Annotated in this window: 41 protein-coding genes and 1 tRNA gene (1 of these 42 cut by a window edge); 19 read left to right on the top strand and 23 right to left on the bottom strand. The window is 63.1% G+C overall.

The features are described from left to right. Positions 1 to 461 (top strand): TOBE domain-containing protein (locus PSV33_RS19355; protein ID WP_300564315.1); only part of this gene is annotated, 461 nt, incomplete at its 5' end. Here the strand turns inward: PSV33_RS19355 and PSV33_RS19350 are convergent. From PSV33_RS19350 to PSV33_RS19325, 6 genes are all read right to left on the bottom strand, one after another. Then, positions 458 to 1,192: a 1-acyl-sn-glycerol-3-phosphate acyltransferase gene (locus tag PSV33_RS19350; RefSeq protein ID WP_300564313.1), complete on the bottom strand. Its 735-nt coding sequence runs from the start codon at positions 1,190 to 1,192 to the stop codon at positions 458 to 460. The two genes, PSV33_RS19355 and PSV33_RS19350, sit on opposite strands and share 4 nt — an antisense overlap. 5 nt (positions 1,193 to 1,197) lie before the next feature. Then, positions 1,198 to 2,490 carry a dihydroorotase gene (locus PSV33_RS19345; protein WP_300564312.1) on the bottom strand — a complete coding sequence of 431 codons (1,293 nt, stop codon included), beginning with the start codon at positions 2,488 to 2,490 and terminating at the stop codon, positions 1,198 to 1,200. A 148-nt stretch (positions 2,491 to 2,638) separates the two neighbouring features. Further along, entirely contained in the window at positions 2,639 to 3,601 is a 963-nt protein-coding gene (locus tag PSV33_RS19340) for an aspartate carbamoyltransferase catalytic subunit (protein WP_300564310.1), read from the bottom strand. 58 nt (positions 3,602 to 3,659) lie between these two features. After that, a complete protein-coding gene (gene pyrR / locus PSV33_RS19335) occupies positions 3,660 to 4,172 on the bottom strand; it encodes a bifunctional pyr operon transcriptional regulator/uracil phosphoribosyltransferase PyrR (RefSeq protein WP_300564308.1) in 513 nt (170 codons plus the stop codon). Further along, the gene (ruvX, locus tag PSV33_RS19330) at positions 4,169 to 4,585 is read right to left on the bottom strand and encodes a Holliday junction resolvase RuvX (RefSeq protein ID WP_300564306.1); all 417 of its coding nucleotides are present in this window, start codon (positions 4,583 to 4,585) and stop codon (positions 4,169 to 4,171) included. The genes pyrR and ruvX overlap by 4 nt, the downstream gene beginning before the upstream one ends. Beyond that, positions 4,582 to 5,169 (bottom strand): YqgE/AlgH family protein, encoded by a 588-nt coding sequence (locus PSV33_RS19325; RefSeq protein ID WP_300564304.1) that lies wholly within the window; start codon positions 5,167 to 5,169, stop codon positions 4,582 to 4,584. The genes ruvX and PSV33_RS19325 overlap by 4 nt, the downstream gene beginning before the upstream one ends. 114 nt (positions 5,170 to 5,283) lie before the next feature. Here PSV33_RS19325 and PSV33_RS19320 point away from each other — a divergent pair, with 114 nt between their 5' ends. Next, positions 5,284 to 6,768, top strand: a complete 1,485-nt coding sequence (locus tag PSV33_RS19320) for a deoxyribodipyrimidine photo-lyase (protein WP_300564303.1) — start codon at positions 5,284 to 5,286, stop codon at positions 6,766 to 6,768. A gap of 58 nt (positions 6,769 to 6,826) precedes the next feature. Here the strand turns inward: PSV33_RS19320 and PSV33_RS19315 are convergent, their stop codons facing one another. The 6 genes from PSV33_RS19315 to PSV33_RS19290 form a co-directional block, all read right to left on the bottom strand. Next, on the bottom strand, positions 6,827 to 13,012 hold the full coding sequence (locus tag PSV33_RS19315; RefSeq protein ID WP_300564301.1) for an Hpt domain-containing protein: 6,186 nt from the start codon (positions 13,010 to 13,012) through the stop codon (positions 6,827 to 6,829). Positions 13,013 to 13,068: 56 nt separating this feature from the next. Beyond that, a complete protein-coding gene (locus PSV33_RS19310; protein ID WP_300564299.1) occupies positions 13,069 to 15,342 on the bottom strand; it encodes a methyl-accepting chemotaxis protein in 2,274 nt (757 codons plus the stop codon). Between the two features lie 30 nt (positions 15,343 to 15,372). Then, positions 15,373 to 15,903, bottom strand: a complete 531-nt coding sequence (locus PSV33_RS19305; RefSeq protein WP_300518156.1) for a chemotaxis protein CheW — start codon at positions 15,901 to 15,903, stop codon at positions 15,373 to 15,375. A 23-nt stretch (positions 15,904 to 15,926) separates the two neighbouring features. Next, the gene (locus PSV33_RS19300) at positions 15,927 to 16,292 is read right to left on the bottom strand and encodes a response regulator (RefSeq protein ID WP_300542104.1); all 366 of its coding nucleotides are present in this window, start codon (positions 16,290 to 16,292) and stop codon (positions 15,927 to 15,929) included. Then, entirely contained in the window at positions 16,292 to 16,690 is a 399-nt protein-coding gene (locus PSV33_RS19295) for a response regulator (RefSeq protein ID WP_300518151.1), read from the bottom strand. Before PSV33_RS19295 ends, PSV33_RS19300 begins: the two co-directional genes overlap by 1 nt. Before the next feature lie 77 nt (positions 16,691 to 16,767). Then, positions 16,768 to 16,941 (bottom strand): rubredoxin, encoded by a 174-nt coding sequence (locus PSV33_RS19290; RefSeq protein WP_300564297.1) that lies wholly within the window; start codon positions 16,939 to 16,941, stop codon positions 16,768 to 16,770. 83 nt (positions 16,942 to 17,024) lie between these two features. Here PSV33_RS19290 and PSV33_RS19285 point away from each other — a divergent pair, with 83 nt between their 5' ends. Both PSV33_RS19285 and hemL read left to right on the top strand, forming a co-directional pair. Beyond that, positions 17,025 to 17,981, top strand: coding sequence for a bifunctional hydroxymethylpyrimidine kinase/phosphomethylpyrimidine kinase (locus tag PSV33_RS19285; protein ID WP_300564294.1), 957 nt, complete (start codon positions 17,025 to 17,027; stop codon positions 17,979 to 17,981). Further along, entirely contained in the window at positions 17,965 to 19,281 is a 1,317-nt protein-coding gene (gene hemL, locus PSV33_RS19280) for a glutamate-1-semialdehyde 2,1-aminomutase (protein WP_300564293.1), read from the top strand. Before PSV33_RS19285 ends, hemL begins: the two co-directional genes overlap by 17 nt. 135 nt (positions 19,282 to 19,416) lie before the next feature. Here hemL and purH read toward each other — a convergent pair whose 3' ends face one another. Genes purH through dusB form a run of 3 tightly spaced genes read right to left on the bottom strand, consistent with a single transcriptional unit; the run spans position 19,417 to position 22,345 of the window. Further along, positions 19,417 to 20,988: a bifunctional phosphoribosylaminoimidazolecarboxamide formyltransferase/IMP cyclohydrolase gene (gene purH, locus PSV33_RS19275; protein ID WP_300564291.1), complete on the bottom strand. Its 1,572-nt coding sequence runs from the start codon at positions 20,986 to 20,988 to the stop codon at positions 19,417 to 19,419. A gap of 53 nt (positions 20,989 to 21,041) precedes the next feature. Beyond that, complete coding sequence (locus tag PSV33_RS19270; RefSeq protein ID WP_300564289.1) at positions 21,042 to 21,278, bottom strand: Fis family transcriptional regulator; 237 nt, start codon at positions 21,276 to 21,278, stop codon at positions 21,042 to 21,044. After that, complete coding sequence (gene dusB / locus PSV33_RS19265; RefSeq protein ID WP_300564287.1) at positions 21,275 to 22,345, bottom strand: tRNA dihydrouridine synthase DusB; 1,071 nt, start codon at positions 22,343 to 22,345, stop codon at positions 21,275 to 21,277. Before dusB ends, PSV33_RS19270 begins: the two co-directional genes overlap by 4 nt. Positions 22,346 to 22,486: 141 nt before the next feature. Between dusB and PSV33_RS19260 the strand changes: the two genes are divergently transcribed. Continuing rightward, a complete protein-coding gene (locus PSV33_RS19260; protein ID WP_300564286.1) occupies positions 22,487 to 22,978 on the top strand; it encodes a YqaA family protein in 492 nt (163 codons plus the stop codon). Positions 22,979 to 23,125: 147 nt separating this feature from the next. On the opposite strand, the gene PSV33_RS19255 is transcribed toward PSV33_RS19260, so the two are convergent. Continuing rightward, positions 23,126 to 23,875 carry an rRNA pseudouridine synthase gene (locus tag PSV33_RS19255; RefSeq protein WP_300564285.1) on the bottom strand — a complete coding sequence of 250 codons (750 nt, stop codon included), beginning with the start codon at positions 23,873 to 23,875 and terminating at the stop codon, positions 23,126 to 23,128. A gap of 119 nt (positions 23,876 to 23,994) precedes the next feature. Next, positions 23,995 to 25,086 (bottom strand): redox-regulated ATPase YchF, encoded by a 1,092-nt coding sequence (gene ychF / locus PSV33_RS19250; RefSeq protein ID WP_300564283.1) that lies wholly within the window; start codon positions 25,084 to 25,086, stop codon positions 23,995 to 23,997. A gap of 73 nt (positions 25,087 to 25,159) precedes the next feature. Here ychF and PSV33_RS19245 point away from each other — a divergent pair, with 73 nt between their 5' ends. After that, on the top strand, positions 25,160 to 26,947 hold the full coding sequence (locus PSV33_RS19245; RefSeq protein WP_300564282.1) for a 7TM diverse intracellular signaling domain-containing protein: 1,788 nt from the start codon (positions 25,160 to 25,162) through the stop codon (positions 26,945 to 26,947). On the opposite strand, the gene PSV33_RS19240 is transcribed toward PSV33_RS19245, so the two are convergent. Beyond that, complete coding sequence (locus PSV33_RS19240; RefSeq protein ID WP_300564280.1) at positions 26,932 to 27,828, bottom strand: MOSC N-terminal beta barrel domain-containing protein; 897 nt, start codon at positions 27,826 to 27,828, stop codon at positions 26,932 to 26,934. The genes PSV33_RS19245 and PSV33_RS19240 overlap by 16 nt on opposite strands. Before the next feature lie 86 nt (positions 27,829 to 27,914). Here PSV33_RS19240 and PSV33_RS19235 point away from each other — a divergent pair, with 86 nt between their 5' ends. The 3 genes from PSV33_RS19235 to PSV33_RS19225 all read left to right on the top strand — a co-directional run bounded on the left by PSV33_RS19235 (position 27,915) and on the right by PSV33_RS19225 (position 31,844). After that, positions 27,915 to 29,054: an FAD-dependent monooxygenase gene (locus tag PSV33_RS19235; RefSeq protein ID WP_300564278.1), complete on the top strand. Its 1,140-nt coding sequence runs from the start codon at positions 27,915 to 27,917 to the stop codon at positions 29,052 to 29,054. Between the two features lie 83 nt (positions 29,055 to 29,137). Beyond that, on the top strand, positions 29,138 to 29,854 hold the full coding sequence (locus PSV33_RS19230) for a DsbC family protein (protein WP_300564276.1): 717 nt from the start codon (positions 29,138 to 29,140) through the stop codon (positions 29,852 to 29,854). A 154-nt stretch (positions 29,855 to 30,008) separates the two neighbouring features. Continuing rightward, complete coding sequence (locus tag PSV33_RS19225; RefSeq protein WP_300564274.1) at positions 30,009 to 31,844, top strand: peptidase M61; 1,836 nt, start codon at positions 30,009 to 30,011, stop codon at positions 31,842 to 31,844. Positions 31,845 to 31,853: 9 nt separating this feature from the next. Here PSV33_RS19225 and PSV33_RS19220 read toward each other — a convergent pair whose 3' ends face one another. The 4 genes from PSV33_RS19220 to PSV33_RS19205 all read right to left on the bottom strand — a co-directional run bounded on the left by PSV33_RS19220 (position 31,854) and on the right by PSV33_RS19205 (position 35,021). Then, positions 31,854 to 32,369: a hypothetical protein gene (locus PSV33_RS19220; protein WP_300564272.1), complete on the bottom strand. Its 516-nt coding sequence runs from the start codon at positions 32,367 to 32,369 to the stop codon at positions 31,854 to 31,856. A gap of 100 nt (positions 32,370 to 32,469) precedes the next feature. Continuing rightward, positions 32,470 to 33,762 carry a phenylacetate--CoA ligase PaaK gene (paaK, locus tag PSV33_RS19215; RefSeq protein WP_300564270.1) on the bottom strand — a complete coding sequence of 431 codons (1,293 nt, stop codon included), beginning with the start codon at positions 33,760 to 33,762 and terminating at the stop codon, positions 32,470 to 32,472. Further along, on the bottom strand, positions 33,759 to 34,205 hold the full coding sequence (gene paaI, locus PSV33_RS19210; protein ID WP_300564269.1) for a hydroxyphenylacetyl-CoA thioesterase PaaI: 447 nt from the start codon (positions 34,203 to 34,205) through the stop codon (positions 33,759 to 33,761). The genes paaK and paaI overlap by 4 nt, the downstream gene beginning before the upstream one ends. After that, entirely contained in the window at positions 34,206 to 35,021 is an 816-nt protein-coding gene (locus tag PSV33_RS19205; RefSeq protein ID WP_300564267.1) for an enoyl-CoA hydratase-related protein, read from the bottom strand. Positions 35,022 to 35,154: 133 nt separating this feature from the next. Between PSV33_RS19205 and PSV33_RS19200 the strand changes: the two genes are divergently transcribed. The 9 genes from PSV33_RS19200 to mdoH all read left to right on the top strand — a co-directional run bounded on the left by PSV33_RS19200 (position 35,155) and on the right by mdoH (position 45,225). Beyond that, positions 35,155 to 35,931, top strand: a complete 777-nt coding sequence (locus PSV33_RS19200) for an enoyl-CoA hydratase (RefSeq protein WP_300564265.1) — start codon at positions 35,155 to 35,157, stop codon at positions 35,929 to 35,931. A gap of 64 nt (positions 35,932 to 35,995) precedes the next feature. After that, positions 35,996 to 36,072 (top strand) — tRNA-Met (locus tag PSV33_RS19195). Positions 36,073 to 36,141: 69 nt separating this feature from the next. Beyond that, positions 36,142 to 36,600 carry a hypothetical protein gene (locus PSV33_RS19190; RefSeq protein WP_300564263.1) on the top strand — a complete coding sequence of 153 codons (459 nt, stop codon included), beginning with the start codon at positions 36,142 to 36,144 and terminating at the stop codon, positions 36,598 to 36,600. Between the two features lie 96 nt (positions 36,601 to 36,696). After that, positions 36,697 to 38,043, top strand: coding sequence for a tRNA (N6-isopentenyl adenosine(37)-C2)-methylthiotransferase MiaB (miaB, locus tag PSV33_RS19185; protein ID WP_300564261.1), 1,347 nt, complete (start codon positions 36,697 to 36,699; stop codon positions 38,041 to 38,043). Positions 38,044 to 38,079: 36 nt separating this feature from the next. Further along, complete coding sequence (locus PSV33_RS19180) at positions 38,080 to 39,501, top strand: ATP-binding protein (protein ID WP_300564259.1); 1,422 nt, start codon at positions 38,080 to 38,082, stop codon at positions 39,499 to 39,501. Continuing rightward, positions 39,485 to 40,114 (top strand): hypothetical protein, encoded by a 630-nt coding sequence (locus PSV33_RS19175; RefSeq protein WP_300564257.1) that lies wholly within the window; start codon positions 39,485 to 39,487, stop codon positions 40,112 to 40,114. Before PSV33_RS19180 ends, PSV33_RS19175 begins: the two co-directional genes overlap by 17 nt. Beyond that, the gene (locus PSV33_RS19170; RefSeq protein ID WP_300564255.1) at positions 40,111 to 41,532 is read left to right on the top strand and encodes a sigma 54-interacting transcriptional regulator; all 1,422 of its coding nucleotides are present in this window, start codon (positions 40,111 to 40,113) and stop codon (positions 41,530 to 41,532) included. Before PSV33_RS19175 ends, PSV33_RS19170 begins: the two co-directional genes overlap by 4 nt. A 160-nt stretch (positions 41,533 to 41,692) precedes the next feature. Continuing rightward, on the top strand, positions 41,693 to 43,270 hold the full coding sequence (locus tag PSV33_RS19165; protein WP_300564254.1) for a glucan biosynthesis protein G: 1,578 nt from the start codon (positions 41,693 to 41,695) through the stop codon (positions 43,268 to 43,270). After that, positions 43,246 to 45,225: a glucans biosynthesis glucosyltransferase MdoH gene (gene mdoH, locus PSV33_RS19160; protein ID WP_300564252.1), complete on the top strand. Its 1,980-nt coding sequence runs from the start codon at positions 43,246 to 43,248 to the stop codon at positions 45,223 to 45,225. Before PSV33_RS19165 ends, mdoH begins: the two co-directional genes overlap by 25 nt. A gap of 101 nt (positions 45,226 to 45,326) precedes the next feature. Here the strand turns inward: mdoH and ffh are convergent, their stop codons facing one another. Continuing rightward, positions 45,327 to 46,685 carry a signal recognition particle protein gene (ffh, locus tag PSV33_RS19155; RefSeq protein ID WP_300564250.1) on the bottom strand — a complete coding sequence of 453 codons (1,359 nt, stop codon included), beginning with the start codon at positions 46,683 to 46,685 and terminating at the stop codon, positions 45,327 to 45,329. Between the two features lie 1,037 nt (positions 46,686 to 47,722). Here ffh and ltrA point away from each other — a divergent pair. Further along, on the top strand, positions 47,723 to 48,543 hold the 5' end (the start) of the coding sequence (gene ltrA / locus PSV33_RS19150) for a group II intron reverse transcriptase/maturase (protein WP_300564248.1). 901 nt of this gene lie beyond the right edge of the window; 821 of the gene's 1,722 nt are visible here — the first part of the coding sequence; the start codon lies at positions 47,723 to 47,725; its stop codon lies beyond the right edge, outside the window.

Below are 48,543 nucleotides of genomic sequence, written 5' to 3'. Positions count from 1 at the left end.
AGGGGCACCTGCACCAGTGGGATGAGGCCTACGAGCTGTACCACCGGCCCGCGACGCGTTTTGTGGCCGAGTTCATCGGCCACGGCGTATTCACCCGCGCCCAATTGACACAGCAGGACCACAACGTGGTGCTGCACACGGCACTGGGAGACCTCAGCGATGTGCTGGAGTGTCCCCTGCCGAGTGCCTACCCCGACGGCATCTGCGACGTGTTGCTGCGCGCCGACGACATCGTCCATGACGATGCAGCCCCGGTGAAGGCGAAAATCCTGCGCAAGGCTTTTCGCGGTTCCGAGTTTCTCTACACACTGCAGCTGCAAAGTGGCGAAACCGTGATGGCACATGTGCCCTCACACCACGACCATGCCCTCGGCGAATGGATTGGCATTCGCGCCGAGGTCGACCACGTGGTGACGTTCCAGCGCGACGACCACGCGCCCGTCGCCGCCCAGGAACCTTAAACGCCCGCGCGCAGCAGGCGCTCCACTTCCCGCTGCAGATCCACTGCCCAGGTGCGCCGGTCCCGGCCATCGCAGGGCTGGGGGTTCCCGAAAGTGACCTCGGCGCGAAGATGCCGCACGCTCAGGGTTTCCCAGATCGACACGAAAATCGAATCATCGTCGATGTAACGCGGCGCAAAACAGGTCTGCCCCGTATCGGCATCCACAAAGCGCAGGGCCACGGGCTGCACCGGTGCGTTCGCCGAAATTGCTGCCTGCAGCAGGTTGGCGTGAAAGGGCTTGAGGCGGGTGCCGTCGCCCGTCGTTCCCTCGGGGAACACGGCAAGCACGTCCCCGAGCTGGAGCTGCCGGGTCATGTGGTGCACCACGCGGTGGGCATCGCGCCTGGACTCGCGCTCTATGTACAGGGTGCCAGCACCGCCAGCGAGCGTGCCGACCAGTGGCCAGTGCCTGATATCCGACTTGGAAACAAAACGGCAGTAACGCGATGCATGCAGCACCACGATATCCAGCCAGGAAAGGTGGTTGGCCACCAGCAGGGCCGGCCCCTCTGCCACGGGAGATCCCCTGACCAGCAGCTCGATGCCGACTATCTTCAACATGGCCATGGCCCAGACCTGGACCCGCGCTTCTTTCGCCGGCTGCCCGAGCCGGGGAAACAGCGTCAGGATGGTCCACATACCGACCGCAATATGCGCCAGGGCGCGCAACAGGCGCCAGACGGCTTGCATGCCTTTCAGGCCTCGTACGCGACTTGCCCGCCTACCAGCGTCCAGCATACGCGGGCCGGCAACTGGTAGCCGGAAAACGGCGTGTGTTTGCCCTGGCTGCGCAAGGTGTCGGGCTGCACTGTCCATTCGGCCTGCGCGTTGAACACACAGATGTCGGCCACGCCGCCCTTGACCAGTTGCCCGGCGCTGGCCTGAAATGTCCCCAGAGCGCCGCCCAGGACGCGGGCCGGCTCACTGGTGAGCACAGCCAGCGCGCGGGACAGGCCCCCACCGCTGTCCGTGCCCCATTTGCAGGCCAGGCCCAGCAACAGCTCCAGCCCGGTGGCGCCCGGCTCGGCCTCGGCAAAAGGCAGGGTCTTCGCATCGGCCTCGACCGGTGTGTGGTCCGACACCAGCGCGTCGATGGTGCCATCGAGCAGCCCCTGGCGCAGCGCATCCCGGTCACGCTGCTGGCGCAACGGGGGATTCAGGCGCATGCGGCTGTCGAAATAGCCAATATCAGTGTCCGTCAGGTGCAGGCTGTTGATGCTGACGTCCGCCGTCACAGCCAGACCGTCGGCCTTGGCCCTGGCCAGCAAGGCCACGCCGGCCGCGCTGCTGATGCGGCAGACATGCACCCGCGCGCCGGTGGCTCGCATCAGCTCGAACAGCGTGTGCAGCGCAATGGTCTCGGCCGCCACCGGCACACCGCTCAGGCCCAGCCGGGTCGCCAGCGCACCGCTAGCGGCCACGCCTCCCCCCAGCCAGCTGTCCTGTGGGCGCAGCCAGACGGTGTAGCCAAAACTGGCGGCGTATTGCAGGGCGCGCAGCAGCACCTGGGTGTTGGCCAGAGGCACCTCGGCCTGGCTGAAACCGACACAGCCGGCCTCTGTCAGCTCGACCATTTCAGTCAATGCCTGCCCCTGCAGGGCCCGCGTGAGCGCGCCCAGCGGAAACACACGCGACTGGTGCAGCTTCTCCGCACGGAACTTGAGCATCTCGACCAGGCCGGGCTCGTCGAGCACCGGATCAGTGTCGGGCGGGCAGACCAGGCTGGTGACGCCGCCGGCGACGGCCGCTGCCAGTTCGCTCTCGAGCATGCCCTCGTGCTCGTAGCCCGGTTCGCGCAGGCGCGCCGACAAATCGATCAGGCCCGGCGCCACGATACAACCGCTCGCATCAATGGTCCGATTCGGAGCGAAGTCGGTCAGCGCACCGTGGAGCGAGACGATGCGCCCCGCGGCGATCGCCACATCCCCCACCGCATCATGGCCCGAGGCCGGATCAATGACCCGGCCGTTTTTGATGAGTATCTTCATATGGCCTCTCCGCAGCGCACGACATAACAAGCCCGGGGGAATCTTTCCGCCCAGCAGGGGCCGCGGAACCGGCTCAGCCGGGCCGCAGGCGCAGCGCCCCCTTGGGGGGCAGCGCAGTACGCGAAGCGACAAGCGTGGGGGCTTTTAATCATGCTTCGTTCCCGGCAACAATGCTCATGACGGCCATACGCACGGCGATGCCAAAGGTCACCTGGGGCAGGATCACGCTTTGTGCGCCATCAACCACGGCGGAGTCGATTTCGACACCGCGGTTGATCGGACCGGGGTGCATGACGATCGCGTCGGGCCTGGCAAGCTTGAGCTTGTCATTGGTCAGACCGAAGCTCTTGAAGAATTCATGGCTGCTGGGCAACAGGGCACCGGACATGCGTTCATTCTGCAACCTGAGCATGATGATCACGTCGGCTCCCTTGATGCCCTCTTCGAGGGTGTGGCACACGCGCACACCCATTTGCGCCATGTCGGCAGGCACCAGCGTTTTCGGGCCCACCACCCTCACCTCGGGACAACCCAGCGTGGTCAGCGCATGGATGTCGGAGCGGGCCACGCGCGAATGCAGCACGTCGCCGACAATCGCCACGGTGAGGTTGCTGAAGTCCTTCTTGTAGTGGCGGATGGTGTACATGTCCAGCAGCCCCTGGGTGGGGTGGGCATGGCGGCCGTCGCCAGCGTTGATCACATGCACATGCGGTGCGACGTGTTGCGCGATCAGGTAAGGTGCGCCCGATTCGCTGTGGCGCACCACAAACAGGTCGGCCGCCATCGCGCTCAGGTTGGAGATCGTATCGAGCAGCGACTCGCCCTTGGAGGCCGACGAGCGCGCAATATCGAGGTTGATCACATCAGCCGACAGCCGCGTTGCCGCTATCTCGAAGGTCGTGCGGGTGCGGGTGGAGTTCTCGAAGAAGAGGTTGAAGACACTCTTGCCGCGCAGCAGCGGGACCTTTTTGACCTCGCGATCGCTGACACTGACAAAGCTGGCAGCGGTATCGAGGATGTGGGTCAGCGTGGCTTTGGGCAGCCCTTCAATGGACAGCAGGTGAATCAGCTCACCGTTCTTGTTGAGTTGCGGGTTTCGTCGGTACAACACGATCAGACCTTTCGCAGGACGGCAGAAATGCAGGCGGAACAACCGCTGGTGCAGGCGGTCATGCCGTCGCCCCCTGCACCTGAAAGCTGAACCGGCCATCGTCACTGCGCGCCAGGGCCAGCGACTGCGACGCAGGCAGGGCCACCCGGGCCGCCGCAAAGTCGGCCTGTATCGGCAGCTCCCGGTCACCCCGATCCACCAGCACCACCAGCTTGACGCTGGCCGGCCGCCCGTAATCAAACAATTCATTGAGAATGGCGCGAATGGTGCGCCCGGTGTAGAGCACGTCATCGAGCACGATGAGGTGGGCGCCGTTGACATCAAAAGGCAGCACGGTCTGACCGCTGGCCGACAGTCCGCGCTGGGAGAAATCGTCACGGTGCATCGCGGAGGACAGCGTACCAATGTCGTCAGCAAGCGCCAGATCGGTGCGCAGGCGCTCGGCCAGCCAGACGCCGCCTGAAGCCACGCCCACCAGCCGCGGCGGGCGGTCATAGCTTGCCAGCAGCAGCTGCATGCCGCGCAGGACTTCGCGGTACAACGCCTCGGCGTCCAGGGTCAGGCTGGTCATGAAAAGCTCCTTAAAAACTGCTCGAGAATTATGCAGGCAGATGCCGCGTCCGCGTCAGTCGCCCCCTGAGACAGTGCTTCGGTGGTGCTGTAACGCTCGTCGACCTCGAACACCTGCAGGCCGAAACGTCCGCGCAACTGGCGGGCAAATTTCCGGGCCCGGTTGGTGTTGTCATGGCTGGCGCCGTCGGGATGAAAAGGAATGCCGACCACCAGGGCGTCGGGTTGCCACTCCCGGATCTTCAGGGCGATCGCCGCGAAACGGGCGTCGCCCTCGGCGGCGATGCTGCCTTGCGGTGTCGCCGTGCGGGTCAGCCGGTTGCCGGTGGCAACACCGGTGCGTTTGACGCCAAAATCGAAAGCCAGAAATGTTTGCAGGTTGGCGGCCATGGCAGGCGGAGCCGCAGCACTCATGCGTGCCCTGCCTCGGGCGACAACATCCAGCTCTGCAGGCCCAGCAGCATCAATGCCTTGTCGTAACGCTGCTCGACGGGCGTGTCGAAAATCAGCGCGAGGTCCGCCTCCACGGTGAGCCAGCTGTTGTCGGAAATTTCGGATTCCAGCTGCCCTTCGCCCCAGGCCGAATAGCCCAGGGAGACAAACACCCTGCGGGGCCCGGCGCCCGTGGAAAGGGCTTCCAGCACATCCTTGGAAGTGGTCATCTCCAGCCCACCGGGGATGGTCATGGTCGAGGCGTACACCGTTTCGTTGCCTTCGAGCATGCATTCATGGAGCACAAAACCACGCTCGGTCTGAACCGGCCCGCCCTGGAACACGAGGGACTTGGTCAGGTCGTCGCGCCTCAGGGGCAAAGCCACCTTGTCGAACAGGCCCTGGAGGTTGATGTCGCTGGGTTTGTTGATCACCAGGCCCAGCGCGCCCCGTTCGCTGTGCTCGCACATGTAGACGACGCTTCTTGCGAAAGCCTCATCGTCCAGCCCGGGCATGGCAATCAGGAAGTGATGGGTCAGGTTGATCGGTGCAGAATCCAGTGCCATGGCGCAATTTTACGCGCTGCTGCTACGCGCTGGAAGAAATAGCCACCAGCCTGTTGCGCCATCTCCATGCGCCCCTTCCCTAACCTGCGCCACATCCATGACTGCTCCCGGAACATGAACAAAACATACGCCACAGGCCTGATGTGGTTCCGACGCGACTTGCGTGTTGACGACAACGCGGCGCTGTACCACGCCCTCAAGGCCTGCCGCCAGGTTTTTTGCGTTTTTGTCTTTGACCGGGCCATTCTGGACGCCCTGCCGCGGGCCGACCGCCGCGTGGAGTTCATACGCGAGTCCCTGGTCGACCTGGACAGGCAGTTGGCGGAGTTGGGCCGCCACCACGGCGTGCTTCATGCCGGGCTGATCGTGCAGCATGGCCAGGCGGACGAGGTCCTGCCGACACTGGCGCAGAAGCTGTCTGTCGAAGCCGTTTTTGCCAGCCACGATGACGAGCCCAGGTCGCTGGCACGCGACGCGCGGGTCAGCGGGGCGCTGGCGGGGAACGGCAAGGCGTTTCACAGCTTCAAGGACCACGTGATCTTCGAACGCAGGGAGGTGCTGACACTGGGCGGCACGCCGTACAGCGTTTTCACGCCCTACAAAAATGCCTGGCTCAGGAAGGTGGACGAGTTTTACCTCCGTCCCTACCCGGTGCAGAACCACGGCGCGGCTCTGGCCGCCCTGCCTGCGGACAGCCGCACCGGCGTACCCACGCTGGGTGACATCGGTTTTGCACCGACCAACCTCGCTGAACTGAAAATCCCCACAGGCAGCCTCGGCGGCACGCACCTGTTTGACGATTTCATGGCGCGTATCGACCAGTACCACGCCACGCGTGACTTTCCTGCGATCAAAGGGCCGAGTTATCTGGGCGTGCACCTGCGCTTTGGCACGGTCTCCATCCGCCGCCTGGCGGCTACCGCCCTGCGCCTGCAAAGCGAAGGCAGCGCAGGTGCCGCAGTCTGGCTCAGCGAGCTGATCTGGCGCGATTTTTATGCGCAGATCCTGAGCAATTTCCCGCACGTGGCCGAGCGCTCGTTCAAGCCCGCGTACGATGCCATCGCCTGGGAAGAGGGCCCCCCTGCCGAGGCATTGTTTCGGGCCTGGTGTGAAGGCCGGACCGGCTACCCTCTGGTCGATGCGGCCATGGCCCAGATCAACCAGACCGGGTACATGCACAATCGCCTGCGCATGGTTGCCGCCAGCTTTCTGGTGAAAGACCTGGGCGTTGACTGGCGCTGGGGCGAACGATATTTCGCCGAAAAACTCAACGACTTCGACTTGTCAGCCAACAACGGCGGCTGGCAATGGGCAGCCAGCAGCGGCTGCGACGCGCAACCCTACTTCCGCATCTTCAACCCGACCAGCCAGAGCGAAAAGTTCGACGCTGACGGGAAGTTCATCCGCAAGTACCTGCCACAGCTGGCCGGGCTGACCGGTGCCGAGCTGCACAGCCCCTGGCTGGCCAAGCCCGTGGCGCTGGCGTCTGCCGGCGTCCGGCTGGGAGAGAACTACCCGCTTCCCGTCGTGCAGCATGACGCGGCGCGGGCACGGACCCTGCAACGCTACGCGCCTGTCAAGAAAACAGGCGCCGAATGAATGCTCCTGTTTTCATAGCTTGAGGCGCTTTCCCAGCAAGGGCTGGACGCTCATTTCTTTATGAAACGGCGGCCTCTGCGCTGCAATAGTGACGAATCAGGCTGAGCAATTCGTCCTCGGCATAAGGTTTGCCGAGGTAATGGTCAACGCCCAGTTCCTTGGCATGTTCGCGATGCTTCTCGGCAATGCGCGAGGTGATCATGATGATCGGCAAGTCGCTCAGGCGGGCATCACCGCGGATGTTGCGCGCCAGATCAAATCCGTCCATGCGCGGCATTTCAATGTCGGACAGCACCACCGTGGGACGCTCCTCCTGCAGACGTTCCAGCGCCTGCAAGCCGTCGGCGGCCATGGAAACGCGATAGCCCTCGCGCTGCAGCAGGCGCTGGGTCACGCGCCGCACCGTGATCGAATCGTCCACCACCAGAATCAGCGGAATCTGAGGTGTCACCGGAACAGGCGAAGAGACGGACAAACCGCGCCCCTCGTCAGCGCCCGACTGCTCGAGCATGTGCGGCTCGGCACTGTCGGAACTCCAGGCGCGCGCCTGCTGGCCGTAAACCGAGGCGAGTGCGACGGGGTTGTAGATCAGGACAACGGCGCCCGAGGCCAGCACCGACATGCCCGCCAGACCCGGCAGGCGGGAAAGCTGCGGGCCCAGGTTTTTGACCACCACCTCCTGGTTGCCCAGCACCTCGTCAACGTGCAGGGCCAGCCGCTGCGCGGCGCTTCGGAAAATGACCACCGGAGCGGTTTTGCCCTGGGGCTCGCTGCTCATGCGGGAGACCTGCAGCAAGGCACCCGACCAGAAAAACGGCACCGCTTCGCCGGCAACATCGAGCACGCCGCTGTTGTAGGCCTGCTGCAAATCCTTCGCCGAAATCCGGCGCACGGTTTCGACCACGTTCGCGGGCACGCCGACCGAAGAACCACCGGTGCGCAACATCACCACCTGCGTCACCGCCGTGGTCAGCGGCAACACCAGCTTGAAGTTGGTCCCCTTGCCTGCGACAGTGCTGGTTTCAATGCGTCCGCCCAAGGCGTTGACCTCGGAGCGCACCACGTCCATGCCGATACCCCGGCCGGAAAGCTCGGTCACGTGCGACGCGGTACTGAAGCCTGGCATGAAAATCATGTTGGCCGCTTCGTCGTCGCCGATCTGCTGACCCGGAGCCAGCAGGCCAGAAGCCACGGCCTTCTCGCGGATACGCTCCAGATTGAGACCAGCGCCGTCGTCGCGGAATTCGACCGACACGTCATTGCCCGACTGCTGCAGGCTCACGGTAATGAGGCCACTGGGGTCCTTGCCCGCGTTGGTGCGGGTCTGCATATCTTCAATGCCGTGGGCCACGCAGTTGCGCAACAGGTGTTCGAACGCAGGTGTCATGCGATCGAGCATGCCGCGGTCCATCTCGATCGTGCCGCCCTGCAGGTCCAGACGGACCTGTTTGCCGGTTTCCTTCGAGGCCTGGCGCACCACGCGGTACAGCCGCTCGGAAATACCCTCAAATTCCACCATGCGGGTGCGCAGCAGATCGCGCTGCAATTCACGCGTCTGACGCGCCTGGGCGATCAGATCGTCCTCGGTCGCTTCCACCGTCCGCTGCAAGGTACGCTGCACGGTCGCCACGTCGTTGACCGACTCGGCCATCATGCGGGTCAGTTCCTGCACGCGCGTAAAACGGTCGAATTCCAGCGGGTCAAAGCCGAGCTGCGCTTCCTTGGCCTGCTGCAGGCGCGACTGCATCTGCGTTTCAGAGTGCATTTCCACGTCACGCAGCTGCGCACGCAAACGGTTCAGGTTGCCGCTCAGGTCGTTGAGTGAGCCACGCAACTGGTTCAGTTCGGCTTCCAGGCGCGACCGCGTGATCATCACCTCACCCGCCTGGTTGACCATGCGGTCCAGCAGCTGCGAACGCACGCGTATCGACCCCGAAGACGCCGGTCGCAAGGGTTGCAGTGCGGTGGACTGGGCCACGGACATCATGACTTTGCGTGAGCCCGCCGCGGCGGCAACTGCCGGCACGGCCTGCGAACTGGCATCCGTCTCCACAACATCCGGTGCGGGGGCACCAGCCACCTCAACGGCGGCCGGAGAAAGCGGCGGCAAGGGTTCCAGCGCCTGGGCCGCGTCGCCAGGGTGACGCAGGGCTTCAAAGTTGGCCTGCATCGCGTCAAAAGTTGTCAGCAGCGAATCAAAATCCTGCGAGGCGGCAGCATCGGAGCCCATGTGCTCGATATCCGACTCGATCCGGTGCGCCATCTCGCCGAGTCGCATGGCGCCCGCCAGACGCGCACTGCCCTTGAGCGTGTGCAGGGCCCGCAACACTTCGTTGCGCGCACCATGGTTATCTGGACGAGCCGACCATTGGCGCAGGGCGCCGCCCAGCTGCGGCATCAATTCAGCGCCCTCTTCCTCAAAAATCGGAAACAGGTCCGGATCGATCACGTCGACCGCGTCAATCTCGTCATCCATGTCTTCACTGAATGCCGCAGACGCAAACGATGCAGCCGTTGCCACAGGCGCAGCAGGTGCTACTGCCGCCGTTGGCATGGCGGGCGACGCCGGCACCGCGACAGTCGCAGTGATCACAGGTGCAACGGGCAAGACCTTGACCGTCACCGAAAGTGGGCGTTCCTGCGCAGGAAGTACGGTGCCCTTCATCGGAACGCCGGCAGGCGCTTCCGGGGCTTCCAGAGGGGTCGCGGCAGAAACTGGTTCCTGCAATGCGACGGGGGTCTCAGCAGCCTCCGGCAGGGAGATGTCCATGGAAGTTTGAGCGGCGGCGTCGCTGAAGTCGATTTCCCGCAGAGCCTGAAGAATTCCGGGATCGGGCTGCTTGAGAAAGCCAGCTGCAAACTGATGCAGCAGGCGCCGGATGTCTTCGGCAGCGTCGATCAACAACTTGTTGTGCCTGCCGCTGCTTTGCCCATGCTGGATTTGCGTCTGCTGCAAGGCGTTTTCGAGCGCGCGCGCCATTTCAGACAGGGCTTCGAATCCAACCGTCGCCGAACTGCCCGCCAGCGAATGGGTGAGCGCGAGTGTGGAGTCGCCGATGGGGCGGTCGCGCTCCATCGTCCATTCCGTGACTTCGGTGACCAGCCGGCGCGACCACTCGTCAGCTTCATTGAGATAGACGTTGTAAAGCGGAATGCCAATACGCAACGAACCGATCACCTTGATCTGCTCGTCTGCGGCCGTTTCGCCGGATACCGGTTCATCGGAAGCACTTTCGAAAGATGCAGCGGACACATCTTCCTTCGCAAGGGCTGGAGACTGGCTCTCACTGTCCCCCGGCAAGGCAAAGTCAAAACCTTGCCCGTCCTGCGTCGCTTCCAATGGGGGCAGGGCCGCCGGAGCTTGGGCAGACTCTTCCTCAATAGCAGGCTGCCCCAGAAAATGCACGTCAAAATCGCTGGCCGACAATTCCAGCGGTTCGGCCTGTTCAGCGGGCGAAGGGTCTGCAAAATCCAGCTCAAACACGATCCCCGAAGGTGTATCCGGCACGGCGGGCGACTCGACGGCGACCGGTCCCGACAAGGCCGCGAGGCTGTCAAAGTCAATTCCCTGAATATCCGACAGCGCTGACGCCTCGGGTGCGGCAGGCGCCTCGAAAGCAGGCGCCGCAGGTTGCGCATCCATCACGAAGTCGAAGTCCAGATCCGTGCCCTCGGCCACTGGCAACGGGGCCACGTCCTGCCCTTGCTCAACAGGAGAGGCAACACTCGCCGCAGCCGGCGCCTGCAGCGCGGCTGGCTGCTGGATCGGAATGAAACGCCCCTCCTCCCGCATCGCATCTGCACTGGCTCGAAATGCGGAGGACGTCCAGGTCGTCTCACGACCCGAGGCAATGTCCTCGATCCATGCCGCAAACCCGTCCATGGCCTGCACACACAGCGCGCGGAATTCTTCATTGGAAGGCTTTTGCTCAGCCAGCCAGCCATTGAGCATTTGCTCCATGCCCCAGGCAGCTTCGCCAAACTCGTTGAGCCCGACCATACGGGAGCTGCCCTTGAGCGTGTGGAAAGCGCGCCGCAATATCGTCAGTTCTCCGATATCTCCTGGCTCAGTGGCGAGGGCGGCAAGCGCCGACTGCGCATGACCAGCGACTTCGCGCGCTTCCTCCAGAAAGATATCGCGCAGGTCGTCTTCCTCGAAATCGTCAGCGCCGGTGGCCGAGCCCCCAGGCGCCGCCTCAGGCGCAGCAGCCGGCGCGGTAGCCGCCACCAGACTGGTGAGAGAACCCGCATCGGACTGTGGGCCCTGCGCGGCAACGGCCAAAGCGGCATCACGGGCAGTCTGGGCAAGCGCTGGCTGGTCGGCCAGCGCCGCATGGGTTGCCAGAACATCGAGTTTGACGCTCAGACTTTCGGCAGAATCGCCGGCCTGGGCATCCTGAACGACGGACAGCACTTCCTGGGACAACTCGCTGTTGACCGTTACCGCCGCGGCTGCGTCCTGCGCGGTATGAATACGCCCCATCAGGGGTTTGAGCTCACCCTTGACATCGTCGTACACAAAAAGTTTTTTCGCGAGCGCCGGCTGGTAATTGAGCATGTCAATCAGGAAGCTCAATGCCCCCAGATTGTTGCCCAATTGCTCGAAGGCTCCGGAAGGGCGTGCCAGCTGATCGTCCACCGGTGTCACCAGCAGCATCTGCTCCACGCTCTCGCGCATGCGCAGTACCGCCTGAGAGGCCTGATCCAGCCCCAGCACGGACAGCACCCCACGCATCTGCGAGAGCTGGCCAGGAACCGCTGCCAGCGCCGCTTTTTCCTGCGGGTTGCGGAAAAATACATCAAGCGATTTTTCGAGTTCGCTCAGCGAGATGCGCAATTCGCCGACAACACTGCCCATCGTTTGTTTGTCGCTGACGCGGCGATACAACTCTTCCATCCACGACTCAAGCGGCTGCGCCTGGCCACCGCTTCGCGCGCTGTCGAGGCGCTGGGCCAGTCGGGCGGTCCGGATCGCCAGTTGTGGGTCGGCGGGATCGAGATCATCAAAAGCAGCTTCCAGGTAGAGCACGGCCGTGGCGACCTCAAGAGCCAGCTCGATGGGAGGCGCCAACCCGGAACGAACCGTCACTTCAATCACCTGTGTCAGCGCTGTGGCCAGGGGCTCACTCGGCGGATGCAGCTTGACCAGCGAATCGGTCACCAGACTGAACTGGTCAGCCACTGTCTTGAACTTGCTCACATCCCCCGCCGTCAGAGACGACCAGGTTTCCTTGGCCGAAACAATCCGTTTGCGGGCCTGGGCCAGCAGCGCAGGGTCGAAACGGCCAAACTGCACCGCCTCGTAGTCAACCGGCTTGAACCGGGTCAGGCCATAACTGGAGCGAATGGCAGACAGGACCGGGGTGTCGGCGGCACGGGCCGCTACGGCTTGTGAGCAAAAAAACAGCAGATCCTGGGCAAGCCGGTCCGACGCATCGGTGCCGCCCTTGGCAAAGGACGCATATTGCAGAAGCACGCGCGAAGCAGCGCGTTTGACATAGAGGTCCACCTTGAGCAAACCATGAGCCAGCGCTTCAAAATAGCCCGCTGCGATTTTCCAGAATGCCCTGGGCTCACCTGCAGGCTCGGCCTGGGCGAATCCCAGGCACATATCCCTGAAGCTCTGTGCTGCCTGCGGGTCGCCCGTACGCATGATTTTCAGGACCAGCTGGTCCAGCGACTGCCTCGACGCATCATCGTAAGCGACCGCGTTAACGGTGACCGCAAGCGCCGGGTCCATCCAGCGCCATTCGTACATCCAGAGGTCTGCCGGATGGATGCGATCCGCACCGACCAGCCCCTGCACGTCACGGTACTGGGGAAACAGCGAAACTGCTGAAACCGGCTTGTCAGCCAGCACTCCTTCGAGGTATTCGGTCAAAGCAAAACTGGCCTGCTCAACCTTCGCCGCAGCCTCCTGATTGCATTGCTCTGGCCGCTGCACAAACCGCTGCACAGCTGATTCCATCGCGCGCAGTACCAGCGCGGGCGCACCCAAACCGACCATCTCCAGCGCACCGACAGCCTGGTGCAACTGCTGGCGCGCAATGCGCAACTGGCTTGCATCAAGGGCCGCGAGATCAGAGCCGCGCGCCAATTCGGCGTCTCGCACAAAACGCTTCAGGGCCTTTGCAGCACCGTCCAGAGATTTTCGAAGTTCGTCCAGCACCCACGCCAATGGACCCAGATCATTCACGGCCAAGTCGAGGTCGGCAGGAGATGAATTCGGAGCGTTCAATTGCATAGATAGCAGGCCGGTTCAGAAATCGAAGGTCACGGACAGGAAAAATCGGCGAGACGTCAGGCGATCTTGAATCGCGAGACGGACTGCCTGAGCTCTTCGGCCATGCGGGACAAATCACGCACCTGCTGCGCAGTGGATCGCGTACCTTCTCCGGTTTGCTCGGTCACCGCAAAAATGTGCTGGATGTTGCCGGCCACCACGTTGGCAGATTCGGCCTCCCGGGATGCAGAGTCGGAAATCTGCTCGATCAGGTCAGCAAGCCGGCGTGAAACCAGGTCAATCTCCGACAGTGCGGTACCGGCGCTGTCCGACAGCTTGGCTCCTTCGACCACACCCTGCGTGGAGCGCTCCATGGCGGCCACCGCATCCTGCGTGTCGGTCTGAATGGCTTTCACCAGCGCAGAAATCTGGCGCGTCGCATCGGCAGAACGCTCAGCCAGCCGCTGCACCTCCTCGGCAACCACCGAGAATCCGCGACCGGCTTCACCCGCGGACGCGGCCTGAATGGCCGCATTGAGCGCCAGCACGTTGGTCTGTTCGGTAATGTCCGAAATCAGTTCGGTGATCTCGCCAATCTCCTGGGACGACTCACCGAGTCGCTTGATTCGCTTGGAGGTTTCCTGAATCTGGTCGCGGATGGAGTTCATGCCGCCGATGGCGTTTTGCACCGCCTGCAAACCTGATTCGGCGGCGGTCAGCGATTGGCGCGCCACCTGGGAAGATTCCTGCGCCTGGGTGGACACCTGGTTGATTCGGGTAGCCATGTCAAGCACCGACTGGCCGGTTTCGCGAATTTCACGCAGCTGTTCAGTGGAGGCTGCCAGCAGCTCGGTCGAGGTGCTTTCCACCTGGGCCGTGGTTTGCGCCACCCGTGTCGCCGTGTTCTGCACGTTGCCTACCAGTTGGCGCAACTCTTCCACCGTGTAGTTGACCGAGTCGGCAATGGCACCGGTAATGTCTTCCGTCACGGTCGCTTCCTGGGTCAGGTCTCCTTCAGCCACTGTCTGCAACTCGTTCATCAATCGCAAAATGGCGGCCTGGTTGGCGTCATTGACGCGCTTGGCGTCCTGCTCCATGCCTTTGGCTTCCAGCCGCTGATTTTCAGCGACACCCTGGCGCTGCCGGCTGTCAAGCACCTGCAAACGGGCCAGACCTGCCGCGCAAAGCAACGCAAAGGCAGCAGCAGCGGCCAGCGTCGCCAGTGCCCCGACACCCAGGCCGGTTTGTGACGACAACTTGCCCTGAATGTCCTCCAGGCCCCGACGCAAAGGCTCACTGTCGGCAATGATCGAAGCCTGCGCCTCACGAGCCGAGACCAGACCCTGCAAGTTGCCCAGAATCGCACCCGCCTGCACCCGGGTCTGCTCATACAGCGCCATCAGCGCCTCGAGCCGTTCGCGCGTCTGCGGGTCCTTGGAGCCCGCCAGGCGAAGTTCGGGACTGCCCTCCTGCAAGCCCTGTGCAATTTCCTTGAACGAGTTCAGGTCCTTACCCAACAGGAACACGGCTTCGGGGCTCACGCCCTCCATGGTCAGAAATTCGTTGGCGGATTTACCGATACGCTGGGTCAACATCACCAACTGGCCCGCCGCTGAAATTTCTGCGGGCGCCGCGTTCTGCTGGAGCTTGAGCGAAGACACCGTCTCGGCAATTTCAAGCAGATCCGACGACTGCCGGTTGATGGTGCGCAGCGCGTTTCCCACCTGCGTCAAAATGGCCTGCTGCCCCATCACGGTTGATGCATTTTTCTCAGCGCGCTCCATCAGCGGCGTCACCGTCTCGACATCCGGCTGCAGGGGAGCGGCGACCGGCTCAAGACGCAGGGATTCATCGCCAGACTTCAAGCCACGCACGGTTTTGGCCAGCACGTCAGAGCTTTCTCGCACGTCGGGGAATGCCTGGGCACTGCCCACCAGCGCCTGGGACACAGACTTCGCGAGTCGCTGCGACTGCATCAGCGATTGCCCGGTGGCGGCCACCTGCTGCGCGACCCTGTCCGCCTGGTTCAGTGCGACAAAAGTCACGGAGCCGAGCACCACGACCGCAAAAGCGAGCAGGATCACCAGGATCCGCTGGTGCTCGCCCATGGGCCTTCGGCCCAGTACCGGCAGGGCCAGCTTTTCAACATTCTCCGGGACGTCCTCGGCGGACAGGCTTTCAGGACCATCACTGCCACCCAGGCGCGCCGTGGAGGCTGAACCACTCGAAGCATCCATCGCCCCCGTTGCCAGGGGATCCACCGACATGTCCAGCGAGACGCCATCCATGCTGTCCTCGGGTGGCGCAGACTTTGTTTTGAACAGCTTCTGAATATTTTCGACAACAGACATGGTGAGCCTTCCGGGAAAAACGTGATAGCGCTAGGCGCTGATGGTCAAGAAATGGGCTTGTTGCGCCAGCAACTGCAGGTTGATTTCCTGCCAATGCGTACCGTTCGAATCCACATAGCTGTGGCCGAAAAACTCCGGCGCGTCGGGCGATCTTTCTGCAAAGTCCGTGAACGCTTCCGAGTTACGCAGGCCGGCCAGCTTGTCGATCTGCAAGGCGCAATTGATCTCCAGCGCACTGTTGAGGGCCACCAGCCGCGACTCGGTACGTGCCAGCTCACTGCGCGCCGGCGGCATTTTCCCGGTCACAAAACTCGCCAGATCAACCACGCCATACAGGCCGCCACGCAGATTGGCCACACCGGCAAACCAGGCTTGCGTGTAGGGCACATTCTGCGCACTGACCCAGGGAAAGATTTCTCCGGACTGATTCAGGGGGAAGAGGTATTTTTCACCCCCCGCCTCGACGGCCAGCCAGGACGCCGAAACACCCTGGGTCTTGGCCGCCTTCAGCCTGTCGGCGAGACGGCTTTGCAGTTCTCTTAGCGCTTGTCGGTTGGCCATGCTTTAGAGGGTTCGGTGCGGGATCAGCCCAGCGCCTTGATTTTGGCCATCAGGTCGTCAGCATCCACCGGCTTGGTGATGTAGTCCTTGGCGCCCTGGCGCATGCCCCAGACGCGGTCGGTTTCCTGATTTTTACTGGTACACATGATGATGGGCACGTCTGCGTACAGGGGGTCCCGGGTAATGGCGCGCGTGAGTTGAAAACCATTTTGCCCGGGCATCACCACGTCCATCAGGATCAGGTCAGGCTTTTCCTCGGCCAGCCGACGAAAGGCATCTTCCGCGTTCTCAGCGGTTTTCACGGCAAAACCTTTTTTGACCAGCAGGTCGGTCATGAACATCAACTCCGTTTTAGAGTCATCCACAATCAGTATTTTTTTAATCGTCATCACGCTACTCCTTGTTTTGCGCTGCCCAGTTCCTGAACGGTGTGCAGCAACTGGTCTTTGGTAAATGGTTTGGTCAGGTAGTCCTGCGAGCCGACCATCCTGCCTCTCGCCTTGTCGAAAACCCCGTCCTTGGAAGACAGCATCACAATCGGGACATTGGAAAATTTCGGGTTGCGCTTGATGATGGCGCAGGTCTGATAACCGTCCAGACGTGGCATCAGGATGTCGCAAAAGATCAAGTCAGGCAGGTAGTCGTTGACTTTGGAGAGTGCGTCAAAGCCGTCCTCCGCCAGGAGCACCTCATGGCCTCCCTGCTTGAGGAAAATCTCCGCGCTGCGCCGGATCGTGTTGCTGTCGTCGATGACCAGGACCTTGAGACCCGAACTGGTATTACTCACTGACTGTGCTCCTTGTACCGCGTCGCCGGCCCGGCACCGCCCCCCGCGCGTTTTGTTTAGACACCTGGCGCGACCATTCAGATTTCAACCATTTCGAAGTCTTCCTTGCGCGCGCCGCATTCGGGACAGGTCCAGTTCATCGGTACCTGGGCCCAAGGTGTGCCTGCCGCTATGCCGTGTTCTGGCGCACCGGTTGCTTCGTCATAGATCCACCCACAAATTAAACACATCCAGGTCATTGATTGAGTCACAGCTTAAGTTGCCTTCGAATAGAATGCAACAATTGTATCGAGGCGGCGTTGCTTATTCGCTTACGAGGCAAAATTCCAGCCCTATGGCAAACCCCACCCCCACTCCTCTGGATAGCCCGCTAATGGAAACAGAGGACAGCGAAACCTCTCCAGCCTGCGTGATGAGCTTCAACGCCAACGACCCCAGCGGCGCTGGCGGCCTGACGGCGGACATCAGCGCCATCACATCCGCTGGCGCCCATGCGCTGGCGGTTGTCACTGGCGCCTATGTGCGTGATACGGCCGAGATTTTCGATCATGTTTCCTTTGATGAGGAGGCGGTGACCGAGCAGGCCCGCACGGCACTGGAAGACATGCCCGTTGCCGCCATCAAGGTCGGTTTTGTCGGAAGCCCGGAAACCATCAGCGCGATTGCAGAAATTGCATCGGACTATGCCGATGTGCCGCTGATTGCCTACATGCCCAACCTGTCGTGGTGGGAAGAAGAGGCGATCGACAGCTATCTCGACGCGTTTCGCGAACTGATGCTGCCGCAAACCACCGTGCTGGTGGGCAACCACAGCAGCCTGTGGCGCTGGTTGCTGCCGGACTGGACCGGCGACAAGAGCCCGTCGGCACGTGATATCGCCAAGGCCGCTTCCGAGTTCGGCGTGCCCTACACGCTGGTAACCGGCGTGCCCCTGCCCGAACAGTTCATTGACAACGTGCTGGCCACGCCGCAGGCCATTCTCTACAGCGAAAAATTCGAACGTTTCGAGGCAGTGTTTGCCGGTGCCGGCGACACGCTGACAGCCGCACTGACGGCACTGCTCGCCAACGGCCACAACCTGCAGGCCGCGACGGCCGAAGCGCTGACTTATCTCGATCACAGCCTGGACGCCGGTTTTCACCCCGGCATGGGCCATATCGTGCCTGACCGGCTGTTCTGGGCCCAGACTGAAGAAGACGCCATGGACGCTGGCGACGATGACAGCGATCCGGACACCCCCCTGCTCCCCCTGCCTCCCTTTGACCTACCCACCAATGGCACCAAACACTAGTCCCGACACCTCCCGCAATGCAGCGCTGTTCGAGCGCGCCAAAAAACTGATTCCCGGCGGTGTCAATTCGCCGGTACGCGCCTTCAAGGCCGTCGGCGGTATCCCGCGATTCGTGCAGCGCGCCCAGGGCGCCCATTTCTGGGACGCCGACGGCCAGCGCTACATCGACTACATCGGCTCCTGGGGCCCGATGATCCTGGGCCATGGGCACCCCGCCGTCGTCGAGGCGGTGCAAAAGGCCGTGCTCGAGGGCTTTTCCTATGGCGCACCGACCGAACGCGAAGTGGAGCTGGCCGAGGAGATCGTCAAGCTCGTGCCGTCCATCGAGATGCTGCGCCTGGTGAGTTCCGGAACGGAAGCCACGATGAGCGTGATCCGGCTGGCGCGTGGCGCCACCGGTCGCAGCAAGATCATCAAGTTCGAGGGCTGCTACCACGGTCACTCCGACGCGTTGCTGGTGAAAGCCGGCTCGGGTCTGGCCACTTTCGGAAGCCCGACCAGCGCAGGTGTACCGCCTGAGGTCGTGCAGCACACGCTGGTGCTCGAGTACAACCACATCGCCCAGCTGGAAGAAGCTTTTTCAATACACGGCAAGGAGATTGCCTGCCTGATGATCGAGCCGATCGCCGGCAACATGAACTTTGTGCGCGCCAGCGTTCCCTTCATGAAACGCTGCCGCGAACTCTGCACCCAATACGGCGCGCTGCTGGTGTTCGACGAAGTCATGACCGGCTTTCGCGTTGCCCTCGGCGGCGCGCAAAGCCTGTATGCCCAGAGCATTCCCGGCTTCCAACCCGACATGACCGCATTGGGCAAGGTGATAGGTGGCGGCATGCCCATGGCAGCCTTTGGCGGCACCCGAGCGGTGATGGAGCTGCTGGCACCTCTGGGTTCGGTCTACCAGGCCGGCACGCTGTCGGGCAACCCGGTGGCCACGGCCTGCGGACTGGCGACCCTGCGTGAATTGCAAAAGCCCGGTTTTTATGAAGCGCTGGGCGAACGCACCCGCAGCCTGGTCAGCGGCCTGAAGCAAGCCGCCGCCCAGGCGGACGTGGCTTTCTGCGGCGACAGCGAAGGCGGCATGTTCGGTTTTTTCCTGCTCGACCAGTTGCCACAAAACTACGCCACGGTGATGACGACCGACAGCCCGGCCTTCAACCGCTTCTTCCATGCGATGCTGGATCAAGGCGTGTATTACGCACCGGCGCTGTATGAAGCCGGTTTTGTAAGTTCGGCGCACACAGCGGAAGACATCGCCGAAACCGTCGGGGCCGCCGCCCGGTTTTTCGCTGCGCGCTGAACGCCGCACAAGCCGGCCAAAGAGAAGACTTCGGCCAAGCCAGCCCGGCGGGCGCTCAGTCTGCTACTGATTACATAGCTGGTAGCGCCCGTGGAATAAGGGCTGCAGGCATTTTTTACCTATGAAACCCGGGTTTCAATGGCGAAAGTGCCGCACCCCACTGAGCACCATCACCACGCCGCGTTCGTCGGCCGCATCGATCACTTCCTGGTCACGCATGCTGCCGCCCGGCTGGATCACGCAGTTCGCACCCGCATCGACCACCACGTCGAGGCCGTCGCGGAAAGGAAAGAAAGCGTCGCTTGCAACGGCCGTGCCCTTGAGCGACAGGCCGGCATGCCCGGCCTTGATGCTGGCAATACGCGCCGAGTCCAGGCGGCTCATCTGCCCGGCGCCCACACCCATGGTCATGCCATCGGCACAGAACACGATGGCGTTGGACTTGACGTATTTGGCGACCTTCCAGGCGAACATCAGGTCCTGCAGCTGGGCCGGCGTCGGCTGCAGCTTGCTGACCACCTTGATGTCGGCCAGCGCCAGGTCGTGGTTGTCGGCGGTCTGCATCAAGAGGCCGGAGCCGACGCGTTTGATGTCCATCAGGTTACGGCCCTGTTGCCACGCCGTGTTGCCACCCGGTGGCAGGTCGATCTGCAGGATCCGCACATTGACCTTGGTTTTGAAGACCTCGAGTGCTTCTGGCGTGAAGCCCGGGGCCATCAACACCTCGACAAACTGTTTGGAGATCTGCTGCGCCGCCGCTTCGTCGAGCGTGCAGTTCAGCGCGATGATGCCGCCGAAGGCCGAGGTCGGGTCGGTCTTGAAGGCCTTGCTGTAGGCCTCCAGCGCGTCCTTGCCCAGAGCCACGCCGCAGGGGTTGGCGTGTTTGACGATGACGCAGGCCGAACCTGAAAAACTCTTGACACACTCCCAGGCGGCGTCGGCGTCGGCGATGTTGTTGTAGGAGAGCTCCTTGCCCTGCAGTTGTCTGGCGGTCACGAGTGAACCCGGCGCCGGGTACAGGTCGCGGTACAGCGCAGCCTGCTGGTGTGCGTTTTCGCCGTAACGCAGGTCCTGCACCTTGACGAAGCGGCCGTTGGACTGGCCGGGAAACAGGCCGTGCGCACCGCCCGGCTGGATGCCAGAGAGGTAGTCGCTGATGGCGCCGTCGTACTGGCTGATGCGATTGAAGGCGGCCACAGCCAGGGTGAACTTCGTCGCGTCGCTGAGTTTGCCGGCCGTCTTGAGCTCCTCCAGCACGCCGGCGTATTGCGAGGCGTCGGTCAGCACACCGACATCCTTCCAGTTCTTGGCGGCTGAACGCACCATGGCCGGGCCACCGATGTCTATGTTTTCTATCGCGTCTTCCAGCGTGCAGCCGGGCCTGGCGACGGTCGCTTCAAACGGGTAAAGGTTGACGACCAGCAGGTCTATCGTGTCTATGCCGTGGGTTTTCAGCGCGGCCACGTGTTCGGGCACATCGCGGCGCGCCAGCAGGCCGCCGTGCACCATGGGGTGCAGGGTCTTGACGCGGCCGTCCAGCATCTCGGGGAAACCGGTCAGTTCAGCGACCTCGGTCACGGGCAGCTTCTCGTCAGCCAGCAGCTTGGCGGTGCCGCCGGTGGAAATCAGCTTGATGCCCAGCGCGTGCAGCGCACGTGCAAAGTCAACAATGCCGGTTTTGTCGGAGACGGATATCAGGGCGTTCATGCGTGTCTTTGGTTTTTTTGGGGGATGGGATGCGATGGCCGGGTCACTTGGGGTCACTTGATCAGTTTGTGTTCAAGGAGTTTTTTGCGCAGGGTGTTGCGGTTCAGGCCCAGCCATTCGGCCGCACGTGACTGGTTGTGGTCGGCATGCTGCATCACCACCTCCAGCAACGGCTTTTCGACCACCCTCACCATCATGTCGTACATGCCATCAGGTTCGGTGCCGCGCAGGTCCCTGAAATAAACTTCCAGGCTGGTGCGTACGCACTCTTCGATGTGTTTCTTGCTCATGCGAGCTCTCCCTCCTTCTTTTTCTGTCCTGCATTGTCGCCGACGGCCGGCTGCGCCATGCCGCTCCCCACCACGGGCATGCGGTCCATGCACTGGCCCAGCCCGTCAAAAAAGTCTGCCACCGCCTGCCACTGTGCCTCACTGTCTTCCAGCAGGTTCATGCGGCTGCGGAACGCCTCGCCACCAGGCAGCGTCCTGACGTACCAGCCGATGTGCTTGCGCGCGGAGCGCACACCGCTGAAGTCGCCGTACAGTGCATAGTGATCCAGCAGGTGGTCGAGCAGCAGGCGTTTGACCTCGGCCACCAGCGGCGGCGCAAGATGCGTGCCGGTCTGCAGAAAATGCGCAATTTCCCGGAAAATCCAGGGGCGGCCCTGGGCGGCCCGGCCCACCATCACCGCATCGGCGCCTGTGTAGGCCAGCACATCGCGGGCTTTCTCAGGTGTATCGATGTCGCCGTTGGCAACCACCGGAACGGCCACCGCGGCCTTGACCGCCGCTATCGTGTCGTACTCGGCGCGTCCCTTGTAGCCCTGCTCGCGTGTGCGGCCATGCACCGTGAGCATCTGCACACCCGCGCCTTCAAAAACACGTGCCAGCGCGACAGCGTTTTTATGCGATTCGGCCCAGCCGGTGCGCATCTTCAGGGTGACCGGAACGCCGCGCGGCGTACAGGCGGCCACCACGGCCTCGACAATGGCCAGAGCCAGTGGCTCATCCTGCATCAGGGCCGAGCCGGCCCACTTGTTGCAGACCTTCTTGGCCGGGCAGCCCATGTTGATGTCGATGATCTGCGCGCCGCGGTCGATGTTGTAGGCGGCGGCCTCGGCCATCATCTGCGCATCGGTGCCGGCAATCTGCACGGCGATCGGCGCGACTTCACCGTCGTGGTTGGCGCGGCGCGAGGTCTTCAGGGTGTCCCACAGGTCACGCCGCGAGGTGACCATTTCACTGACCGCATAACCCGCCCCCCCGGCCTTGCACAGACGCCGGAACGGCCGGTCGGTGACACCCGCCATCGGCGCGGCAAACAGGTTGTTCGCCAAAACGTAGGGGCCGATGTTCATGGAAATGGGAGGCAGGTGTGGGTGCGCAAAAGCGAGGCACGATTGTAACTGCCCAAAATTTCAGCAATTTAAATCTGAAAGCAGGGTGCGCGAACCGGCTCCAGCGCCAGGAAACGGGCGCACTGCCTATACTCGCTCCAGATGGAACTCTGGATACAACAACTGATTGAAGCCCTGGCTCTGCCCGAGTATGGGTTGAGCACGGTGTTTGTGGTCTCGTTCATCTCCGCTACCCTGCTGCCGCTGGGTTCCGAGCCGGTGGTATTCGGCCTCGTCAAGCTCAGTCCGCACCTGTTCTGGCCGACCGTGCTGGTGGCCACGGCAGGCAACACGCTGGGTGGCGCGCTTGACTGGTGGTTCGGTTATGGCGCCCACAAGGTGGTGGACAAGTATTCACACTCCTCGCACCACAGCCGCGCCATCCGCTGGCTGGAAAAGCTGGGGCCCAAAGCCTGTCTGCTGGCCTGGCTGCCCGGGGTCGGCGACCCGCTTTGCGCGGTGGCGGGCTGGCTCAAGTTTCCGTTCTGGCCCTGTGTGGCCTACATGGCCGTCGGAAAATTTGCGCGCTACGTGACGATGACAGGCGCACTGGTCTGGGCCTTTCCGGGAAGCATCCGGTTTTGGGGCGGGTAGAAGGTGGCCCCCACGGTCGCTCACTTCGAGCCTGCGGCAGCTCCCTGCCCCTTGCACTGAAAGAGGGGCCGCTGCGCCTGCGGACTGGCAAAGCCAGATCCGCGGCCCCTGCTTGTATTTTTACGCCTGTGCCGCCCGGCGCCGACCTTAAAACCGTTCGTGTGGCTGCAGATAGCGCCACTGTCCCACGGGCAGGCTGCTCATGGAGACACGTCCGACACGGATGCGTTTCATCGCCTGCACCGTGAGTCCGACGCTTTCACACATAAAGGCAATTTGCCCCGGGCGTTCGCCCTTGAGCGCAAAACGCAGACGGGTCTCGTTTTGCCAGCTCACTTTCGCGGGCGGCAACAACACCCCGTTGAAGGTGAAGCCATGGTCGATGCGGTTGAGCCGCTGAAGGCCGCCCGGCGCAATGGTGCCGGTCACGTCCACGATGACCTCGTGCTCCATGACCGCGGCGTCCTCGCTGAGCTTGCGCGCCACGCGCCAGTCCTGGGTGAAAACCACCAGGCCGCTGGCCGGGGTGGCAAGCGGTGTCGCCAGCGTCAGCGCGCTGACATGTTTTTTCAGGGGCCGGATGCCCGATCGGTCGTCTTTCACGTGGTTGGACGGAACCAGCAAGTGCGCAGAGGGGTTGGCAGGGCGCTTGCTCCCCGCTTCCAGGCCAGCCTCGTAGCCCGGCGGCTTGTTCAGCAGCAGCGTCACTGGCGTCAGCGCCAGCAGGCTGGCGTCCGGGTCAAGCTCGACTTTCTGGTCCAGCACGCGGTGCTGCGGCTCCTCCACAACCACGCCATCGACGCGCACCCAACCGCCTTCGATGTACTGCTCAGCTTCGCGGCGCGAGCAGTTGAGCATCTGGGCCAGGTGTTTGGCGAGGCGGACGGGTTCGGTCATGGACGCAGGAGGCCTCTGGGTGATACGGAAAATACGCTACTGAATAGATAGCTGCTTGCGCCCACCACCAAAGGGCTGACGGCACAAAACACTCTCAATCCGGGGCCGGCACCCGTGCCTCAGCTGCTGAAGAGGAAATTCATCACGTCGCCATCCTTGACGATGTATTCCTTGCCCTCGCTGCGCATCTTGCCCGCGTCCTTGGCGCCCTGCTCGCCCTGGAAGGTGATGTAGTCATCAAAGGCAATCGTCTGGGCGCGGATGTAGCCCTTCTCGAAATCGGTGTGGATCACGCCGGCCGCCTGCGGACCGGTGTCGCCGACATGAATGGTCCAGGCGCGCACCTCTTTCACACCGGCCGTGAAATAGGTCTGCAGGCCCAGCAGCTTGTAGGCCGCGCGGATCAGGCGGTTCAGCCCAGGCTCTTCCTGACCAATCTCGGCGAGGAACATTTTCTTGTCCTCTTCCTCCATGTCGGCCATCTCGGCCTCCATCTTGGCGCAGATGGCCACAACAGGCGCATTCTGGCTGGCTGCGTAGGCACGCAGCTTGTCCAGGAAAGGATTGTTTTCAAAACCGTCCTCGGCCACATTGCCGACGAACATGGCCGGCTTGGCGGTGATCAGGAAAAACTGCTTGAGCAGCGGCAGCTCTTCCTTGCTGAACTCCAGCGTGCGCACAGGCTTGGCTTCATTGAGCGCCGCCTGGCATTTTTCCAGGATGGCCACCAGCTTGACGGATTCCTTGTCGCCAGAGCGCGCGGTTTTCGTCACGCGGTGCAGGGCCTTTTCAACCGCTGTCAGATCGGCCAGGCACAGCTCGGTCTGGATCACCTCGATGTCGGAAATCGGGTCCACCTTGCCGGCCACGTGAATCACGTTGTCGTCCTCAAAGCAGCGCACGACGTTCACAATCGCATCGGTCTCGCGGATATGGGCCAGAAACTTGTTGCCCAGCCCCTCGCCGGTGCTGGCGCCTGCCACCAGACCGGCAATGTCGACAAACTCGACAATGGCGGACTGGATCTTCTCCGGCTTGACGATGTCTGCCAGCGCCGCCAGCCGCGGATCGGGCACCTCCACGATGCCGACGTTGGGCTCAATGGTGCAGAACGGGTAGTTTTCCGCTGCGATGCCCGCCTTGGTCAGGGCGTTAAAAAGGGTGGATTTACCGACGTTGGGCAAGCCTACAATACCGCACTTCAGACTCATGAAAAACCTTCAAAAACAGGCTGAGAAGTGTATGCGATACGCAGGCAGCCGGGGAATCGGCTTTCTGACGGCCATGCTTCTGACTGCATTCCTCAGCCTGTTGGGCACCTCCAGCCAGGCCCAGCCGCTGGTCGTGCTGGACGACAAAACACCCGTGGCCGACCTGCAGGCAAGCAGCCTGGTGTGGGTAGATGCCGATGCCGGTGCAACGATCGAGCAGATGGCTGCCGGCGACTTCCGGCGTTTCATGAGCCCGGCCCGGGCCAATGTCCACTACACCCTGGGACCGGGCGCTGCGCTGTGGCAGCACTTCCGCTTCAAAAGGTCAGCCAACTCCACCCAGGACTGGCTGCTGGAGTTTCCCTTTCCCATGCTCGACCTGGTGACCGTGTTTCAGCAGGACCGGGCGGGTCGCTGGGCCAGCCAGGCAGCAGGCGACACCGTGGCCGTCTCCAGCTGGCCCGAGCCGGGCCGCTACGCGCAATTTCACCTGGCACTCGAAGACGGGATGGCGCATGACGTGTATGTCCGCATCGCGCATGTCACGCCAGCCCATTTCCCGGTCAATGCCATCTCCGGCCAGTCCCGCAGCCATCATCTGCAGTTCGACTACATGGTCATCGGTCTGGTGTTCGGTACCCTGCTTCTGCTGATTGTGGCGGGCGCCGGCCAAAGCTGGGTCTACCGCGACTGGGCCTACGGCTGGTATGCCATTTACGCCACCATCATGGCCCTGGTGGTCGCCACCACCAGTGGCATGGCCGGCCACCTCCTGTGGAGCAACTTTGCCGCCTGGAACAACGCTCTCCAGGGCGTGCTTGGCCTGCTGGGGGGCAGCGCTGCCTTGCTAGTGGTCCGCCAGCTGTGCAGCATCGCTGGCCGCCACCGGTGGTTTGACCACGCGGTTTTCGCCGTCGGGCTGGCCGGCCCGGTACTGGCGGTTGCCTACCTCGGGCTGGACCGGCAATGGGGCGTCCACCTGATCGGTGCGTACCTGCTGGTGGCCGTGGTGCTGGGACTGGCGACCGCCTATACAACCTGGCGCCGCCGGGACGTGGTGGGTGCGTGGGTGCTGGCGGCCTTTACTCCCCTGGCCATGAGCACCGCACTGGCAGCGGCCCGGATTTTCGGCTGGGTATCCACCTCCTGGTTGTCGCAATATGCTTTCATGCTGTCGCTGGCCGTGGAGGTGCCCTTGCTGCTGGTGGCCCTGAACATCCGTTCACGCGAACGGCATGGCGTCGAGGCACGCGAGCAGGCCATGGCCAGCCAGGATGCACTCACCGGCCTGCTGGCCAGGCATCTCTTTGAAGACCGCCTCAGGCAGGTGGTGGCGCGCGCCAAACGGCAAAGAGAACCCGCTGCCGTGGTGTACATCGAACTGGTGAATTACGCTTACGTCAAGCGCAACTACGGCATCGCCGTGGCCGAGCAAAGCCTGCTGCGCAGCGTGATCAAGCTACGCCGCATCCTGCGCGACGTCGACACCGTGGGCCGGGTCGATGAAGCACGTTTTGGCCTCATCATGGAGGGCGTTACCTCACGCGAGGTCGTCACCGCCATGGCCGCGAGGCTGATCGCCGCCGGCCTGATGCCGCTCAAGGGCCTCAAACCCGAAGTCATCCTGCAGTTTCACATTGCGGGCGTACTGCTCAGCGAGAAGTTGATGGAAGGTCCCGAACTCTCCAAGGCGCTGGAAGCCATGCTCGCAGGCATGGCGGCGCGTACACGCCGGCCGATCCGCTTTCTGGAACCGGAGCTGACACGGCCCATGCCGCTGGCAGTGGATTCCGGCTTCGATGAGGCTGAAGGCCACAGCCAGCCGGCACCGCTACCTGTCGTGGCTCACTCGAAGCGATAGCTGGACGAGACGCTTTGACCCACCTTGAGCAGGTGGTCGATGCCCTGCAGCACGATGACATTCATGCCAAAACTCACCGCCCCCTTGAGGCGCGGATCCTGCCGGTAGGTCTGCAGGATGTCGCCGACCTCGGGGCTGCTTTGCGCCGTGGCGGGGTCGATGTTGGGAATCGGGCAACGCGCGCAGGGCTTGACCGGCTTGAGCTGGGCCACACCCTGTTCCGTGGCAATCTGCAGCAAATCCAGCCGGTCTTCATCGTGCGGCGCCAGTTCGCTGGCGCCGGGCGCATCGCCGATCACGATATTCGGCCGGAAACGTGCCATGCCAGCGGCGACATGGCCGCCGCCCTGCAGTTTGTCATTCAGCTCCGCCAGCGACGCTTCGCTGAGCACCAGCACCGGGTAGCCGTCGCTGAACTGGTTGAGTGCCTCAACGCCGCCGGTCCATTGCCGACTGGAAGCGCGCTTTTCCTCGGGATCAAAACGCACCAGCCGCGCGTTCACGCCGAGGAAATCACTGAACCACTGGGCCGCGATGGGCCCCATGTCGTAAGCCTTGACCTCGTCGTCCCAGATCCTCACGCGCACCGGCTCCTGCACCTGGTCGAGCGCGATATGCAGCGCCAGCATGCCCGGTGCCCGCAGGACCATGTCGTGGTACTTGAGCTGGGGCTGGATCAGCGCCATGCGCGGCAGCTCACGCTGCGTCAGGAAGGAACCCTCCTCATCAACCACCATCCAGGCCCGGTCAAATTCGAGCCCCGTTTCGGTCAATATCGCTTCCTGCACCTGCACCCCGGCGCAGGACTTGACGGGATAAACCCACAGCCCGGTGATAACCGCCCCGACGTCGCCCGACGCAGGGCCCGATGTTTCGCTCATTGATTCACGCACGGTCAAACCCTTCAAAAATTCAGTTCAAGATGCACTGTCCGGGGACGATTTTGCCCTGCCTTCTAAAATGAGCCATGTCCAAGCCTTTTGATGTGTGTATCCGCGGTGACGGGGTGGTCGGCCGCACCCTGGCGCTGCTGCTGGCGCGCGAGCGCCTGCACGTGGCCCTGGTCGCCCGGCCTGCGCCGGCAGGCAACCCCGCGGAAGCCGCCGTCCCGCAGGATGTGCGGGCCTACGCCCTGAACAGCGCCTCGCGGCAGCTGCTGACCTCGCTGAGGGCCTGGCCCGATGCGCCTGCAGCCACGCCGGTGCTGGAGATGCGCGTGTGGGGCGACGAAGGGGGCCGGCTTGATTTTGCAGCCCCGCCAGGCACCACCGACGCGGCCCTGGCGTGGATCGTCGATGTCCCGGCGCTGGAGCGGCAGCTGGCAGAAGCCGTGCGTTACCAGCCACAGATCGAAACCGTGGGGACGCCGGTCAAGGCCGCGCTCACGGTGATCTGCGAGGGCCAGAAAAGTACCAGCCGCGACGAGTTCGGCGTGCAGTGGACCATCAAGCCCTATCCACAAAAAGCCATGGCCGCCCGCCTGCAAAGCGACGCGGCGCACCTCGGCGTGGCCCGCCAATGGTTCCACAACGGCGAAATTCTGGCTCTTTTGCCGATTGGCGGCGCCGGCGGGAACTCTGTGGCGCTGGTCTGGTCTGTCTCAGTGGAGCGCGCAGCTGCGCTGGAGAAGTTGAATCCCGAAGAATTTTCCGCAGCGGTACAAACTGTCTGCGGTGCCGAAGCAGGTTGCCTGCAGTTGGCGAGCAAGCTGTCGAGCTGGCCCCTCGCGCTGTCGCGAGCCGAACGCTGGGTCGGTCCAGGCTGGGCGCTGGCTGGAGACGCCGCCCACGCCGTGCATCCGCTGGCGGGACAGGGCCTGAACCTGGGCCTGGCCGATGCGGCCGGACTGGCGAGCGTGATTCACGCACGCGAATACTGGCGCGGCTTGGGCGACGAAAAGCTGTTGCGGCGTTATGAACGCTCCCGTAAGGCCGATGTGGCGGCCATGGGCGCGGTGACGGATGGACTGCACGGCCTGTTCGCGCAAAACGACGCGCGCTGGCAGGCTTTGCGCAATTGGGGCATGAAGGGCTTTGCACGCAGTGGACCCCTGAAAGAATGGGTCACGCGCCAGGCCATGGGTTCATTGCCGCACCGTCCGGGGTGAGCAGCCGCTGCGCGGGAGCGGCACAAGAAGCGACCGGACACGTCGCAAGAAGCATGAAAATACATCACACAGACTGGAAAACAATGACACTGTTCAAGACCCTCATCACCGGCACACTGCTGGCCCTGAGCCTGGGCGCGTTTGCACAGGAAGCGGCCATCCGCAAGAACCTGGCCGAACGCCTGCCGAACCTGCCCAACATCGACGAAATCAACAAGACGCCCATGGCCGGCCTGTATGAGGTGCGTGTCAACGGCAGCGACATTTTCTACACCGATGCCGAAGGCAACTACCTGATCCAGGGCAACCTGATCGACACCAAAGTCAGGCGCAACCTGACGGAGGAACGCGTCGACAAGCTCAACGCCGTGTCGTTTGATGCGCTCCCGCTCAAGGACGCCTTCACCATTGTGCGCGGCAACGGCAAGCGCAAGGTGGCGGTGTTCGAAGACCCGAACTGCGGCTATTGCAAGCGTTTCGAACGCGACATGCAGAAGGTCAGTGACGTCACCATCTACATGTTCCTGTACCCCATCCTGAGCGCAGATTCGAAGGAGAAATCCAAAAACATCTGGTGCGCCAAGGACAAAGCCAAGGCCTGGCAGGACCTGATGGTGCGTGACCAGCCGGTGGCCACCGCCAGTTGCGACGCCGGCGCGGTGACGCGCAACGTCGAGTTCGGCAAAAAATACCGCATCACCGGCACACCGACGCTGATTTTTGCCGACGGCTCGCGCGTACCCGGCGCCATCAGCGCCCAGCAGGTCGAGAAGTACCTGACCGACGCGAAGGTCCAGTAAGAGCGCGACGCACGGCCGGAGCTCATAGGCAAACCGGGCTTCCGCCCTTTTCGGGCGGGCGGTGGCCGCTCTGCTTTCTGTAGCAAAAAGTCAGTTCGGGAAAGGCTCGGCTTGCCCCGGCCGAGGCAGGGCCGATGCGGTATTCTTTGAACCTATGCCCAAACCTTCCGCCAAGCCCTCCGACATATCTTCTGTCGGCGTCGACTACCACGTCGAGATCGCCGACCTCCATGCCCATCTGTTCCGTGTCACCCTGACCATTGCCCAGCCCGCCGCGCTGCAGCGAGTGGCGCTGCCGGTGTGGATCCCCGGCAGTTACCTGGTGCGCGAGTTTTCGAAAAACCTGCAGGGCCTGCGGGCGCGGCAAGGCACCCGGGCACTGCCTGCCGGCCAGATCGCGCAGCTCGACAAATGCAGCTGGCAGATCCGCTGCAACGCGGACAAGCCCTTGGTGCTGGTCTACGAGGTTTATGCCAACGACAGCTCGGTACGCACCGCCTCGCTGGACGCAGGCCGCGGCTTCTTCAACGGCAGTTCCCTGTGCCTGCGGGTCGACGGCCACGACCAGGCGCCGCACCGGCTTGAAGTCATGGCCGCTCCGGCCATCAGCGGCTGGTCCGTGGCCACCGGCCTGAGTCCGCTGAAGGTCGACAAGCAGGGTTTTGGCAGCTACCTGGCCGCCAACTACGACGAACTGGTGGATTGCCCGGTGGAGATGGGGAATTTCTGGAGCGGCTCTTTTGTGGCCTGCGGTGTGCCGCACCGCTTTGTGGTGGCAGGCGCCACAGCCAGCTTTGACGGGGCCCGGCTGCTTGCCGACACCCGAAAAATCTGCGAAGCGCAAATCCGCCTCTGGCATGGCAACAAAAAACCGCCGCACAAGGACTACGTGTTCATGCTCCACGCCGTGGACGACGGCTACGGCGGGCTGGAGCACCGCAATTCCACCGCCCTGATCTGCAAACGCCAGGACTTGCCGCGCCTGGGCAGCAGCAAGCTCCCCGAGGGATACACCACGCTGCGCGGGCTGATCAGTCATGAATATTTCCACACCTGGAACGTCAAGCGTCTGCGCCCCGCGGAGTTCGGCAATTACAACTATGGAAGTGAGAATTACACGCAGCTGCTCTGGTTTTTTGAAGGCTTCACCAGTTACTACGACGAACTGATCCTGTGCCGCGCGGGCCTGATCGACGAAGCGGCCTATCTGAGACTTCTGAACAAGACCATCAATCAGGTCATGCAGACCCCGGGGCGCCTGGTGCAGTCGGTGGCCCAGGCCAGTTTTGACGCCTGGGTCAAGTATTACCGCCAGGATGAAAACACGCCGAATGCCACCGTCAGCTATTACACCAAGGGCGCTCTGGTCGCCTTGTGTCTTGACCTGAGCCTGCGTGCTGAAAGCAGGGACACTGTCCTGGCCACCCTGGACGACGTGATGCGCAGCCTGTGGCTGCGGTGCCGCGGCGGTGTGATGAGCGAAGCGGATGTCGCCGCCGCACTGCAGGATGTGGGCGGCCGCTCCTACGCGGCGGAAATCGCCCGCTGGGTACATGGCACGGGCGAGCTGCCGCTGAAAGACCTGCTGCAACGCCACGGCGTTGCCGTGCTTGAGGAGCCGGCGCAGCTTGCGCAGGGGCTGGGCCTGCGGGTGCAGGAAACGGGCGGCGGTATCCATGTCAAAACGGTCCTGCGCGGCGGCGCGGCCGAACGTGCCGGCTTTGCAGCCGGCGACGAGTGGCTGGGCATTGAAACACCGGTCACCGGAAAGAGCCGGAAAACGGCCCCGTTGCCGCCCCCGGGCTGGCGCCTGGGCAAGCTCGATGAGTTGCCGTTTTACGCTGGACCCAGCAAGAAGATCACGGCGCTGGTCGCGCGTGACAAGCGCCTGCTTCGGCTCGAATTGACGATGCCGCCAGACACGACCACCTGGCGGTTGCTGGCCAAGGATGCAGCCCTGGTGAAAAAGTGGCTCGTGTCCGCCGCCTGAGCCAGGGGTTCAGCCAGCAGGCATCTGCGCTTCGATCTGGGCCACAAAGCGCTCGGCTTCGGCACTGCCCTTGATCTCGCGAACAATCTCGCGGGCCCGCTTGATCACGGCGACAAAATCCGCGAGGTCCCGCGCGTTCTCGATCTTGATGCACAGCGGCTCGGCCATCGGGCCCAGCAGGTGCTCCAGCAAATGCGAGGAAAAACGCTGCGCCTGCGCCAAGTTGGCCGCGCGCTGCGGCGGTGCGGCCGCGGCTGGTTGCTGCGGGGCACCGGCCAGTTCCAGCGCGGCCGGCATGGTTTTTTCTTCGACCACTGCCGGCGCTACCAGGCCCTCGGCTTCAAGTTCTGAAAGACGCCCGGGATCACCCAGCGCCGACGCCATGGTGGCCAGTTCTGCATGGGTTCTTTTGCCATCAACCATGATCAACAGGGAACGCAACCGGGGGGGCAGACCTGAATTCCGGTTCGCAATCGCTTCCGTCCCCTTCTGCGTCTTGTGATAAATCACTTGCTTGTCCGGCATGGCAACCTCCTGAAACCTTTTGACGGGTCAGTCTAGAACCAAAAAAGCGCAACGTCGAGTGGGTGCTTACCCGGAAATAAAAAACCCGAAGCAGCAAAGTTCAGTGCCGGCGATCCAGTACCCGTTTGGCCTTGCCCAGACTGCGCTCCACACCGCCCTCCGCGCGCAACTCAATATCCACACTGGTACCGATGTAGGCCTTGATCTCATGCTGCAGCACACGGGCCGCTGCCTGCGCGGACGCGCTGTCGGGCGCCAGTCCAGGACGGGTCTCCACCGCCACGCGCAGGCAGTCCATATTGCCTTCACGGGTCAGAATGCACTGGTAATGGGGTGCAAGCTCATGGCGTTTGAGAATCAGCTCCTCGATCTGCGTCGGAAACACGTTGACGCCGCGCACAATCATCATGTCGTCGCTGCGGCCCGTGATCTTCTCCATGCGGCGCATGCTGCGGGCCGTGCCCGGCAGCAGGCGCGTGAGGTCGCGTGTGCGGTAACGGATGATGGGCAGCGCTTCCTTGCTCAGGCTGGTAAACACCAGCTCGCCGATCTCGCCGTCGGGCAACAGCTCGCCGCTGACGGGGTCGATGATCTCGGGGTAAAAATGGTCTTCCCAGATGGTCGGGCCGTCCTTGGTTTCCACACACTCGCTGGCCACGCCCGGGCCGATGACCTCGCTGAGGCCATAGATGTCCACCGCATCGATGCCCATGCGCTGCTCAATCGCAAGGCGCATGTCGTTGGTCCAGGGCTCGGCACCGAAGATGCCGGTGCGCAGACTGGCATCGGCGGGGGACAGTCCCTGCTTTTCAAATTCGTCGGCAATTGCCAGCATGTAGCTGGGCGTCACCATGATGATGTCGGGCTTGAAATCGGTGATCAGTTGCACCTGCCGTTCGGTCTGCCCGCCACCGAAGGGAACGACGGTCAGACCCAGTTTCTCAGCGCCATAGTGCGCGCCCAGCCCGCCCGTGAACAGGCCATAGCCGTAGCTGATGTGCACCAGGTCGCCCGGACGGGCCCCCGCCGCGCGTATGCTGCGGGCGACACAGCCGGCCCACATGTCCACGTCATTTTTTGTGTAGGCCACCACCGTCGGTTTGCCGGTGGTGCCGCTGGAGGCATGGATGCGCACACACTGCTCGCGCGGCACCGCGAACATGCCGAAGGGATAGCTGGCGCGCAGATCGTGTTTGGTGGTGAAGGGAAACTTCGCCAGGTCAGCCAGCGACTTGCAATCGCCCGGATGCACTCCAGCGGCATCGAACTTGGCCTTGTAGACCGGCGAATGCCGGTACGCATGCTGCAGCGTGGACTGCAGGCGTTTGAGCTGCAGGGCGCGCAGTTCGTCGAGGCTGGCCTTTTCAATCGGTTCGAGCGGAAAACTTTTCATGCGGCCTCCACACCGGTCACCGGGATGACGGTGCCTGCAATCTGTGCGCTTTTCCCGCGGAACATCGCAACCACCTCGCCGCGCTGGTTGCTCACCTTCATGTCGTAAATGCCGTGCCGGCCCTGCAGCGTCTGCTCCACCCCTTCACAGGTCAGCACGTCACCGAGCTGGCCGGGTTTGAGAAACTCGATGCTGCAGCCCGCCGCCACCGCGACCTTGTTGTAGCTGTTGCAGGCAAAGGCAAAAGTCGAGTCGGCCAGCGTGAAAATCAGTCCACCATGGCAGATCTTGTGGCCGTTGAGCATGGGTTCACGCACAGCCATGCGCATCACCGCACGGCCGGGTGCGCAGGACACCAGCTCCATCTGCATGAAATCGCGCGAAGCACTGTCGGCGGCAAACATGGATTCGCCCACCGCCTGGGCCAGTTGCCGGGCCTCCATCTAGTTGCCCCTGAACGCTGGCGGGCGCTTCTCGAGGAAGGCCATCACGCCTTCGATGTAATCGTAGGTGCGGCCCAGCGCGGACTGGGTGTCGCGCTCCCGGTCCAGCTGCACATCCAGGCCGCGGCTGGCGCCTTCGCTGAGCAGGCGCCGCGTTTCCACCAGGGCGCGGGTCGGCATGACGGCCAGGCGTGCGGCCAGCGCCATGGCCTTGTCCAGACAGTCTTCGCCCTCGGCCGCCACGTCCCAGATCATTCCCCACTCTTTCGCATCCTTCGCGCTGAGCTTGTCGCCCAGCATGGCCAGCCCCATCGCCCGCGCCAGCCCCAGGCGCTTGACCAGAAACCAGGAGCCGCCGGCATCAGGCACCAGGCCGATCTTGCTGAAGGCCTGGATGAAGCTGGCACCCGGCGCGGCAATCGCCAGGTCGCAGGTCATGGCCAGCGAGGCCCCGGCCCCGGCAGCCACGCCGTTCACCGCGGCAATCGTCGGAACGCGCAGCTTCTGCAGGCGCCGCACCGTCGGGTTGAAGGCCTGGTCGATGATGGGCCCGGGGTCGGCACGTTCGACGAGGTTTGGGCCGGGTTCGAAGTCGAACTCGGCCAGATCGGCACCCGCACAGAAACCCCGGCCGGCGCCAGTGATCACGAGGGCACGCAGCGACGGATCGGCCTCCACGGCGTCCAGCGCGGTCCAGAGCTCCTGGTGCATCTGGCGGGTAAAGCTGTTCAGGGCCTGCGGCCGGTTCAGCGTCACGAGCGCCACGGCGCCCCGTGTGGACAGCAGCACGGCAGGTTCGGAAGGGACATCGGTCATAAGCATCTCCTGTTTCGAATCTAGCATTAACCGACCGTCAGGTCGGTTAATGTTTTCCCTTGCTTTTCCACCTTGTGGCGCACCGGCCAAGCCAGAGGATCGTGGCATGATTCAGCCTCAAAAGGAACCCGCCATGACTTACGAATTGATCCAGACCCGCACCGAAGGCCGCGTCGCCATCGTCACCCTGAACCGGCCCAAACAGCTCAATGCCCTCAACGACCAGTTGATGGACGAGCTGGGCGCCGCGCTCAAGGCCTTTGACGCGGACGACAACATCGGCTGCATGATCCTGACCGGCAGCGAAAAAGCCTTTGCGGCCGGCGCCGACATCGGCGCGATGGCGAGCTACAGCTTTGCCGACGTCTACAAGGGCGACTACATCACGCGCAACTGGGAGCAGATCCGCAGCATCCGCAAGCCGGTGATCGCCGCCGTCAGCGGCTTTGCGCTCGGCGGCGGCTGCGAGTTGGCCATGATGTGCGACTTCATCATCGCCGCGGACAACGCCCGCTTCGGCCAGCCCGAAATCAAACTGGGCATAATCCCCGGCTCGGGCGGCACGCAGCGCCTGCCGCGCGCCGTCGGCAAGGCCAAGGCCATGGACCTGGTGCTGACCGGCCGCATGATGGATGCCGTGGAAGCCGAACGCAGCGGGCTCGTCAGCCGTGTGGTGCCGCTGGACAAGCTCATGGAGGAAGCCCTGGGCGCCGCGTTGCAGATCTGCGACTACGGACAGATTGCCGTGATGGCCGCCAAGGAAGCCGTGAACCGCGCCTACGAAGGCACACTGGCCGATGGCATCATGTTCGAACGGCGCCTGTTTCACGCGACCTTTGCCACGAGCGACCAGAAGGAAGGCATGGATGCCTTTGTGAACAAACGCAAGGCCGCATTTAAAAATCGATAACGCAGCGGGAACTCCCGGCGCGTTCATTAGACTTGGGAAAGAGCCGTTATAATATCGGTCGCGCGGTGATATAGCTCAGTTGGTTAGAGCGCAGCATTCATAATGCTGATGTCGGTGGTTCAAGTCCACCTATCACCACCACTATTTCCCCGAGCCCCAGAGGTCTGACCTTCTGGGGCTTTGTTACTTCACAGCCTCTGGACATAAACCATGAAACGCTGCCTGCCCTCCCTGGCCCTGCCGGCCGCACTGATCGCCGTACTGATGACGCTGGTCAGCCTGTTCGCCACGCCGGCGCTGGCCCAGACCGACGAAGTTCCCGGCGTCCGTAATTTCCCCAAAGCCGCCCTGCGCGGCCTGCTGGTGGTCCGGGCACCACCGGACATCACCCTGAATGGCAAGGCCGACCGCCTGTCTCCCGGTGCACGCATCCGCAACGTCAACAACAACTATGTGTTGTCGGGCGCCCTGCTGGGCCAGGAGCTGCTGGTCAACTACACCCGCGACAGCGCCGGTCTGGTGTACGAGGTCTGGGTGCTGACCGCCGAGGAAGCCAAGGAAAAACGCGCCGGCCTGTCCACGCGCAATTTCATCTTCAGCTTCGAGGGCGAAGCCGCACCGCAGGACGACGGCAAGACCCCCTACAACCAGCTGCCCCGCTACAAATAGCCGGTCCCGCGCCGACCCGCCAGCCGTTTTCAAACAAAACAGGCCTCCAGCCCTTTACTGACGGGCGCCAGCAGCTCTCAATTAGATAGCAAACTCATGAGCAAAAAAGTCTTCATCAAAACCTTCGGCTGCCAGATGAACGAGTACGACTCGGACAAGATGTCCGACGTGCTGCACGCTGCCGAAGGGTACGAGCCCACCAGCAATGTGGACGAGGCCGACCTGATCCTGTTCAACACCTGCTCGGTGCGCGAAAAAGCGCAGGAAAAGGTATTCAGTGACCTCGGGCGCGTCAAGCACCTGAAGAAGAAGGGCGTGCTGATCGGTGTCGGCGGCTGCGTGGCCAGCCAGGAGGGTGACGCCATCATCGAACGCGCGCCGTATGTCGATGTGGTGTTCGGCCCGCAGACCCTGCACCGCCTGCCCGACCTGCTGGCCAGACGCGTCAGCCTGGGCAAATCGCAGGTGGACATCAGCTTTCCCGAGATTGAAAAATTCGACCACCTGCCGCCGGCCCGCGTGGAAGGCCCCAGCGCCTTTGTCAGCATCATGGAAGGCTGTTCCAAATACTGCAGCTACTGCGTCGTCCCCTACACGCGCGGCGAGGAGGTCTCGCGCCCGTTCGAGGACGTGCTGGTTGAAATTGCGGGCCTGGCCGACCAGGGCGTGCGCGAGGTCACCTTGCTGGGGCAGAACGTCAACGCCTACCGCGGACCGATGGGCGGCACCGCCGACATCGCCGATTTCGCCACCCTGCTCGAATATGTCTCCGACATTCCCGGCATCGAACGCATCCGTTATGTCACCAGCCACCCCAACGAGTTCACGCAGCGCCTGATCGATGCCTACGGCAAGCTGCCCAAGCTGGTCAACCACCTGCACCTGCCGGTGCAACACGGTTCCGACCGCATACTGATGGCCATGAAACGCGGCTACACGGCGATGGAATACAAATCCACCATCCGCAAACTGCGCGCGATCCGCCCCGATCTGGCCATGAGCAGCGACTTCATCGTCGGCTTCCCTGGCGAGACCGACGACGACTTCGGCAAGATGATGAAGTTGATTGATGACGTCGGCTACGACACCTCGTTCAGCTTCATCTTCAGCCCGCGGCCCGGCACGCCGGCAGCCAACCTGCCCGACGAGACACCGCACGCGGTCAAACTCGCGCGGTTGCAGCGCCTGCAGGCGGCGATCGACGACAGCGTGCGCGCCATCAGCGCCAGCCGCCAGGGCACGCTGCAGCGCATCCTGGTCGAAGGGGCTTCGCGCAAAGACCCCACCGAGCTGATGGGCCGCACCGAGTGCAACCGCGTCGTCAACTTCAGGGGCCAGCCCCGCCTGATCGGCCAGATGGTGGACGTGACCATCACCGAGGCGTCTCAACGCTCCCTGCGCGGCGAAGTGCTGCACCACGAAGAACCCGCGCTGAGCGCTTGAACCCACGCGCAGTGACCCCGCCGGCAAGGCCTCCCCATGCTTGAGCGCGTTTCCTTCCGCCAGCTGCTGGTGGCCGCCTTTTTGCTGATTGCCGGCCTGCTGGCCGCCGCCTCGCTGCGCGCCGTGTTCACGCTGGAGCAACTCACGATGCAAAGCCGCGACGGCGCGGTGCGCGCGCTCGACCTCAGTGCGGCCGCCCAGTCCCTGAACGAGCGTAGCGTGACGATGGAACGCACGGCCCGACAGTCGCTGGTGTTGTCCGACCGTGTGCTTCGTGAGCGCTTCGACGAAGCCGCTGCCGAAGCCAGAACCGTGCTGGCGCGGCTGGGCCCGCAAAACGTGCCCGCTGCCCTGGTCAGCGACTGGAGGAACCACCTGCAGGCCGTCACCGCGCTGATGTCCGGTTCGCCCGATACCGCGCTCGACAGGGACCGGCAGGTCGCGCAGGAATTCCGCGAGCTGGACCGCATCAACGCGGCCATTGCGCAGCAGGTCCGGCAGACCATTGCCACGCAAAACCGCAGCCTGCTCGACACGCTGGAAAACCGCCGCCGGCAATTGACGCAGCAGGTGCTGGGCGCGATCGGGCTGGCGGTCCTGATGGCGCTGGCTTTCGGCATCTGGCTCACACGTCCCCTCAACCGCCTGGAAAAGGCCATCATCGGCCTCGGGGAGAACCGTCTGGACGAGGCCATCCGCATCGAGGGTCCGGCCGACTTGCAGCTGGTCGGACAAAGGCTGGAATGGCTGCGGCTGCGGCTGGTGGAGCTGGACGCCGACAAGTCGCGCTTTCTGCGCCATGTCTCACACGAACTCAAAACCCCGCTGGCTTCCCTGCGCGAGGGCGTGTCGTTGCTGGAGGACGGCGTGGCCGGAGAACTCAGCGCCAACCAGCGGGAAGTGGCCAAGATCCTGCGCCACAACACCAGCTTACTGCAAGGCCAGATCGAGGACCTGCTGCGCTTCAACGCTGCAGCTTTTGAGGCCCGCCAGCTGCGCCGGGAGAAAACCGACCTGCTGCAGTTGATTGAAGAACAGGTGGAAGGCCAGCGCCTGCAGTGGCGCGCGCGCGATCTGCAGGTCCACGTCGAGGGTCCGGCGCTGCAGGCCGAGGTGGACCGCGACAAGCTGGGAACCGCCGTCGCGAACCTGCTGTCCAACGCCATCCGCTTTTCGCCGGTGGGGGGCAGGATACGCATCCGGCTGAGCCAGTTCGCCGAGGTCGTGCACATCGACATGGACGACGAAGGTCCGGGGATCGCCTACGATGACCATGCACGCATTTTTGAACCCTTTTACCGCGGCGAACGACAGCCACCGCAAGTGGTCCGTGGCAGCGGCATTGGCCTGTCCATCGTCCACGAGTACATTGCTGCACATGGGGGCCGGGTGCAGTTGCTGCCGGACGGCCCGGGTGCACATTTCAGGATAGAACTTCCCCATGCTTTCAAGTCTTGAGGCCTTTGGCCCCCCCTTCTGCCGCACCCTGCCCTGGGCGCTGGTCCTCAGCCTGGCTGCCGGCTGCACTGTGCCTGCCCCTGCTCCGGCCAGGCCAGACACGGCGCCCACGACGGCGGCCACCCCTGCAACGCCACCAGCACCGGGAAACGCCGTGCTTTTCGAGGCAGACCTCGTCACAGCCCTGCTGGCCTATGCCGACCGGCTCCGCAGCCTGCCCGGCCCCGAACTGGCCCAGGAAATCGCCCGACTGGGCAACGCCGCGTCAGCGGGCGACCAGCTGCGCCTGGCCCTCGCACTGAGCCAGACCCGGCAGCTCCACGATCTGGTCCGCGCACAGGACCTGCTGCAGCGCGCCCTGGCCAACAACAGCGAAGACGCCCGGCCCCTGCACGCCCTGGCGCGCCTGCTGGCCGCACGGTTTGCCGAACAGCGGCGGGTCGAAGACCAGCTGGACCGGCAGAACCAGCAGGTGCGCGACCTGCAGCGCCGCCTCGAACAGACGCAGGACAAGCTCGATGCGCTCAAGGAAATCGAACGCAGCCTGAGCAGCCGCCCCCCGGCGGCCCCGGCATCGTCGCCACGCGGCCGCACCCGGCCACCGGGACCATGACTGCCCCCAAGTCTCACCTGCTGGTCGTCGACGACGACGCCGACATGCTGCGGCTGCTGACCATGCGGCTGACTGCGGCCGGTTACCGGGTCAGCGCGGTGGGTTCGGCCGAAGCCGCCCTGACCCAACTCGAGATCGAACGCCCGCAGCTGGTACTCAGCGACGTGCGCCTGCCCGGCAAAGACGGTCTGGCGCTGTTTGACGAGATCCGCAGCCAGCACCCTTCGCTGCCGGTGATTCTGCTGACAGCCCACGGCACCATTCCCGACGCGGTCGAGGCCACCGAACGCGGCGTGTTCACCTATCTGACGAAGCCGTTTGACGGCAAGGGCCTGGAGGGCAAGATCGCGCAGGCCCTGGCGCTGAGCGCCCCGGTGCCCTCCGCACCGGCCGGCGAGTCACCGGCCTGGCAAAGCGGCTTCATCAGCCGCTCCAGCCGCATGGCCGAAACCCTGGCGGAGGCGCGCATGGTGGCCCAGTCGGACGCCAGCGTGATGTTGCGCGGCGAAAGTGGCACCGGCAAGGAACTGCTGGCCCAGGCGATTCACCAGGCCAGCCCGCGAGCCGCCCGCCCGTTCATCGCCGTGAACTGCGGCGCCATTCCCGAAGCCCTGCTCGAGTCCGAACTTTTTGGCCACGTCAAGGGCGCCTTCACCGACGCCTCGTCCAACCACAAGGGACTGTTCCAGGCCGCCGAAGGCGGCACCCTGCTGCTCGATGAAATCGGTGACATGCCGCTGGCCCTGCAGGTCAAGCTGCTGCGGGTGTTGCAGGAGCGCAGCGTCCGGCCGCTGGGGTCCAGCCAGTCCATTCCGGTTGATGTGCGCATTCTGTCGGCGACCCATCGGGACCTCGATGCGGCCATGGCCGAGGGCCAGTTCCGCACCGACCTGTACTACCGGCTCAATGTGGTCACGCTGACCCTGCCCCCCCTGTCCGAACGGCGCGAAGACATTGCGCTGCTGGCCAATCACTTCCTCGTCAAGCTGGCCGGAAAATACGGCAAACGCCTGAGCGGCTTTGCGCCGGAAGCCATCAAGGCGCTGAACACCGCCGCCTGGCCAGGCAACGTGCGCCAGCTCTACAACGTGGTCGAACAGGTGTGTGCGCTGGCCAGCACACCGCTGATCCCCCTGACCCTGATTCAGCGCGCGCTGCGCTCGCCCAGTGTGCAGGTGCTCACCCTGGCCGAGGCACGCCAGCGCTTCGAGCGCGAGTACCTGGTCGGCCTGCTCAAGCTGACAGACGGCAACGTGGCCGACGCCGCGCGGCTGGCAGACCGCAACCGCACAGAGTTTTATCGCCTTCTGCAAAAGCACAGCCTGACGCCGGGACACTTCAAAACCGACCCGGTGAATTCCCCCGCTGACCCTGTCGCCGAGGAGCGACAGGGCCAAGCCCCTGATTCCAAACACTAATTTCATCAGGCGGGCGACAGCTGTCGCCATGAGGCGACAGAAACAGGGTTCAAACGGCCTCTTTCGCGGCCTGGTTCCACATTCCATACCTGGAATCCATTCAAGCCTTTGATTTAAAACAGCTTTTTCAGGTTGGCACAGGGTTTGCCCTAGTCAATCCATGCAAGCTGTTTTCCCCCGGTTCACCGCGCCTTTCCCGCACCTGCGGCCAGCACGCTTTTTGGCCCTCCTGGGCCTGTGTGCCGCACTGGCCAGCGCCCATGCCTGGACGCTGGACGACGTGGCCGCCCTGGCACAACAACGCGCACAAACCCCTTACCAGCAACCGCATGCCGCTGTTCCCGCCGAACTGGCGGCCCTGGATTACGACGGCCTGCGCGACATCCGGTTCAGGGACGACAAGGCCTTGTGGCGCGCCGACCAGTTGCCCTACGAAGCCAAGTTTTTCCATGTCGGCCGGCAGACCGATGTGGTTCACATTCACGAGTTGTCTGCCCAGGGCAACAAGCTCCTGCGCTACAGCGCCGACGACTTCAGCTACGGCAAGAACCAGCTGGACCCGGCGCGCTGGGGTGATATCGGCCATGCCGGATTCCGCATCCACACCTCGCTCAACTCACCCGCCTACAAGGACGAATTGATTGCCTTTCTGGGTGCCAGCTACTTCCGCGCCCTGGGTGCCGGCCAGCGTTATGGACTGTCGGCCCGCGGCCTGGCGGTAGACCCCACCGGCGCAAAACAAGAAGAGTTTCCGCGTTTCACCGATTTCTGGCTGGAAAAGCCTGCGGCCGACGCAAAGCAGGTCACGGTGTATGCCCTGCTGGATTCGGCGCGCATGACGGGCGCCTACCGCTTTGACATCCGCCCCGGCGAAGAGACCATCACCGAAGTGCACGCCCGCATCTTCATGCGCGCAGGCGCCGGTCCGCGCGTGGCCACCCTGGGTGTGGCGCCGCTGACCAGCATGTTTTTCTTCGGTGAAAACCAGCCCCGCGCGGGCGACTTCCGGCCCGAAGTGCATGACTCGGACGGCCTGATGGTTGCCACTGGGGAAGGCGAATGGTTGTGGCGTCCGCTGCAGAACCCCGCTTCCCCGCTGGTGACCTCCTTCAGCATGAAAAGCCTCAAGGGTTTTGGCCTGATGCAGCGCGACCGTGCCTTCGCCAGCTACGAAGACACCGAAGCCCGCTACGAACTGCGGCCCAGCGCATGGGTGACCCCGTTGGGCGACTGGGGTGCGGGACGTGTCGAGCTGTTGCAGTTTGCGACGCCGGACGAAACACATGACAACGTGGCCGCCTACTGGGTGCCGGAAAACATGCCGGCGCCGGGTCAGTCGCTGGACCTCGCCTGGCAGATTGCCTGGCAAGGGAACAGACAGCAACGCCCGCCCAACGGCTGGGTCACCCAGTCGCGCCGCGGCACCGGCTACAGCAAGCTCAGCGCCGAGGCTTTGGCCCGGCAGGCACAGTTTGTCATCGACTTTGCCGGGCCGGCCCTGGACGCGCTGCCCGAGGGCGCCAGGGTGGAGGCCATTACCACGGCCAGCAGCAATGCCCGTGTCGTCGAAAGCATCGCTTATCGCAACCCCGCCACCGGCGCCTGGCGCATGAGCCTGCGCGTGCAGCGCCTGGAAACCCCCGCCAACCAGAACGCCCAGCCCATTGAGCTGCGCGCCTTTCTCCAACATGACACTCACACACTGACCGAAACATGGACCAACCTGATCACACCCTGACTCCCCGCAGCCTGCTGCGCGAAGAGCGGCATCCGAATTCAGTCACCGCGCCGCCGCTACATCGCGGCTCCATGGCCCCGCGCCCCTGGCGCGGGTTCTGGAGCAGCCTGACCACGACTGCGCTGGGGCTGACACGTTCGCCCACCAGCCGCCCTCTGCCGCTGCAGGCGGTACAGAAGCGCCAGCCCTGGCAACAAGCTGCCGCGCGGCGCAGGACCGTCTTTGTGCTGCTGACGGTACTCAGCACGGTCCTCGCCACCAGCCTGTTCGCCGACATGCAGCCCGACTACGACAGCGCCTGGCTGCAGTACGGGCAGCTTGTGCTGTTTGCGCTGCTGTCCGCCTGGGTGGTCACCGGTTTCATGACGGCGATGATGGGTTTTTACGTGACGATACGCGGCGACAAACACGCCCTGTCGGCGAAAAACGTGCAGCGCCATGCGCTGGACGACGCAACAAGGACCGCGATCATCATGCCGATCTGCAACGAGGATGTGCGCACCGTGTTCGCGGGCCTGCGCGCCACCTGCGAGTCCGTCGCAGCGACCGGCCATGTGAAAGCCTTCGACGTGTTTGTGCTGTCCGACACCAGCCACCCGGCCACCCAGCAGGCGGAACGCGCCGCCTGGGAAGACCTGCGCACCCAGTTGGCCGCCCAACCCGACCAGCCCAGGATCGAGGTCTACTACCGACTGCGCAAACGCCGCACCGACCGCAAGGCCGGCAACGTGGCCGACTTCTGCCGCCGCTGGGGCAAGGACTACCGCTACATGGTGGTGCTTGATGCCGACAGCGTGATGAGCGGTGACTGCCTGGTGGCCATGGTCAAGCTCATGGAAGCCAACCCGACGGCTGGCATCATCCAGACCGCCACCCAGGCCATCGGCCATGTGACGCTGCATGCGCGCGCGCAGCAATTCGCCTCGCGCGTGACGGGCCGCCTGTTCACGTTGGGCATGCAGTTTTGGCAGATGGGCGAGTCGCACTACTGGGGCCACAACGCCATCATCCGGATCGAGCCCTTCATGCAGCATTGCGCGCTGGCGCGTATCAAGGGCACGGGCGGCATGTCGGGCAGCATCATGTCGCACGACTTTGTGGAAGCCGCGCTGATGCGCCGCGCCGGCTACCACGTCTGGCTGGTCGCTGATCTGGTGGGCAGCTACGAACAGCAGCCGCCCGACCTGCTGGCCGAGCTGCAGCGCGACCGCCGCTGGTGCCAGGGCAACCTGCAGAACTCGCGCCTGATTGCCGAGCCCGGCATTCACCCGGTTCACCGCTCTATGTTCGGCACCGGTGCCATGGCCTACCTCTCGGCACCGCTGTGGTTGTGTTTCCTGACGCTGGGAACCGCGCTGTGGCTCTCAGGCACACCCATGGTCAGCGACTGGGCGATGCTGCCTGGCGAACTGCTGACCCTGTGGGCATGGACCTTGTGCATGCTGTTTCTGCCGCGTCTCCTGGGCATTGCAGCGGTGCTGATCAACCGGCAGCAGCAAGCCTACGGCGGCACCGCCAGCCTCTTGCGCAGCGCCCTCCTTGAAACGCTGATCGCCCTGCTGCAGGCGCCGATCCGCATGCTGGCGCACTCGTTGTTTGTCCTGGTCGCGCTGACTGGCCTGAAGCTGGAATGGAAGTCCCCCCCGCGCGAAGCGGCGGCAGTTCCCTGGCGTATTGCCCTGCAGCAGCTGGCCCCGATGAGCGCGGTGATTGTGCTGCTCGCCGCCGGCATCACGCTGATTGACGCCAGCGCGCTGGTCTGGCTTCTGCCCGTCGGCCTGCCTCTGTTGCTGGCCATCCCCATGACCGTGCTGACCAGCAAGGTCGGGGTAGGGACGGCCATGCGCACAAACAACTACCTGCTGATTCCCGAAGAAAAAAAATCGCCGGCTGTCTTGCGCCGTGCCTGGCTGCATGCCAGCCAGCAGGTGCGACCGCGGCTCAGGGCCATTTAGCCCAATAAAAACAAACAGGCACCATCTGCTATTTATTCGATAGCTGATGGCGCCCGTGGTGATTGGGCCAAGGCCACTTTTTATGTAAACCGGGGTGCAACTCAGAACTTTGGCATACCTTTCATGCCGCCCATGCGTTTCATCATCTTCATCATGCCGCCGCCCTTCATCTTCTTCATCATGGTTTGCATCTGCTCGAACTCATTGAGCAGGCGGTTGACCTCCTGAACCTGCACGCCTGAGCCCGCGGCAATGCGCCGCTTGCGCGTGGCCTTGATGAGTTCGGGCTTGCGGCGCTCCAGTGGCGTCATGCTCTGGAGGATGCCTTCCTTGCGACGAATGTCTTTTTCGGCCTTGTCCATGTCGACCTGGCCGGCCTTGGCCGCCATCTGCGCCGGCAGCTTGTCGAGCAGGCTGGACAGCCCGCCCATGCTTTTCATCTGTTGCAGCTGGCTCAAAAAGTCGTTGAGGTCAAAACCGCTGCCCGATTTCATCTTGGCGGCAAGTTTTTGCGCCGCCGCCATGTCCACGCCGGCCGTGACCTGCTCGACCAGCGCGACGATGTCGCCCATGCCGAGAATGCGACCGGCATGGCGCTGGGCATCGAAAACTTCCAGCCCGTCTATTTTTTCGCTGGTGCCCGAGAACTTGATCGGCGCGCCGGTGATCTGCCGCACGCTGAGCGCCGCGCCGCCGCGCGAGTCGCCGTCGGTCTTGGTCAGGATGATGCCGGTCAGCGGCAGCGCTTCCTTGAAGGCTTTGGCGGTGTTGATCGCGTCCTGGCCCTGCATGGCATCCACAACAAACAGGGTTTCAACCGGGTTCAACGCCGCATGCAATGCCTTGATCTCGGCCATCAGCGCTTCGTCGATGGCCAGGCGGCCGGCGGTGTCGACCAGCAGCACATCAAAAAAATGTTTGCGCGCGTAGTCCAGTGCGGCCAGCGCGATGTCCACCGGCTTCTGGTCAGCCGTGCTCGGAAACCATTCGGCACCGGCCTGCTTTGTCACGGTCTTGAGCTGCTCGATGGCCGCCGGACGGTACACGTCACCCGACACCGTCAGCACCTTCTTCTTGCGTTTTTCGATCAGGTGCTTGGCCAGCTTGGCGGTGGTGGTGGTCTTGCCCGCGCCCTGCAGACCGGCCATGAGGATCACCGCCGGCGGCTGGGCCGCCAGGTTGATGTCGCTGACGCCCTCGCCCATGGTGGCGGCCAGCTCGCGGTTGACGATGCTGACCAGCACCTGACCCGGCGACAGCGAAGCCATGACTTCCTGGCCCAGCGCCTTTTCCTTGACGCGGGCAATGAAGTCGCGCACCACGGGCAGGGCCACGTCGGCTTCGAGCAGAGCCATGCGCACCTCGCGCAGCATGTCCTGCACATTGGACTCCGTGATGCGGGCCTGGCCTCGCATTTCCTGGACGAGGCGGGAGAGTTTGTCAGTGAGGGCAGAGGCCATGAATAAGCTCCACAACTGGAGCGAAAAGGAAGTGAAAGAGGGACCAGGCGTCTGGCGCAGAAGCTAAACTGTAGCCATGGTGCGACTCGAAGTCGCCTCATTCGGTTCTTGAAACCGACTATATCAGTGAATGGTTTCCCTCTCAGGAGGCTCCATTCCGCCCCCTAAAAAGGGCTAACTTTGTAGCAGCCAAATGGCTCTAATTTGGCTGCTCCAGCCCGCACTCTCAGGGTGCGGTAATGGTGATTTACGTCCTCAAGGGACGTAACTTCGTTGCCAATTAGAGACAAATTTCCGAGAGGAAAGGCCTTGCTACACCTTGTTGCAAACTAGTTTGTACAAGTAAGTGCTGGTGTGAGAGCGCAACCGCTCTCTGTGTCTTGTTTTCCATCAAAACCACGTCTGGAACGGCGTGACCTCAACTGTACGTGCGTCTGGAGCAATCCGGGGGTGCGGAGCTACGGTTAAACAATCCGTGCGAAAGCACATAAGGCTGATGCGAGTCAGTCCCAATCCCACGACTAGGACGCGGGTGGATTGCTGGGGTAAAGGGCATGGGAAATGTAATGTGAACTCTCGTTCGAACCGTCGTTAACAGTAAGCAGCTTACGCCTTAGTTCTCCCGCAAGGGAGGAGCTGCGGCCAAAAGGCACGAAGTCAGGATGCGCAGGTCATGGACTTCGCATCGTTCCCTAAAACGACTTCCGGCGGATAGAGAGTCCCTAACCCCTTCTGTCTGGCAGCCGCCAGACTGGGCACAGAGGGAAACGAGGTAAGCCCCATTCATCGCCAGTCCGCAAGGAACTGGCAAACCCGCGAGCAATCAAGGGCAATGGTGGAGGGGGTAGAGGATTGAGCAAAAAGCGAATGGCCGTCTGTAATGGGCGGTATAGGGGTTCTACCTCGCAGCGAAAGCTGGCTGACTTGCTCAGGGTGCGACAGCGTAAAGCCGTTGCGACTTTATCAACGACCCAGAGGGTATCTGACCCTCTGGGTCAGTGCCGTCTTCAACGGGTCAAACCAAACTGGAGAATGGTATGGAACACATCGGAAACGATGCTGCGTCTCTGGACGAATCAGGTGGTTGGCATTCCATTGATTGGAAGGCGGTCATGCTGGTCGTAGGGAAGGCGCAGATGCGCATAGCGCAGGCGGAAACGAAGAAGGACTTTCGAAGAGTCGCAAGACTCACAAGGAGCCTGATTCGATCCTGGCAAGCCAAGGCATTGGCGGTCAGGAAAGTAACTGAGAACAAAGGGAAGCGAACGAGTGGCGTCGATTGCGAACTTTGGGACACGCCAACAAAGAAATGGAATGCGATTAGTTGTCTGACCCCCAAAGGGTACCGGGCTCGCCCCCTCAGGCGGGTCTATATCCCGAAGGCCAATGGAAAGGAACGCCCGCTGGGTATACCGACCATGAAGGACAGAGCCATGCAAGCACTTTACTTGCTTGCGCTGGAACCCGCTGTGGAATGTGCGTCTGATCCGAACTCGTATGGGTTCCGGAAAGGACGATCAACACACGACGCGCGCAGCCAGTTGTTTGTATCCCTATCCCAGAAGGCCTCGGCTCAATGGGTGCTGGATGCGGATATCTCTGGGTTCTTTGACAACATCAACCACGAGTGGCTGCTGAACCGGGTTCACATGAACAAGGGGATGCTCGCCAAATGGTTGAAATCAGGAGTAGTGGACAAAGGTCAGCTCCTGCGCACGGATGATGGCACGCCTCAGGGCGGCATCATTTCGCCGACATTAGCGAACATCACCCTCAATGGGCTGGAAACGGGGCTTGCGCAATTCCTTCGGGAAGAGCTGGGCACGGGCAATGCACAGAAGGGGAAGGTGCACTTGGT

This window comes from Polaromonas sp. (genome assembly GCF_029945895.1).
Lineage (GTDB): Bacteria > Pseudomonadota > Gammaproteobacteria > Burkholderiales > Burkholderiaceae_C > Polaromonas.
The sequence above is the reverse complement of the archived record's forward strand: the minus strand, read 5'-3'. Positions and strand labels throughout refer to the sequence as shown.

Bases quoted from the DNA above. Each gene is read 5' to 3' on its own strand.
- paaK (WP_300564270.1), bottom strand. From the start codon at position 33,762: ATGAAAAGTTTTCCGCTCGAACCGATTGAAAAGGCCAGCCTCGACGAA.
- PSV33_RS19240 (WP_300564280.1), bottom strand. From the start codon at position 27,828: ATGAGCGAAACATCGGGCCCTGCGTCGGGCGACGTCGGGGCGGTTATC.
- dusB (WP_300564287.1), bottom strand. From the start codon at position 22,345: ATGAACATCGGCCCCTACGTTTTGGCGAACAACCTGTTTGCCGCGCCG.
- PSV33_RS19300 (WP_300542104.1), bottom strand. From the start codon at position 16,292: ATGACGATTAAAAAAATACTGATTGTGGATGACTCTAAAACGGAGTTG.
- PSV33_RS19180 (WP_300564259.1), top strand. From the start codon at position 38,080: ATGCTTGAGCGCGTTTCCTTCCGCCAGCTGCTGGTGGCCGCCTTTTTG.
- PSV33_RS19175 (WP_300564257.1), top strand. From the start codon at position 39,485: ATGCTTTCAAGTCTTGAGGCCTTTGGCCCCCCCTTCTGCCGCACCCTG.
- paaI (WP_300564269.1), bottom strand. From the start codon at position 34,205: ATGGAGGCCCGGCAACTGGCCCAGGCGGTGGGCGAATCCATGTTTGCC.
- ychF (WP_300564283.1), bottom strand. From the start codon at position 25,086: ATGAGTCTGAAGTGCGGTATTGTAGGCTTGCCCAACGTCGGTAAATCC.
- PSV33_RS19220 (WP_300564272.1), bottom strand. From the start codon at position 32,369: ATGCCGGACAAGCAAGTGATTTATCACAAGACGCAGAAGGGGACGGAA.
- ruvX (WP_300564306.1), bottom strand. From the start codon at position 4,585: ATGAGTGCTGCGGCTCCGCCTGCCATGGCCGCCAACCTGCAAACATTT.
- purH (WP_300564291.1), bottom strand. From the start codon at position 20,988: ATGAACGCCCTGATATCCGTCTCCGACAAAACCGGCATTGTTGACTTT.
- PSV33_RS19225 (WP_300564274.1), top strand. From the start codon at position 30,009: ATGCCCAAACCTTCCGCCAAGCCCTCCGACATATCTTCTGTCGGCGTC.
- PSV33_RS19170 (WP_300564255.1), top strand. From the start codon at position 40,111: ATGACTGCCCCCAAGTCTCACCTGCTGGTCGTCGACGACGACGCCGAC.
- PSV33_RS19165 (WP_300564254.1), top strand. From the start codon at position 41,693: ATGCAAGCTGTTTTCCCCCGGTTCACCGCGCCTTTCCCGCACCTGCGG.
- PSV33_RS19200 (WP_300564265.1), top strand. From the start codon at position 35,155: ATGACTTACGAATTGATCCAGACCCGCACCGAAGGCCGCGTCGCCATC.
- pyrR (WP_300564308.1), bottom strand. From the start codon at position 4,172: ATGACCAGCCTGACCCTGGACGCCGAGGCGTTGTACCGCGAAGTCCTG.
- PSV33_RS19350 (WP_300564313.1), bottom strand. From the start codon at position 1,192: ATGCAAGCCGTCTGGCGCCTGTTGCGCGCCCTGGCGCATATTGCGGTC.
- PSV33_RS19315 (WP_300564301.1), bottom strand. From the start codon at position 13,012: ATGCAATTGAACGCTCCGAATTCATCTCCTGCCGACCTCGACTTGGCC.
- miaB (WP_300564261.1), top strand. From the start codon at position 36,697: ATGAGCAAAAAAGTCTTCATCAAAACCTTCGGCTGCCAGATGAACGAG.
- hemL (WP_300564293.1), top strand. From the start codon at position 17,965: ATGGCACCAAACACTAGTCCCGACACCTCCCGCAATGCAGCGCTGTTC.
- PSV33_RS19205 (WP_300564267.1), bottom strand. From the start codon at position 35,021: ATGACCGATGTCCCTTCCGAACCTGCCGTGCTGCTGTCCACACGGGGC.
- PSV33_RS19190 (WP_300564263.1), top strand. From the start codon at position 36,142: ATGAAACGCTGCCTGCCCTCCCTGGCCCTGCCGGCCGCACTGATCGCC.
- PSV33_RS19235 (WP_300564278.1), top strand. From the start codon at position 27,915: ATGTCCAAGCCTTTTGATGTGTGTATCCGCGGTGACGGGGTGGTCGGC.
- PSV33_RS19345 (WP_300564312.1), bottom strand. From the start codon at position 2,490: ATGAAGATACTCATCAAAAACGGCCGGGTCATTGATCCGGCCTCGGGC.
- PSV33_RS19255 (WP_300564285.1), bottom strand. From the start codon at position 23,875: ATGACCGAACCCGTCCGCCTCGCCAAACACCTGGCCCAGATGCTCAAC.
- PSV33_RS19325 (WP_300564304.1), bottom strand. From the start codon at position 5,169: ATGGCACTGGATTCTGCACCGATCAACCTGACCCATCACTTCCTGATT.
- PSV33_RS19270 (WP_300564289.1), bottom strand. From the start codon at position 21,278: ATGAGCAAGAAACACATCGAAGAGTGCGTACGCACCAGCCTGGAAGTT.
- mdoH (WP_300564252.1), top strand. From the start codon at position 43,246: ATGGACCAACCTGATCACACCCTGACTCCCCGCAGCCTGCTGCGCGAA.
- PSV33_RS19305 (WP_300518156.1), bottom strand. From the start codon at position 15,903: ATGGCCAACCGACAAGCGCTAAGAGAACTGCAAAGCCGTCTCGCCGAC.
- PSV33_RS19260 (WP_300564286.1), top strand. From the start codon at position 22,487: ATGGAACTCTGGATACAACAACTGATTGAAGCCCTGGCTCTGCCCGAG.
- PSV33_RS19230 (WP_300564276.1), top strand. From the start codon at position 29,138: ATGACACTGTTCAAGACCCTCATCACCGGCACACTGCTGGCCCTGAGC.
- ffh (WP_300564250.1), bottom strand. From the start codon at position 46,685: ATGGCCTCTGCCCTCACTGACAAACTCTCCCGCCTCGTCCAGGAAATG.
- PSV33_RS19245 (WP_300564282.1), top strand. From the start codon at position 25,160: ATGCTTCTGACTGCATTCCTCAGCCTGTTGGGCACCTCCAGCCAGGCC.
- PSV33_RS19285 (WP_300564294.1), top strand. From the start codon at position 17,025: ATGGCAAACCCCACCCCCACTCCTCTGGATAGCCCGCTAATGGAAACA.
- PSV33_RS19320 (WP_300564303.1), top strand. From the start codon at position 5,284: ATGAACAAAACATACGCCACAGGCCTGATGTGGTTCCGACGCGACTTG.
- PSV33_RS19310 (WP_300564299.1), bottom strand. From the start codon at position 15,342: ATGTCTGTTGTCGAAAATATTCAGAAGCTGTTCAAAACAAAGTCTGCG.